The sequence below is a fragment of the Bifidobacterium saguinibicoloris genome, from assembly GCF_019331725.1.
GTDB lineage: Bacteria > Actinomycetota > Actinomycetes > Actinomycetales > Bifidobacteriaceae > Bifidobacterium > Bifidobacterium saguinibicoloris.
In genome coordinates, this window is record NZ_JAHBBF010000001.1 from 57017 (window position 1) to 112007 (window position 54991).

Consider the following 54991-nt stretch of genomic DNA (forward strand, 5'->3'; position numbering starts at 1 on the left):
TCCTGCCGATGACCATCCACAAGCATAAGGTCAACGGCGTGCTCGTGGCCGAAGGCAAGAACATCCTTCACGAGTACTACGTCTCCATCTCCGTGGACCGCACGTCCCGTGACTACGATGTGCTCGCCACCGCCAACGGCGGTACCGAGGTCGAAGAGATCGCCAAGGAGCATCCCGAATCGGTGAAGCGTCTGCACATCGAGGCCCTCGATGACTTCGATCTCGAGGCGGCGACCAAGATGGCGGAAAGCATCGGGTTTTACCATGCTGACGTCGATCAGGCCGCCCAGATTCTGCTCAAGATGTGGAAGTGCTTCAAGGAGAACGACGCCACGCTCGTCGAGATCAATCCGCTCGCCAAGATCGGCGATCCGGACGACGAATCCTCGAAGAGCCTGTGCGCGCTCGACGCGAAGATCTCCCTCGATGACAACGCCGCGTTCCGCCATGACGGCTGGAAGCGTTTCGCCGATCCACTGGCCAATGACGAATTCGAACGGCGCGCCAAGGACCATGGCCTGCACTACGTCCATCTCAAGGGCCAGGTCGGTGTCATCGGCAACGGTGCCGGCCTCGTCATGAGCTCCCTCGATGCAGTGTCCGGAGCCGGCGAGGAACAGGGCACCGGCGTCAAGCCCGCCAACTTCCTCGACATCGGCGGCGGTGCTTCGGCCGAGGTCATGGCCGCCAGCCTCGAAATCGTGCTGTCCGACCCGCAGGTCGAATCGGTGTTCATCAACGTGTATGGCGGCATCACCTCCTGCGAGCAGGTCGCCAAGGGCATCCTCGAAGCGGTCGAAACGCTGGGCGGCACCAAGCCGATCGTCGTGCGCTTCGACGGCAACGCGGCGGCCGAGGGTCTCGCCATCCTCGCCGAATCGAACACCCCGAACGTCCACGTCGCCGAAACCATGGAAGAGGCGGCGAGCGAAGCAGCACGCATCGCTGCGGACGCCCAGAAGACCAAGGAGACCAACTGATGGTGCTGTTCATCGAAGACGACGCCCCCGTTATCGTACAGGGCATGACCGGCCATCAGGGCATGACCCACACGGCGCGCATGCTCAAAGCCGGCACCAACATCGTCGGCGGCGTCAATGCCCGCAAGGCCGGCCTTGAGGTCACCTTCCCCAAGGCGAGGAACGGCGAGGACACCACGGTCCATGTGTATGGCTCCTGCGCCGAGGCGCGTCAGGCGACCGGTGCGGAAGCGTCCGTCGTGTTCGTCCCGCCGCGGTTCGCCAAGGATGCGGTGGTCGAGGCGATCGAAGCCGGCATCAAGCTCATCGTCGTCATCACCGAAGGCATCCCGGTCGCCGATTCCGCCTACTTCGTGGAACTCGCGCTGCGTCATGGGGTACGCATCGTCGGGCCGAACTGTCCGGGCCTCATGACCCTCGCCTCGTCCGAGAAGACGCACGGTGTCAATCTCGGCATCATCCCCGACGGCATCGTGGGACGTGGCCCGCTCGGTCTCGTCTCCAAGTCGGGCACGCTCACCTACCAGCTGATGGGGGAGCTCTCCGACATCGGTTTCACCGCGTGCCTCGGCGCGGGTGGGGATCCGATCGTCGGCACGACGCTGCTCGAGGCGCTGCAGGCGTTCGAAGAGGATCCGAACACGAAGGCCGTCATGATGATCGGCGAGATTGGCGGCAACGCCGAACAGGACGCCGCCCAGTGGGCCGCCGAACATATGACCAAGCCCGTCGTCGCCTACATCGCCGGTTTCACCGCCCCCGAAGGCAAGCAGATGGGTCATGCCGGCGCCATCGTCTCCGGTGGCAAAGGCACCGCGAAGGACAAGAAGGAAGCCCTCGAAGCCGTCGGCATCCGTGTCGGACGCACTCCCGGTCAGGCGGCCGACATCATGCGTGAGGTGCTCGCAGGTCTCGGCCAGTGAACCCAGTGAACTCAGGACGACTTCTCTCCCTATTCCGCGGCGTCTTGGCGGCATTGGCCGCCATGGCGCTGTACGCGATTTCGCTGGGCTGCTTCATCGCGTTGATGCTTCTCGTGGTCTCCATGGAGGAAGGCGGGGAGAACCTGTCCGCCTCCAGTATGTCGTTGACCGAAGCGGTGGTGCTGCTCAGCCAAGGAGTCGGATTCACCGCAGGGTCGGTGGTAATCGGCGTCATGCCGTTGCTGCTCACCCTGCTGTTGGTGGCTCTGATTGCGCAATGCGCCTCTAAAGCCGGTGTCGGGCTGTTGCCATGGCTGTCCGGTCTGGCGACATGGGTGGCGTGCAACCTGCTGTGGGCGGGGGGCACCACCGTGGAGCTTCATGATCCCCAACCGGCGGTGGCCGCCAAGACCGCGATCATATGGACACTCGGATACCTGTTCGCCGTGATGATGCGCTCACCGTTGCCGAAGCGCGTCATCACGGCGTTGGCTGGCCATATGCCCGCCACGGTGCGTCATACGCTTCGTCTGACGGGCTTCGTCACGGCGGTGCTCGCATCCGCGTTGGTGCTGACCGGCTTCGTGACCTCCGTCGTATGGATCGTGCGCGGATGGCATGGCATGACCACGCTGTTCACGATGACGGGTATGGAGAACGGATCGCGTATCCTCACCTCCATCGCCGCCTGCGTGTGGCTGCCGAACCTCATGGGATGGGCGGTCTCGTGGATTATGGGTGCAGGATTCCACATCGGTGATCTTGGGGTGTTCACGATGTGGGGAGGCCAGTCTGCGGGACTTCCTCCGTTGCCTGTCTTCGGGCTTCTGCCCGATGCCGTGCCGGATGAACGCGTGCGAATCGTATTGCAATGCCTCATCCCCGTGACTGCGGCCGTCGTCGCACTCGTGTTCATGGCGGTGCCAGGGCCCTTGCGCCTTCGTATCGCCAAGCCCGACGATATCGAAGGCACCCGTACGGTCGTACGAATCATGATCTGTCATGCGTGTGCGCTCTGCGCGGCGCTCATCCTGCTCGCCGCCGGATCCTGCGCCTGGTACGCGCTGTCCGACGGCTCGCTGGGGGAGCACCGGCTCAAGGATGTGGGCGTCGACGTCATGGTCTCCACACAGACCACGGGGCGATCGCTCGCCTTCGGATTCGCGGGGGCATGGTTTGTCGCCGCCGTGGTGTTGGCAGCCGTCTACGGGATACACTGGATTGTCGGACGGCAGCGTCTAAGCCGCGACGCATCATCGGTCAGCACCGGCGTCGCCGGTGGCACTGCGGCCGACGACGGGCCTTCGGACCGCCCGCGCCGCCCCCGAACCATCCGGTCCGACACTGATTTGTCCAAGTCCGAACAACCAGCACAGGAGGAAATCGATGACAGCAACGAATCGTCCGATTAACAGGGCGTTGGTCTCCGTCTTCCACAAGGAAGGCATCGAAGTGCTCGCACAGGCGTTCGTCAAGGCCGGCACCGAGGTCGTGTCCACCGGCTCGACGGCGAAGCGTCTGGCGGAGCTCGGCGTCCCCGTCATCGAGGTGAGCGAGGTCACCGGTTTCCCGGAATGCCTTGACGGCCGTGTCAAGACGCTCGACCCGCACATCCACGCCGGCATCCTCGCCGACATGACCAACCCCGACCATGCCGCCCAGCTCGAGAAGTTCGGCATCAAGCCGTTCGATTTGGTCGTCGTCAACCTCTACCCGTTCGCCGACACCGTGCGTTCCGGCGCCGACGAGGCCGCGACGATCGAGAAGATTGACATCGGCGGCCCGTCCATGGTCCGTGGTGCCGCGAAGAACAGCGCCACCGTCGCCATCGTCACCGATCCGGCCGATTACGCGCTGGTCGCGGAACGCGTCGAGAACGGCGAGGGCTTCACCCTCGAGGAGCGCCGTTGGCTCGCCGGCAAGGCGTTCGCCCACACCGCCGCCTACGACGCGACGATCAACGAGTGGACCTCCAAGCATTGGCCGAAGCCGGCCACCATCGCCGAAACCGAGCATGACGACGAGGATCATCCGGTCAACGACGCGAAGTTCCCGGCCGCGTTCACCCGCACCTGGGACCGTGCGCACACGCTGCGCTACGGCGAGAACTCCCACCAGCAGGCCGCTCTGTACCTCGACCCGCTCGACCAGACCGGCTTCGCCCACGCCGAACAGCTCGGCGGCAAGCCGATGAGCTACAACAACTACGTCGATGCGGACGCCGCATGGCGTGCCGTGTGGGACATGGCCCCCGCCATCGCCGTGGCCGTCGTCAAGCACAACAACCCCTGCGGTCTCGCCATCGGCGCGACCGCGGCCGAGGCCCATAAGAAGGCCCATGCCTGCGATCCGGTGAGCGCGTACGGCGGCGTCATCGCCTGCAACAGCACGGTCACCTTGGAGATGGCGGAAAGCGTGCGTCCGATCTTCACCGAGGTCATCGTCGCCCCGGCCTATGAGCCCGAAGCGCTCGAACTGCTCAAGACCAAGAAGAAGAACCTGCGCATCCTCAAGGTCGCCGAACCGCCGAAGGGCCACACGCAGTTCCGTCAGATCGACGGAGGCCTGCTCGTGCAGGACATGGACCTCATCAACGCCGTCGGCGACGATCCGGACTCCTGGAAGCTCGTCTCCGGCGAACCGGCCGATGCCGAAACGCTGAAGGACCTCGTGTTCGCATGGCGTGCCATCCGCTGCGTCAAGTCCAACGCCATCCTGCTCGCGCACGATCAGGCGACCGTCGGCATCGGCATGGGCCAGGTCAACCGTGTGGACTCCTGCCATCTCGCCGTCGAACGCGCCAACACGCTGGCGGACGGCGCGGACCGCGCCACAGGCTCCGTCGCCGCGTCCGACGCGTTCTTCCCGTTCGCCGACGGCGCCGAGACGCTGATGAACGCCGGCGTCAAGGCCATCGTGCAGCCCGGCGGCTCCATCCGCGACGAGGAGGTCATCGAAGCGGCCAAGAAGGCCGGCGTGACGATGTACCTGACCGGCACCCGCCACTTCTTCCACTGATCGTCCGAAGGCTCCCGCAGCAGTCATGAAGAATCATCCCTATGTCTCCGAGGACCATGAAGGCAAGCCGTGGTTCGAATGGTGCGTCGCCCTCGCGGTGGTCGTGTCGGGCGTGCTTGCCGTCCTCGGATACACGAAGGCCGCCACGGTGTTGATCTCCGTGACGGCCATCATCACCGGGCTGCTTCGGCTTGTCCTGCGCGAACGCAGCCCGTGGAAGGTGCGCTCAGTGGCGTTCGACTCCTTCATCGGCATCAGCCTTGGGATCGGACTCCTCGCCACCTACTTCAGCGTCTACCTGATCGTCTGAACCGTCCTGCGGTTCCGCGTCAGAGGCGGACTCGGACGCAACGGCCGTCGGCTCCCCAGCGGGGTCGGCGGCCTCATCGTATTCATGCAGCGTCTTCGGGTCATCACCCTTGGTCTTCGGAGCGGCGATTATCTGCTGCAGCACCATGGCCAGCGAGACGAGCCCGGCGGCCAGCACCGGGCAGATCCAGAACACCCACAGCTGGGACACCGGTTCGGTGTCGAGACCCTGGGCGTACACGGCGACGGCGATGCCGGTCGCGCGCGCGGGGTTGAGCGCGGCGCCGGTCACCGGGAACGTGATGGCCGCGCCAGCCGCGTACGCGATGCCGGTGACGGCGGCGTAGCGCTTCGTGCCGTAGGAGGCCATGGCGGCGCCGACGATGACCAGGGAGGCGACGACCTCGACGACGATGGCCTGGTTGATGGAGAACGACAGGCCATACTGACTGAGCGTGGAGTAGGCGATGGAACCCTTGTCGAAGCCGTTCACCGTGGCGACCAGCCACTGCGAGAGCGTCACGTTCTCCGAAGTGGGCAGCAGGAACCGGACGAGCAGGCCGGCGAGCGTGGCGCCGACCACCTGGGCGACGATGTAGAGAACGCCGTCCACGAGCTTCGTACGGCCCACGATCATCGCGGCGACGGTGACGGCCGGGTTGAACTGTCCTCCGGAGACCTTGCCGAGGGCGTAGGTCACGGCGGCGTAGACGAGACCGGTCGCCAGAACCGCATACGCCAGATTCAGCGTGTAGATGACGTTGCCGAACGAGGCGACGGTGTAGACGGCGAAGCAAATGAGGAAGGCGCCGACCAGTTCGGCGCCCACGCGAAGGGGCCACGGCTGCTGCTGCGCCGTGGCGGTGTCCTGAGATGTCATGTCAATCCTTCTGATCATGCGGATGATCCCCGGCGGGCCGCAACCCGCCGGACGACTGCCAGTCTAGCAGTCGGACCACCGGGTAAGGTATCATGAAAAGGTTGGAAATACCCTAGGCCACGTTGGGAGAACGATGCCAAACGCATATTCCCGCGCCAGAAAGGCGCAAGACACCGCTCAGGAAGGCATTCGCCTGCAGAAGCTGCTCGCCCAGGCTGGATTCGGGTCCCGCCGCAAATGCGAGCTCATGATCACCGAAGGACGCGTCGAAGTCGACGGTGCGCTCGTCACCGAACTCGGCACCCGCGTCGATCCCAAGCACCACGAAATCCGTGTGGACGGTTCGCGCGTGCGCATCAACGACAATCACATCACCCTTGCGCTCAACAAGCCCAAGAAGGTCCTGTCCGCCATGGAGGACCCGAAGGGCCGCTACACCCTGCGCGACATCGTGGGGGACAAGTACGAGCGCATCTTCCACATGGGCCGTCTCGACTACGATTCGGAGGGCCTCATCCTCATGACGAACGATGGCGAGCTCAGCCAGCACGTCATGCACCCCAAGTACGAGGTGGAGAAGACCTACATCGCCACGTTGGAAGGCCGCATCTCCGGCACGGTGTGCCGTCGTCTGGTCACCACCGGCGTGCAGCTCGACGACGGTTGGATCAAGCTCGACCGCTGCGCCATCATCGACGCGAACCATGACACCACCATCGTCAAGGTCGTGCTCCACTCCGGCAAGAACCGCATCGTACGCCGTATCTTCGGCGCCATCGGCTTCCCCGTCAAGCGTCTTGTCCGCACCCAGATCGGTCCAATCAAGCTCGGCGACCTGAAGTCCGGCTCCTACCGCGTGCTCAGCCAGACCGAGGTGCGTTCCCTGTCCAAGGAGGTCGGCCTGTGATTCGTGTCGCCATCGACGGGCCCGCCGGCGTCGGCAAATCCTCGACGTCGAAGGCGCTGGCCAAATTCTACGGTTTCGCCTATCTGGACACGGGCGCCATGTACCGGGCCTGCACGTGGTGGTGCCTGCATCAGGGCATCGACCTCGACGTGGATCAGGTCGATGAGCGTCTCGTCACGGAGACCGTGGGCGAGTTCTTCACCGGTGACCATTTCGATATCGGCGTCGACCCGGACAATCCGTTCGTGACCGCGGACGGCGAGGACATCTCCCAGGAGATTCGCTCCTCCGAGGTCTCGTCGCACGTGTCGAAGGTCTCGAACGTCATCCCCGTACGCAACGTGCTCATCGCAGCGCAGCGCGCCTACATCGCGCGGGAGGAGTCGGCCGACTCCTTCTCCGGTGGGCTCGGCGTCGTCGCGGAGGGCCGTGACATCACCACCGTCGTCGCCCCCGACGCGGAAGTGCGCGTCCTGCTCACCGCACGTGAGGAGGTGCGTCAGGCGAGGCGTACCGGACAGGCCGTATCCGGCGTGGGCGCGGAGGACGTCGCCGCACGCGACCGTCAGGACTCCAAGGTCACGAACTTCACCACCGCGGCGGACGGCGTGACCACCGTCGACAACTCCGACATGGATTTCGCGCAGACGCTCGACGTGCTGGTCGGTCTGGTCGACGACGCCATCGAGGAACAGGAGTACGAGCGGTACGCCGCCAACCTCGAAGGATACGAACTGGCCGAGGGCGACGAGGCGCTGATCGAGGACCGTGGAGGAGACCTGTCCCGCTCCGGTCCCGCGGCGCGTCCGGTCGGCGTGCTCGCCATCGTGGGCCGTCCGAACGTGGGCAAGTCGTCGCTCGTCAACCGCATCCTCGGCAAGCGCGTCGCCGTCGTCGAGGACACGCCGGGCGTCACGCGCGACCGCGTCAGCTACGACGCGGAATGGGCCGGCACCGACTTCAAGCTCGTCGACACGGGCGGCTGGGAGGTCGACGTCGAGGGCATCGACTCCGCCATCGCGTCGCAGGCCGAAGTCGCCGTGAACCTCGCCGACGCGGTCGTGCTCGTCGTCGACGGACAGGTGGGTCTGACGGATACGGACGAGCGCATCGTCAGGATGCTGCGCGCCTCCGGCAAACCGGTCACCCTCGCCGTCAACAAGATCGACGACCGCGAAAGCGAATACCTCGCGGCCGAATTCTGGAAGCTCGGACTCGGCGAGCCGTACGCCATCTCCGCCATGCACGGCAGGGGAGTGGGCGACCTGCTCGACCAGGCGATCGACTCGCTGCGGAAGGCGGAGAAGACCTCCGGATTCCTCACGCCTTCCGGCCTGCGCCGTGTGGCGCTCGTGGGCCGTCCGAACGTGGGCAAGTCGTCCCTGCTCAACCAGCTGGCGCGCGAGCAGCGCGCCGTCGTCAACGATCTGGCCGGCACCACGCGCGACCCCGTCGACGAGGTCATCGACATCGACGGCGAGGATTGGCTGTTCATCGACACGGCCGGCATCAAGCGCCGCCAGCACAAGCTGCAGGGCGCGGAATACTATTCGTCGCTGCGCACGCAGGCGGCCATCGAACGTTCCGAGCTCGCGCTCGTCCTGTTCGACGCGTCCGTGCCGATCTCCGATCAGGACCTCAAGGTCATGAGCTCCGCCGTGGACGCGGGCCGCGCCATCGTGCTCGTGTTCAACAAGTGGGATGCGATGGACGAGTTCGACAAGCAGCGTCTCGAACGCCTGTGGGTCACCGAGTTAGATCGTGTCACCTGGGCTCAGCGCGTCAACCTGTCCGCCAAGACGGGCTGGCACACCAACCGTCTGGCCAAAGCCATGCGCGAGGCGCTGGAATCCTGGGACAAGCGCATTCCGACCGGCAAGCTCAACGCGTTCCTGGGACAACTGCAGTCCGCCCACCCGCATCCGTTGCGAGGCGGCAAGCAGCCGCGCATCCTGTTCGCCACGCAGGCGTCGACGCGTCCGCCGAGGTTCGTGATCTTCGCGACCGGCTTCCTCGAGCACGGCTACCGCCGCTACATCGAACGTTCGCTGCGTGAGGAGTTCGGCTTCGAGGGGTCGCCGATTCAGATTTCGGTGAACATCCGCGAGAAGAAGAAACGCAAGTAGCGTCGTCGTCGGGCGTTTCGCATCGACGCCGTCGCCGACGCGATGTGGGCGGTACCGTTGACGACGGTACCGCCCACATCGTCTGTATGCCCGTCTCGTACACGGAAAGGCCGTGCCGTACGTTCCTGCATTGGCGGAGAGAGGATGGACGATGCCGATGGATGACTTCCTACACGTCGGTGACGTCGTCGACAGTCGTGTGCGTCCGCTGGTGCTCATCGATTTCGACGGGGTGATCAACCAGTTTCCGGACGAGAAGGTACGTCGCCGTCGGAATTCGACGGATTGGATGCGGCCGGAAGACCCGCGTATCGCCTTGTACTCGCCGGAAAGCTGGTTCACGCCGGACCGCAAGGAGACCGTATTCATACGATTCCAGGGACGCTTTCGCATCCTGTGGTCGAGCGAGCTGGTGGATCGGCTCAGGACGTTGGACGCCGACATCCTGTGGCTGAGCACGTGGCAGCCGTACACGGACCTGCTGAACCTGCATCTCGGCGTCGACTGGGAGACGATTCGTTGGTACGATCCGGTCACCGGGGAGGGGCGGCGTACGGGCAAGCGGCGGGCGGTGCTGAACCATCTGCGGTATGGTCGTCCGATCGTGTGGATCGACGACGAGGAGACCACGTATGATGCAGGACTCGCCATCGCCGGCAACGATCCGCAGGCGCCCGTGCTCGCGGTGGGGCCCGAATCACATGTCGGCATCAGCCGCGCCCAGATGGACCGGATCGAACGGTTCATCGCCGCACCTCCCGAAGAGCCGGTTCTGCGATTCGACGTATGCGTGAACGACCACGAGGAGCACTGGGGATTCTGATGGGCTCCCGATCGACTGGGGTTGCGACGACTGGGCTGGTCGTGCAGGATGTACGGACGCACGCACCATGTCGAACATGCTGTATACCCATCATGAGGGTCTGCGCAGCCTGCTTCAGGCATGTCTCACAGTAGAGGTCTGAACCCTGCACGTGCCCGGTGTCACTGCGAGATTCGCTGCGCTTCCATGCTGATGAGCCTGTCGACTACGGCTATGTCGCGCGTGATTTATGCTTAGGCTGGAGATGTACAGAGAGAGGGCAAGTGAGGGATGAAACCGATTCGGACTGTGGATGATGTTGCTACCTGGCGCGATGCGGCAATGGGCCGGAACGATTCTGACCGAATCGATGTCAAGGAAGAGAATGGCCCGAAGCAGCCTTATTTCGGTTTCTGGAATGGTGAGGACTGGGCATCCAATTTCCATCCGGCACCGTTCATCGTCGATTGGAAGGATGACGATGGGTTAGTGAAGAAGCTGCGATTCGAGTGCAGTGAACAATGGTTCATGTTCCGCAAGGCATGGCGTTTTCACGACCATTACGCCACGGGCCTGGTGCTTCAGTCTGGACTGAAACCGCACCAATACAAGGTAATCGGCCGTAGCGTACGGAACTTCGATGAGACCGTCTGGAACAAGGAATCACGCGGTTACATGTTCGAGGCCTTGGTGTTCAAGTTCTCGCAGAACCCCGATCTTGCGAACCAGCTGTTGGAGACCGGGAACCGAGTGCTTGTCGAGTGCTCACCATTCGACACCATATGGGGTATCGGTCTCGGCAAGCAGACGAAAGACGGTCAGACCGACGACAGGTAGAAAGACTCCGACAACTGGCGTGGAAAGAACCAGCTTGGTTTCCTGCTTATGGATGTGCGCGAAATGTTGCGGACCAACTTCACCACACCATTCGAGTTCAGATACGGACCTTTCATCGACCTGATTCCGCAATTGGACAGGCCAGCGAGCGAACTGTACAAGTGGGTATACCCCTCATCCCATGAGGAAGGTGTGACCTCCATGGGTTGGTGCGCCTACGGTCCCGCGGGCGACCAGTGGTGGGATTGCATCTATGCCGACCCAGCATGGGCGGACTATGATCAGGTGCTGGAGGAGTCCGGCATTGACCCGTGGAAGACGTTGCTATCGGGTGACTACTCCAAACTCAACGCCGAACAGGTACAGGCGCTGATGACATGGTTGACACAACGCGAGCGGTTTGGCGAAGGTACGGTGTGCGAATCGTTGGATAAAGGCTGGCTCCTCGAGCTGTTGAAACGTCTTCGTGACATCGGCCGGAAAGTGGGTGGAATCCAGAAGAGTCACGAATCATCTGGACCATACGTATGACACAGCGCGGCGTCTACCGTCACAACATACGACGTATGACGCCGTTCTTCACGGCATCCTTGAAATGGCCGATATAGGCGCCGCGCAGCACGTACGCCTCATCGTCGGAACCATCATCGTATCGTTCGAGTTCTTCCTGCATGACGGTGCCGATTACTTCGGCGAATTCGGTGAACGTCATGGCTTGATCGAGGTCGACGCCGATTGTGGCATATCCACGGACTAAATCCGGATCGACTCCCGCGTCGAACAGTTTGCTGGCGACACTCATCAAGACGCTCCTTACAGGTTGAACAGGGTCGTGGCCGGCGGAATACCGCATAGTCATTCCCAATCCTGGTCGGTGAATGGGGCATCGCATAGTACGATCAACGTTCCGGTATGTCGGATGTCGAGAACGAGAATGGTTCCGCTCTCTTGGGGAAAGGACTGGAACAGGGAACTGCTTGCTGGCTGTGCCTTGGTCTAGTCCGTCAGGGGAATTCCGCCGTTGACCACGCACCACAGGCCATAACCCATGATCGTTTCAGCGAGCATCTCCATACGTGCCCGGAGCATTTCGCCTGATGGGGTTGCACGGAATCCGGCGTCCATCCTGTCACGAACCATGACCATGTCATAGCGATGAATCAGAACGTGCGTGAGGTTCCATAAGGCTCCCGGGGTGTCGAAGATCCCGTCCACATCGTCGGTGCCGATGATCAGCACGCTTCTGTCCCCGGTCGGATGAATCGGGGTCTGACGTGTGATGATGGGCTCGGCGCCGAAGTCAAACAGGAGGGAGACCCGACGCCGGACGGCATCGTCCAACGCATCGGCGAGTAGGGACAATCCATCACGCTCATCCGAATCGAACGCTTCGCCGATTCGCGGCCGAACCAGTGACAGCGCCGCTGCCGGATCGGCGATCATACCTGTCTCTTCGCATGAGATCCACGGTGGTCCGGACGTCTTGGCGATATCGTGAAGGGTGATCATCGTTCGGTCGATCTGCTTTGCGGTGAACGCGATGACGCGAGCGTCTCCACCGAGGACGCCGGTTCCGTCGCCTTCATCGGTCTGATGTTCGGTCGCAGCGATGCCGGTCGGAATGGCCACCTGCCATCGTGGCCTGTCGGCGTTGCTCATGGTTTCCTCCTATTCCCACGCCTTATACGTTAATCCAGAACCACCGCGGGGAGCCGTGTGGCTGGTGAGGCTATGTGGTGCAATCGTCTACTTCAGATAGTCGTCGCTGTTGAAGTAGCCGGCGATGTCGTTGGTGTCGGCGATGAGCTGCGGCGCGATGGCGAGCGTGTGGTGCGCATCCTCCGTGCCGCAATACACTATGTCATGTTCCAGCAGCCTGTCGTCGAAGAACATGCGCACGCCGTTCAGGAACAGCGGACCGATCGTGCCGACATCATAGCCCGTGCGCTCCTTGACCAGTTCCGGAGCGGCCAGATGAATCTGATGTAATCCCAGTGTGCGACCGAGCTGCCGCCATCTCAGATGTCCCGTGGCGGAAGCGACGACGGCGAACACGCCTTCCTTGGCTTCTACGATATAGGTGGCCGCCGCCTTGGCGATGTCGAACACTTTCGCGCCCGATTCCAAATCGACGATGGCGATCTCATGTTCGATGATCCGGGCTTGATCGGGATGTTCCTCGGCGAATCGTCTGATCTGCTCATAACTGGCCATGACATGTGCCTCCGGTCAATGAGGGCCGCTGGTTTGTTGATGCTTTCCCATTATCCATCGTTTCATGCGCACGTTGTCGTGGCCGAGTCCCAGAACAGAAATGCGTCACCCGTTCTATGGTTGACAGCGCAGGTACGCCGCTCGAGTCGTTTCATGCTTTTCGCCATCTCGTCGGGCGTGATCTGCCAGCCCAATGCGGCCAAGCCGGCGGCGCTCAGGCCGATGCGGTCCGCGTAGCGGGGGATGAGCCCCCGGTCGGCCGCGGTGGCGGTGCTTTCGCCGGCCAACACCATGAGACGGCAGTACATGGCGATGTCCCAGCACAGGTACGAGTATTGGGGCATGCTCCACGCCCACGCCTGCGGGCTCTTCCACAGTTGCCGCCACAGGGCGAGCTCGCGTTTGCGGAACGAGCGCATCGCCTTCTCGTCCGGACCGTCCGGCCCGTTGACGCGGTAACGCTCCAACGGGAACGCGGGCGGCTGGCCGTCGTATCCGCCGTTCGGCAGCGACGCCAAGGTGAAGCCCGCGCGCTCCGACATTCTCGAATGCGGGTCCTTCGCCGGGCCCGAGCGAAGCCTCGCGCCTCCGCTGACCATGGTCTCACCTCGCTTTGCCTGGGGCCTTTCGCCCGGCTCACGTAATGACGGCCCCTTCGGGGATGGGAGGGGCCGCCTCGGGACGGCGTTCCCGCATGGCGGGCGGCCCGGAAGAAGGCGGCTAATTGCTGAACAACCGGATCTCGGGATATACGCCATGGATCGAACGGCCGTCAAGCACCGGGGTTTTCTGTTCGAGGAACTCCCGGAAATCAGTAGATCCGGAGAACAGCACGGGATATGCCCCGTCCTCCAGGACGGTCGGGTCCACTATCGACCATGGAGGCAGATACTGGATGAACAACTTGCGTCCCCGGTACTCGAAGAACTCGTCGCCATACCGTTCCAGGACATCCTCCATGAACTCGTCCCATGAGAGCGGGGTCCGGAAGTAGGAGATCTCGTCTACCGTGTGCGATGGCTCCATAATGCCCTGACCCTTTCCACCATGCGTTTCTCCTGCGGAGTGAGGTTCATGCGAGGTTCGTTCTTCGGATTGTACTCGTTATGGAAATACCCGTCATACACATGCACCATCTGTCCGCCATGGAAATGGTCGAGGCTGATCTGCTTCAATCGTTTGCCCCCGTCATCGAAGTAGGTGATGTTCTTGAGCTTGCCCGTATCGCTGACCGCAACGTAGACGCGGCCTCTGGTGCGGGTCTCCATCGGCGCGCGGTTCCTGCCCACCACGTCCGTCACGAACTTGATGTTGCCTGACTTGAGAACGGTTTTGAACTCCGTCCCGTATTCATGCCCGTTGTTGCTCACGCCGCTGGAGGCGCCGCGACCGCCCATATCGTCACCTCTTGTAGGTTCTCACTGGCTGCTGGCCCCGGGCGCGCCCCATGAAGCTCTGGATATCGCGTTCGTTGCGGCGTTGGGCGCGCTTGTACGCGGCCGAGGTGATCTCGCGGGTCGTGGCCTCGCTATGGTAGGTGATCTGATTACTGCCGGCGAGGTCCACGCCGTGGCAGATCGCATAGTCGAGGGCTTCGCCCAATGCGCCGGCCTGATCGTTCTGGATTGCGAGGATCTGGAGCTGATTGTCCTCGTTGGTCCACTAGAGCTGTTTACTGACGCGTGTAGCGCACTGGACGGTAAACCACACGCCTTCCTTCGGAGTGATCGGCTGCTCGTAGCCGCTCTTCTTCGCGCCTTCGGCCACGACCTCGGCGCGCGCCTTGCCGGTGAACACGTTGTACTTGTCATCCATGAACCCGAGCTTGTCCGCCGGGCTCAACGTGGCGATCGTGCTGGTGTCGTGCGCCTTGCCCACCACCGCGAGGCTCACGGACGTGGGCAGCGTCACCTGATTGGTCTGCAAAACCATATGTTTCCTTAACTCTAGGGTTGATGCTTACTTGCCGCCGAACAGCTGCTTGAGCAGTCCGACGTTCGGATTCGCCGCAGCGTCCGGCGTGCCCGCCGGATCCGCGACCTTCGCCGCTGACGGTTTGGTCTGCGCGGCCATGCAGGTCTTGATGGCCTGGGCGTGCGCGTTGATCTCCTCGACGGTCTCGCCGCGCAGCAGATCGACCGACACGCCGGTCTTCTTCGCGGCTTCGTCGCGCCATGTGAGTTGCTGCTGGGCGGTCTTCAGGTCGTTGAGTTCCTTCTCAGCACGGGCGGCACGGGCCTCCAGCTTCTGAGTCTCCGACAGCTGTGATTCCTTCAGCGCGGCCAGCTCGTCCGCGGCGCTTTTGTTCGCCTCGGCTTTGCCCCGCCATGCCTTCGCCCGTTCGAGCTCCGCCTCGTAGCGCGTCTTCCAATCGATGTCTTCCGGCGGTGAACCCGACTGCTCGTCTTCGGTGTTCGGGGCGTTGTTGTCTTCGGCCATGCGGCCTCCTTCCGCCCGAATCCGGGCATAAGAAAAGCCATCACGGGAAACCGTGATGGCTAAATACAATTCTGTTTAGTGGAAAGCGACCACTCCACGAGAAATCTTTGTTTCATATTTTTGCGTCAGGAAACCATCGCTATAACGAACAAGGTAATCCAACGTACTAGGACTCGGATCTAATTCGTAGATGTAACGAGATACCTGATAAAGAAGCCGGCGACGTCTCCAGTCATAAAAACGATTGCACAAGTCTTCCAGCGCATATAGGGGATGCCGCAAACGGTGAGATGCCTTTATCGGATCAACCCCAACAAAGGGAGGCAATTCAAGCTGCAAGCAAGAAGTCCCGGCGCGGAAAAACCGTCTCCATCTCCTGACTGCATGGGGGAATCTGAATCGCATCCAGCATCTGCGAAGAGGCTTCGCACCAATACGCAGACCAGTTGGGTACACTACCTTATGGTCGTCATCTAGCGACGCAGCCATTGCCTGCACAATACACATGGAACCATGCGTTGATTCCATAATTCTATTGACGCGTTGAATCCATTTATTCAGCCTCTCCGTTGGAGAGACAAGCAAGCCAAGGAAGAAGCAGCCAAGCGCAATGGACAATTCATGCAAGAAGTCGTTTTCACTATTATTGCTAGCTGCACCAATAGCTATAAGCGCAACAGACAACACGGCCATCAACCACGACCATGAAATACCTCGAATACAGCGACGATAGAGATCAGTATCCAAGCCAAGCCTGTCACCAAGATCCCTAATTAAATCGCCTGTATATTCAGAAGAATGGTTCGCAACGTTCCCTGATGAAACTGAGTTGAGGCTATTCCCCTCTGCGCCTTGCGAAGAATCGGAGTGAATCTCATCCATAGAGCCCATGATAGGCGAATGAGGGCCACGAGAACCTATTCCACGTCTACGCTAGCCCGCATATCGCGATAGCACATGTTGTCAAAGCTGGCGGGCATGAGCGGCGAGCTGTAGAGGCGTTCAACCTTGCCGGTCTTCTTGTTCACGTACCAGTCGCAGTCGTCGAGCATCGCGAAGTCGGGATCCGCGGGCACGTGATAGTACTCGGCATCCTCCCGGCCTTTCGCTGCGGTGGGGGTGCCGCCGTTGGCCTGTTCGACAATCTGCCTCGCTTGATGATAGCTGGTGACTTTATCGGCCATGTGCTTGTCCTCATTGACTCGGTGGCGTGGATTCGGCCCAATTGTCGTACTCGCTGGAGTGTTGCCGCCATACGGTGTCATCGCGGTGGGTTCGCTGGAGTTTCCACTCATTCCAGCTTCGCACGGTGTCGGGATCAGCTACCCAAGGTTTCGCATAGGCGGGCACGTCCTTGAAGCTCGGCTGACCACCCTCCAGCAGCGAGTCGGTGGGCTGCATGTCGTCCACGCGCAGGAACCTGAGTTCGCCATCCTTGATGGCGTCGGGATAGTAGTCGGGGATCTTGCCGTTGGAGTATCCGTACTGCTGGCGGTCGCCGGACTGTAGTCGTACATCCTTAGGGATTTCCAGCCGCTGGGCGTCTCGATGATCTCGGCGTTCCAGATGTGGGCGCCACCGTTCTTCCACGGGCATGCGACGAAGAAGCGTGTGCCGGGCAGGTCCTTCGAGAAGTTCGGTTTGCGCCCGTTGTCGAGTTTCTTCTTCACCTACATGTCCCATAGCGGATTCACCTCGTCGTGGATGATCTTCTTAAGGGACGCACACGGCTTCATGGTCTTCAGCACACGTATCATCTCGCCGGCCTCGCCGCATCGTTTCAGACTAGTCTATGAAACCATGAACACCAAGATACTGGCACTCATACTCGGCGCGACGTCGCTGGTCCTCGGCGTCGCGGGACATGCAATCCCCGCAGGCGTGTTCGGCCTCGCCGGAGTCATATTCGCCCTACCGGGAGGAAACCACAATGACGATTGAATACCTCGGCGTCAAGCAGGTCGCCGAACGCCTCGGCATCACGCAAGGCGCGCTCCTCAGCCTCAAGCTGCCCGAACCCGACGTGAGAATCGGCAAAACCCGCGGCTGGTCAACCGACACCATCGACCGATGGAACACCGCCCGCCCCGGGCGAGGCGTCGGCGGCGGGCGCCCCCGCAAACACAAAGCCGAAGACTAGACCAAGACGGCGCTCGCCGACATGTCCCATGCCGACGGGCGCCGTCTTGTGTGTGGGGCTTCGGGGCGGATTCGAACCCCCGACCGATGAATGCTCTTGCCGCTGAACTACTGAGGCCGTGGCGGGAGGACATGATATGCATCCAGCATGTACTTGGCTGCGCCCGATCGGCGACCCTCCCATAAAGTCGGTGGATACGAGGAAACCCGGAACCTGTTTGGTTTTCCGGGTTTCTCACAATACTGCTTATAGCATTAAGCCACGATGCGGCGTCAGCCTGCTGCCGCTTGGGTTTTGGTTTTCAGGCGGCTTGTATGCTGATCCGGCCGCCGAGTGCGTGGATGACCTTGAGGATGGTCTGGAAGCTGGGGTTGCCGTCCTTGCTCAGGCTTTTGTAGAGGCTTTCGCGGCCGACGCCTGCTTCTTTGGCGATCTGCCCCATGCCGCGGGCTTTGGCGACGTCGCCGATGGCGGCCTGCATGAGCGCGGGGTCGCCTGTTTCGGCTGCGGCGTCGAGGTAGTCGATGATATCCTGTTCTGTCTTGAGGTATTCGCTGGCGTCCCATGTTTTGACGTTTACCATTTGTGTTCCTCCTTGAGTTGGCTGAGCAGGTCGTGGGCGTGGTTGATGTCGGCTTGTTGCCCTCGTTTGGTGCCGCCTGCGAGCAGCAGCATGAGGATGTCGCCTTTCTGGACGAAGTAGACGCGGTATCCGGGTCCGAAGTGGAATCGGAGTTCCGCGACGCTTTTGCCGACGGAGTTGATGTCGCCGACTGGTTTGCCGGCGAGGTCGCATTGTCGGATGCGGGAGATGATTCGGGCTCGGTCCTTGCTGTTCTTCAGCTGGTCGAGCCATTCGTCGAATTCTTCCGTGGTGTCTATCCTCATAGCAATACTGTATCCCATAAAATACAATATGTAAACTCTGGGATACAACGTGCGTTGCCTCCGTCACTTCGCGCATGCTGAACTCCCAGTATCCAGGCGCGCGGGCACGTGCACGCCCTTGCTGATGTAGGTGCGGTTGCCGAGCACGGTGCTCACGTCGGATTCTCCCGTGAAGCCGAGGAACAGGGGGCGTCCGTTGTTGTCGGTCGCCTGGCGCAGGATGCTGCGGCCCTGCGGGCTCAAGGCCCAGCCGTCGACGGTGCCGTTTGTGGGGGCGGGGATGCCCGACGTGGCGGTCTTCGACTCCACGTATGCGCTGATGGCCTTCGCATGCGCCTGCATCGCTTCGAGGCTTGTGTTTTGTCAAGTTGTGGTAGGCCGTTTCGGCGTTTCTTTTGGCCCACTTTCTATTGAACAGACACAGAGGCTGTCGCCGACGATGAGGTTGGCGGGCAGTCCGGTCTCCTCGGCGACCTGTGAACGCCATTCGTTGGTCTGTTTCTCGGCCTTCAGCGCGTCGAGTTCCTTCTGGAGCTTCGCGGTCCTGGCTTCGGCCCTCTGTGTTTCGGACATCTGGCTTTCCTTGAGCTGTTGCAGTTCGTCGGCGGCGGCCTTGTTGTCCTTGGCGCGTTTCTCCCACTCGCGCGAGTGGGATACGGCCTCGCGGTACTTCGCCTCCCAATCCGTGGGACTCGGTTCGCCGTGCGGCTCGCCCGCGTCCTGCGGCTGGATGGTGGTGTCGGCTTCCTCGGCCATGAGATTCCTCCTATGGATGTTGATGTGGGGCCCGTTCCGGGCATAAAAAAACCACCCGTGCGGGTGGCTATGAACAAAAATGGTTATGGCTAGTAGATGTCGTCGGGGTCCAATTCATACGAGGGTGGTTGAACCGTTTTCCCGGAGATCAATGCGTTTATCGCTTTTTGGCGGAAATCGGGGTCTTCTTCACAACCTGCGTAGATTTTGATCGTGAGCCCGTATGGGTTGCAGGGGTACCACTCTCCGAATCGCTCCATATAGAGTTCCGACAGCTTGTCGTTGCCGCATGTTTCGAGATATGCCCTATCGTATTCAGGATTTGCCATTGGGTGCCTCCTCGATCATGCGATTGAAGATATCAGATGATTCTGGGAAGTATCTCCGCAGCAGTTCCCATGCCTTCGGGTTGGTAATCTGGGTCTCGAGCATCTCGGCGAATGCTTCTCTGGCTTGCAGGACTCCTTTGGGGGCTTGGGCGAAATACTTGCCGGGGTGACCGGCCTGCCCATAGCGTTCATAGTAGGTGTCGGAGAGAGCCGTATTGACTGATTGGAGTGAGGCGATCATCATGTCGTGGAGGTTGAGGCTGTCGTCGCCTCCGATGTCCCAGAATTCCTTGGCGATGGATTCCATCGCTTTCGGGAAGCGTTCCGGATAGCTGTCGGCCTCGACTGTCTCCACTCTACGATAGAAGAGTGAGGTGCCTTCGTCGGCAAGCGTCTTAGGGAAGATACCGCCTCCGTATGTCACGGAATAGCCAGACGACCCGTCGCCGAGGAGATCGTCGAGCATGTGCGCGCTTTCATGGATGAACACCCCATATGGTCCGTGCCCTCTGGAGGATTCGCCGACCGAATCGACATCGATGAAGATGCCCCCCTTGGCTTTGTTGTAATGTGCGCGTCCGCCTTTCTTCAGTATCGAGCTTTTAATTACGTATCGGTCCGAATACTGGGCCCATAGTTTCACGGTCGCCTGATATGCGGAGTTCTTCAGGATACTGTCCAAGGTCTTTGCCGCATCATCGCCGAGCGTCTCCTTCGCCCCGCCATCCTTGATTAGGAAATCGGGGGCTTTGAGGATCAGGTCGGTGTATTCGTCGGGGTGGAGGTGTCGCATGAGGTAGGTGATGGAGTTGACGTTGTTGGGGTCCTCGGGCCCGTACCATGATTTCTTGTGCTTCGGCTCCAAGTATGGTTTGACTTTGAGCAGCCCGGCCTTGAGCTCGTCGGGGACGGTGCCGTCCTCGAGCATGCGGCGCGCCTCCATGTACCGTTTCTCGAACCGGGAGTCGTCGTATCCCTGCACCTTGGGGTTGTTCTTGTCCCAGCTGGGGATGGTTTCGCAGTCGCAGTCGGGGTGGTATTTGCGCATGGCGCCGGCGGCTTCGGCGCTCGTGTAGACGAAGCCGCGGCCGGCGAGCATCGCGCAGAACGCGCATGTCTTCGCGCCCTGCGGCACGCGCGCGTACCGGGGTTTTCTCGGGTCTCTTTCCGTGGCCTTCTCGATGGCGCCGCGGCCGCCGGCCTTGACCCATTTGTCCATGTTCGCGAGCAGGCCTCTGAGCATGGCGTCCGGGTCGGCGGGCGTGCCGTCCTCGCCGTCCCACAAATGGCCGGCGAGGCGGCGTATGGTCTCCTGGATGGCCTTGTCGTCGGGCTCGTAGGTGGTGTCGATGTCCGTCTGGTCCTTGAACCATTTGGCGCGCATTTGTTCGTACCATTCGCCGGCGGCCACGCTGCCCATGTTGCCGTATTTGGCGGCGATGGCGGGCACGAGGTCCAGGAGCGCGTCGCGTTGTTCGCCGGCGGTGTCGAACATGTTGTACACCGTCGTGAACGTCCGGCGCAGCTCACGCCGCGCCTGCGCCACCGCCGACTGCTGCGCCTTGGCCAGCCGTTCCACGTCCGCTCGCTGCGGTGTCCGGCTGCTGTTGTCCGCCATCGTCGCCTCCCGTCACCGCCCGGTTCGCGGGCTGCTGTTTCGCGTCCATGTTGACGAGCCTGTCGAGCACGGCGGCCGCGTTCTGTTTGTTCTTGTCCGACATGAGGCGGGTGATGTCCGTGTCCGTGTAGCCGAGCTGTTCGAGGATGACGCGGCTGTTCGCGAGCCATGGGATGGCCTGCACCTGCTTCAATACGGCGTCGGCCATCGCGGCCTGCGAGGGGCGCTCCGGGTTGCGCCAGTTGACCTTCAGGTTGCGCAATGCCTCGTCGCCGGGGTCGGCGCCGTTGAGGACGGCCATGTCGCGCGCGGCCTTGCGCAGTTGGCCGCCGAACGCGTCGCACGTGTTCCTCGCCTCGATGACCAGCTCCGTCTCCGAGGCGGCTATCGCGTCCGCGCTGGAGGGTCCGGAGTCGGTCATGACGCCCAATTGGGCCATGGGCACGCCGGTCGCGCCGCTGAACCTGCCGGCCAGGGCGCGCAGCATGTCGGAGTGGGGTTGCATGGTCATCTGCGAGAACTGGCCGACTGTGGGCAGTTGGCCGTTCTCGTCACGGCTGATGGTGAGCATCTTCGACAGCGACGCCTGCCAGCCGGTCAGGGTTTTGCCGTCCACTCCGGTGGGAGGGTCGGCGCCGAGCAGATAGCGTTGCGGGCTCGAATAGAACTCCGCGCTGACCTCCATGCGCAGCATGGTGCGCACGGCCGTGTCCGTCAGGCTCATGACCTCCCGGTTGATGCGGGAGCGTCCGAACGGCCGGTGCAGGTCCTGATGGTAGGGCAGCACGTACACGGGCACATGGTCCATGTGCGTCTCCTGCGGCTCGTCGGCCACGTATCGGCCGTCGGGGAGCCGGTGGACGCTGACCGTGAAGCCGGGCTCATAGAGCATGAGCTCGGAGGGGACGATGGCGTTCATGCCGGCGAACGATTCGCGGTCGATGTCGATGATGGTCATCGTGGCCGTCAACCCGTGGCGCGCCCAGCTCCACAGACCGGTCGCGTACAGTGCGGAATGGAACGACACCGCGACCGGCGAGTCCACGCCGTCCTGTGGCGTCGAGGAGCGGACCGAAAGGAACGAGCACGAGTGGGTCAAGCCTGAGCGCACCGCCTGCGGCAGCATGCCGGCGAAGTCGTTCGCCCGCAGGATTGAATCCAACCCGAGCGGGTCGACGTCGTCGCCGGTGGTGACGAAACCGTCGAAGCGGACGCGGTTGGCGAGCACGTCCACGGCCTTGGCGGGCCATCCGACGACCTCGGCGAGTTTCGCGCTTTCCATGCTGTCGGGTACGGCGATGCCGAGGTTCTTGACACGGTTGCGCCCGTCGTAGTAGGTCGAGCGCAGCTGGTTGCGGTCGACCTTCCGCGACCATTGGAGGACCATGGACGCCCAATCATCCCGGAACTCCGGCGGAAGGCCGTCCACGCCGGCCATCGCCTGCCACAGCTGGGGGACTGGTTCGCTCATAGTGCCACCGCCTTCGGTCTGCGTCCGGGATGTCGTTTGCTGGTGTATGCGCCGTGCAGGGCGAGCGTGGCGGCCTGCAGGGGGCTGATGTCGATGTCCGCGCCCTTCTTGTTCCATGCCATCGCGCCGTTGGGGCCCAGGGGGCGGAGGGTCGCGTTCAGGGCGGCCGTGTTCAGTTGGGGCTGCCGGTCGGCGGACAGGTGCTGGAGGGTGCCGGCGTGGATCATGTCGAGCGTCCTTCCGGTGGCGGCGCCGAGGTCGCGCGTCTGCGTGACCGTGACGCGGACATGCCGTTTCTCGAGGTCGGGGACGAGGCTCATGGCCGGCGACTGCGCGTCCACCACGACCGCGCAGGTCTTCGGCCAGCGTCCGGCGAGCCAGTCGACGGCCCATGCGACGCCCTCGCGGCGCGCGTCCCGGTATTCCTGCAGGTTCACGAACGCGGTATCGTCCCCGTGCCTGACGGCGGCGGCGACGGCCAGCGCCGACCTGTCCGGGGGCATGTCCAGCCCGTAGGCGACGCGCCCCTCCAAATCGGGGACGTCGACGGCGCCGGCCGCCCACTGCTTCGGGTCGATGGCGCTCAGGGTGGTGTCCTCGTCCCAGATGCCCAACGCCTCGCGGCGGAAGTTGTCCACGCCGCCCAACGATTGGCGCATGCGCTGGATGGCCTTCGCGCTGGTGCGCTTCGGATACGAGGGGTTCGCCTTCGCCCACTGGGCGTGGTCGTCGGGGTCGGCGTCGCGGTCGGCGCTGAACTCGACGTACAGCATGCCGTCGGTCTTGGCGAGCCCGTCGGCGCGCTTCTGGGCGAATTGTTCGGACGGGTCGCCCGGCTGCGGGGGAGTGCCCATCATCACGAGCAGCGGGTTCGGCGACACGTTCATGGCGGGCACCATGTCGTTCAACGCCTTCACCGTCAGGATCTGCGCCTCGTCGAAGATTTCCATGTCGACCGCGTCGAAGCCGCGGCCGAAGCCCTGCTCGCGCGCGCCGAACATGATACGCGAACCGTTGCGGAACGCGATCTCCTGCTGGCCGTTCGCACGGCGGACATGGTCCACGTACCGGGCCATCATTTTGTCGCGGGCGAAACCGCACATCGTCTGGAACGTCTCGCACGCAGGTGAACCGCACCTACGTCGCCGACCGGCTGCTCGACAAGCTCGCCGAATCCGAGAAGAAGGGCACCCCGAAGCAGCTGAGCCGTGAATGCGCCAAGGCCGGCATCCGCTTGCCCGTCGCGACCATCCGCACATGGATCCACCAGAAACGCCTCACGCCCGACCAACACGGCCATGTCACGCTCAGCGGCATCGTGCCGTTGCTGCGTCGAAGAGCCGGCTGAAACGACGAGACGGCCCCGTTCTCCACGATGGGAGAGCGGGGCCGTGGCGTTTTTCGCGTGTCGGTCAGTCGCCGACCTCGGCGCTGATCTTGCCGGCGATGTACCGGTATTCCTGCGTGAGGCCGCCGAAGCCCCATGAGTCGGGTCGTACGTCCTGCACCACGACGTAGCTGGCCTCGGACACTTCGCCGAGGATGGCCTTCATGCCGTCGAACGTGCACTGGACGAACAGGGCCTTGTCGTTCTTCGTGTTGGTGTCCTCGGTGATCTTGATCTCCACGTAGAACGTGGCCTCATGCCATTGTTCGGCGGACTCGCCGCCGACGAACCAGTGGGCGGGGTTTGCGAAGTCCACGTCCACGGACACCACGTCGCGCTGCTTGCCGAGCGTGTCTACAGCCAGATCGGTGAGCAGCTGCGCGACCCGTGCGGCCGTCTGCGATGATTCGTCGCCCGCGATGCGGGCCCTGATGTACGGCATGACCGTCTCCTTCGGTAGGGGATATCATTCCCTGCGGATTATACGGAGCAGGTCGCGACGGTACCCCTCGACAAAAACCGCGTGAAGAAACCGTGAGGTAAGGTATGCGTCGGATAAATGCAAGACGCGAAGCCCTTGAGCGACACGCCGGCAATATGAGGCGTGTCATGGGGGCATCGTGTCTGGTCGTGTCTGAAAATCGTGTCTGAGGCGGATAAAAAGAGGGAAGAAGAGAGAAACGAAAAAGCCCGGAATCGTTGAGATTCCGGGCTTTCTGGTCGGACCAGCGGGATTTGAACCCGCGACCCCTTGACCCCCAGTCAAGTGCGCTACCAAACTGCGCTATGGTCCGATGATCGCTGCGCCCCAACGCGCAACAATGGAATAATCTACCAGATGTATCGGGAAACGCAAATCGGCGTGTTTCGCATCTTGCCCATGCTCCGGATAGTGTGTCACATGCTTCTGCGCAGGTCGTCGTCCATCGGGTTTTCGTCTGCCGCCAACCGCGACATCGGCGGCAGACATGGAGCGGCATCCCTGCGTACCGGCATCGTCAAAGAACGACGGAGACCAGCAGGCACACCAACGTAATCGCCGGGAGCAGGAACTGTTTGATCGCGGCGCCGCGTTTGTCCGGACTTCCGGTGAGCAGCACCAAAGCGGCAAGCGCCATGGATGCCGTTCCCGCGGCCATCAGCGTCGCGCCGACTGCATGTTGTCCGGTGAGGACGAGCGCCGCGCCGCCCAATGCCATGAGCCCGAGGAACAGGTTGTAGAAGCCTTGGTTGTAGGCCATCTCCTTTGTGGCTTGGGCTTCCTGGGGCGATCGGATGGAGAAGGTCTTCATCGTCTTCGGGTCGGTCCAGCGGAACGATTCCAGAATGAATATCAGGACATGAAGCAATCCCGCCAGAATCGCGAACACACATGATGCCGTAAGCATTCGTATCTTCCCTTCGATGCGCGGATGGACACTGTACGGTTGAGAGACTACCACCGGTGTCGGTTCCGGCGTCCATGCCGGTCTTCCGCGGATTGGGGAGTCCGCGTCTTAAATGGCTGCATCAGTCGGCGAGACGTACGAGTTCGCTGGCTACCATGCAGAGGGTGTCGTCGGTCAGGATGCCGTCGACGGACCGCCGGTCGAACAGTTCATCCACCCATGCCCGATAGGCGGCATATCCTTCCTCGTCCGGCAGCGGACTGTGCGAGTGCGAGTCCATGTACGCACGCCATGTGTCACGTGTGTAGCGGATGGGATTAAGGAACGAGCGCACCGTGGGTTGGCGGAAGAATGCCGCTTTCGTGTCTTCGAAATGACGGATGCTTCCCGTGATGACGTCACCATGGCCGTCGCGTCGGTCGGCCCGCATCGCCGAGTCGAAGGAGGTGACGTTGTACAGCGAGACCAGCAGGTATCGTCCGTCGCGTGCGATGCGACGACATTCGGCGGCGAAGGTTTCGGGATCGAACCAGTGAAGCGCTTGCGCGACAACGACCACGTCCACGCTTCCGTCCAGCAGACCGGTGACGTCCGCCGTGCCGGCGACGACCGTCACGTCGGCGAGGCCGCGTGTGCGGGAGGTCAGTTCATGCCGCATGTCGGCATCCGGTTCGACGGCGTATACGGGCACGCCGAGTCCGGCCAGTGCGATGGTGAGTTTGCCCGTGCCGGCACCGATGTCCGCGATGGAGGGGACGTCGGCCTCCGGTTCGATCGTATGGCGGATCAGTTCCCCGACGTATCGGATTGCTTCGGCGGGATACCCCGGCCTGCCTTCCGCGTATGCCTGCGCCTTTCCTTGGAATCTCGTATGCCCCATGGCCCCCAGCATAGGCATCCCGGCTGTCGTTCCCGCAATGAAACAGTCGAGAGATGCCAAAACTGGAGCAACAATGCTCGACATGTTGTCGATTTGATTCAACGATACAGAATGAACACCATGTTGAGCATCGCTGGCGTACGGCTTCGCGGAGGCGCCAAGCGTTCGAGACATCGGAATCGGCGTTCTTCGTGAGGACACATCGGCGGCCGGTGAACATCGATGCCTGAACGAGTCGTGTGGAGTCAGTGGGCAGCATCGACGGGCCATTCACCAACTTTTCACCCTGCATGTACCTCGGTTGCGGGGTGTCCGTGGAATATCCGTTAGACTTGGCACCAGTCCGCAACGCAGGAACGCCGCCGCAACGGCCCGTCCCGAATGTAAGGAGCAGTATGTCCGACGTGTTCGACCAGTCCGCCGCGAAGATGCGAGACCATGGCATGAGCGAGGTGGCCATCAGCCAGTTCAGGCGTCTGTATGACGTGTGGCGCAACGAGGAGGCCTCCAGCTGGATCCGCGAATCCGATGTGGAGCCGCTTACCGGAGTCCCGAGCTTCCATGACGTCTACAAGACCATCGACCACGACAAGGCCGTGAACGCGTTCGCCAAGACCGCGTTCCTCAAGCTTAACGGCGGTCTCGGCACGTCCATGGGCCTCGACTGCGCAAAGTCGCTGCTCCCGGTGCGACGTCACAAGGCGAAGCAGATGCGCTTCATCGATATCATTCTCGGCCAGGTCATCACCGCGCGCACACGGCTCGGCGTGGACCTGCCGCTGACATTGATGAACTCCTTCCGCACCTCGAAGGACACCATGAAGGTGCTCGCCCACAACCGGAAGTTCCATCAGGAGACCATTCCCACCGAGATCATCCAACACGTGGAGCCGAAGATCGACCTCGCCACGGGAGCGCCGGTCTCCTTCCCGGAGAACCCCGATCTGGAATGGTGCCCGCCCGGACACGGCGACCTGTTCTCCACCATCTGGGAATCCGGTCTGCTGGACAAGCTAGAGGAGAACGGTTTCGAATACCTGTTCATCTCCAACTCGGACAACCTCGGCGCGCGCCCCTCGCGCACGCTGGCGCAGCATTTCGAGAACACAGGCGCCCCGTTCATGGTGGAGGTCGCCACGCGTACGTACGCCGACCGCAAAGGCGGCCACATCGTGCGCGACGCGAAGAGCGGCCGTCTCATCCTGCGTGAGATGAGCCAGGTGCATCCCGACGACAAGGCCGATGCCCAGAACATCGACAAGCACCCGTATTTCAACACGAACTCCATCTGGGTGCGAGTCGACGCGTTGAAGGCGAAGCTCGCCGAGTATGACGGCGTGCTTCCGTTGCCTGTAATCCGCAACCACAAGACCGTGGACCCCACCGATCCGAAGTCCACGCCGGTGCTGCAGCTGGAGACCGCGATGGGCGCTGCAATCGCCCTGTTCGAAGGGGCCATCTGCGTGCAGGTGGACCGCATGCGGTTCCTGCCGGTCAAGACCACCGACGATTTGTTCATCATGCGGTCAGATCGCTTCCATCTGACGGACACCTATGAGATGGAGGACGGCAACTACATCTTCCCGAACGTGAACCTTGACCCCAGGTACTACAAGAACATCCACGACTTCGACGAACGCTTCCCCTACAGCGTCCCCTCGCTCGCGGCCGCCAATTCCGTGACCATCAACGGCGACTGGACATTCGGACGCGACGTCGTCATGTTCTCCGACGCGAAGCTCGAGGACGAGGGCGAACCGCGATATGTGCCGAACGGGGAATATGTGGGACCACAGGGCGTCGAACCCGATAATTGGATCTGACACGCCACTCGGACGTTCATTTTTCGCAAAATGACGCCCGTTGCGGAAAAAACACCGTAATATAGATGGAGGCATGCGCTTCAGGGCGCACGTGTAACACACCTTAACGATACGTGAGGACTAATGGCAGAAGGTAGCACCGGAAGGCGGCGGTTTTCGGACAAGTGGGGCAAGCATGAGCTCGATGTGCTGGCCGTGCTGTCATCCGCGTTCCCGCAGTGGCTCACCTCCCGTCAGATCGCACAACGGGTGAAGGCATACGCCGACTCCTACGGGGAATTGGCCGATCAGGCCGCCAAGGCCGCGTTCGCCAAGCAGTTCCAACGCGACCGCGCCAAGCTGGCCGCGATGGGTATCGCCATCGAATCGCGCCAACCCGAATACTCGTCCAAGTCCGAGGGACAGGACTTCGCCTCCTACCGTCTGCAGCTCGGCGACGAACCTCGCGTGCGTCTGCGTTTCGAGCCGGAGGACATGTCCGTCCTGGCCGCCGCGAACTATCTCGCCCGTTCCATGTCCATGTCGAGCGAACGTGAACAGAACGACGCGAACAGTCACGCCTCGCGTACGGCGCCCCGCGTACCCCAGACGCCCATCCCGGGCTTGGGGTTGGATTCCATCGCCCCCGGTCTGGGAACACAGACCATTCCGGACGCCTTGGTGAAGGTCATCGATTCCCGCCGGTTCGCCGCCACCATCGACGTGGATGGCGAACACATCAATGTGGCCTACACGGATTCCGATGATTTGGCCATGTACGTGCTGGAACATCCTGGTGCCTCCATCGTCAGTCCGCAGGAAGCCGCCGATGCGTTCCACCGGCGTCTTGTCGCCGCGGAGAACATCGCCTTGGCCGATAAGACGACCATCGAACAGGCGTCGGCGTTGACGGCCGGGCAGACGGTCGGGGACGCTCCCGACCCGGATGAGACCGAATCAGGTAAGCAGCACGGCAAGAAGTCGTCGTTCCAGACCGGCAGCGAAGTGGACCGTCGCCTGCGCCTCATGCTCTTCCTGTCCGCCCACCTCGGCGAGGAGTTCTCCCTCGAGGAGCTCGCCGTGCGCTTCATCGGCAAGACCCGCACCCCCGAGGAGCTGAAGAAGGCGGTGAACGTGATCCACAAGGACATCAACACGCTCACCACCGTGTCCGACGACGGCGAGATGGCGGGAAGCCAGTTCTTCGACATCGACTGGTCCCTGCTCGACGCCGAGGGCATCGTCTCGGCCACCAATTCGCTCGGACTGGAACGCCTCGCCGGCATTTCGCCCCAGTATCTGAGCATGCTCACCGCGTCGGTGAGCTATCTGGCCCATTCGCCGCTGCTGCCCGACGCCCAGCGGGAGCGTGCGGAAAACCTGTACCATCGTCTGCACCAGCACGTCAAGCCGGGCCAGACCCCATGGCTGAGCCTCACCGGGTACGAGCTCGAACCGCATAACTTCGGCATCGTCAAAAGGGCCATCACGTCCAACTCCCTGCTTGACATGACCTATACGGACGGTGCCGGCAACAACCGTCGTCGTCTCGTCGCCCCTGTGAAGATTTACGTGGACGAAGGCGTGTACTACGTGGCCGTCTGGACCGACGTGGCGGCGGCCGCGCCCGAGGACAAGCAGGACGTCGTCCTGAAGAACCCGGCCATTAACAAAGCCAACGGCAAACCGCGTACCTGGCAGGTGCTTCGTATCGCGCGCATCGAACAGGCGAAGCTCGTCGAACCCACCACCAGCCTCGACATCCCGGACATGCCGCTGAGCGAACTGCGCAAATGGAGCTTCGACAACGGCACCGCCGCGATGTTCATCACCGACGCCAAGGGCACCTCCTTCGTTGAGAACCTGCCCGGCGCCAGCGTGGAACCTTGCGGTCAGGGGGAGAAGATCAATCTCATCGTCTCCTCCGACTCCTGGTTCGTTGCCTTCTGCATCGCTCATGCGCGGCACATCAAGGCCGTGGCACCGGAGACGCTACGCACCATGATCGTCGCGCGCGCGCAACGCGAGCTCAGCGTCGTGGGACGGAACGAGGACTGACCCGCGGTCGTCCGGCGCTACGGACGAGCCGACGGGATGCAATGGGAAAGGGGAGAGAACCTCATGCCTTGGTGGATCTGGCTATTGTTGACCCTGTTCATGATCGCCATGATTGTTCTCGGACTGGTCTATGCGTTCAGGCGTGCCGTCGCCGCGCTGCATACGGTGTCGGAGACGGGGAGCGCCATCGGCGAACGGTTCGCGGCCATGTCTGACATCGACGAAACGGAGGATGAGGCCGAAGCTCCCATCTTCACGCTGCCGCTGCGTGAAGCCGCGGCGCGATACGAACGTGCGCACACCGCCGTCATCGAACGCCGACAGGCCAAACGCGAGCGGCATGTGCGCGCATGGAAGCGTTGGAGGAACGCGTTATAACAGGCATGACACGTCGACACGACACCACGAACCAACAGACCACATCACCCGCGGCACGCTACGCGGCGTTCAGACAACGACAACGACAGGACGCCGGCGCGGCGGCACGGTTCGCGCGCACGCTGCCCTTCGACCTGGACGAATTCCAGATCAAGGCCAACAGGGCCCTCGAGGACGGCAAGAACGTGCTCGTCGCCGCCCCGACCGGCGCCGGCAAGACCGTCGTGGCCGATTTCGCCGTCTATCTGGCGCAGGAACGCAACGTCAAGGCGTTCTACACCACCCCCATCAAAGCGCTCAGCAATCAGAAATACCATGATCTGGTCGACCTGTACGGTCCCGACAAGGTAGGCCTGCTCACCGGCGACACCTCCATCAACTCGGAGGCAGACATCGTCGTGATGACCACCGAGGTGCTGCGCAACATGCTCTACGAGCGTTCCACCACGCTCGACGCGCTGCACTACGTGATTCTCGACGAGGTCCACTACCTCGCGGACCGGTTCCGCGGCCCCGTATGGGAGGAGGTGATCATCCACCTGCCGAGGCGTGTGCACATCGTGGCCCTGTCCGCCACCGTATCCAACGTGGAGGATTTCAGCCAGTGGATCTCCTCCGTACGCGGGGAGACCGAGCTCGTCGTGTCCGAACGGCGTCCGGTCCCGCTGGAACAGCACGTCATCGTCCAGAAGGACGAACGCACCGAACCCGAAATCATCGACCTGTACAGACGTGACGGCGACGGCGCCCAGACCACCAAACTCAACCCCCAGCTCGCCGACCGTCTGGATCAGTTCGACCGTCTCGCCGCACGGCGTCGGGGCGCGGACAAGCCACACGGCGGCGGACGCGGCCGTGAACGTGGGGGCAAGGGACGCGCCGCACGGAACGACCAGAACCGGAAGCCGGAACGGTACACGCCGCGTCGCTGGGCCGTCGTGGACGAACTCAACTACCTCGACATGCTTCCCGGCATCTACTTCATCTTCTCGCGCAACGGCTGCGACCAGGCAGTCGAGCAATGCATCAACGCAGGCCTCGAACTCACCACCGAACAGGAGGTGAAGCGCATCCGGCACATCGTCGACGAGATGGTCGAAGGACAGATGTCCTCCGAGGACCTCAAGGCGCTGGGATTCGCCCGGTTCCGCTTCGCGCTCGAGGAAGGGTTCGCCTCGCATCACGCCGGCATGATCGCCTTGTTCCGCCAAATCGTCGAACGGTTGTTCGAAGAGGGGCTCGTGAAGATGGTGTTCGCCACCGAGACCCTCGCACTCGGCATCAACATGCCGGCCCGATGCGTGGTGGTCGAAAAGCTGGAGAAATACGATGGCACCGGTCATGTGGCGTTGACGCCGGGGGAGTTCACCCAGCTGACCGGACGTGCGGGCCGCCGCGGCATCGACACCATAGGACACGCCATCGTGGTGGACCACCATGGGTTCGTGCCCGCCACCGCCGCGGCGTTGTCCAGCAAACGCGTCTATCCGCTGCACTCCAGCTTCAGGGCCACGTTCAACATGGCGGTGAACCTGCTCAACGCCAGCGACTACGAGACGTCACGCGTCACGCTCGACCATTCCTTCGCGCAATGGGAGGCCAACGCCTCCGCATGGCAGTTGGAATCCCGCATGGATACCCTGCGTCAGGCCATCGAAGGATATGAGAAGGCGTTCGCCTGCGATCATGGCGACTTCCGCGATTTCATGAGCCTGCGCATGCGTCTGAGTGATCTGGAGAAGACCGAACGCAACCGGCTCAAGCATACGGTCTTCCGTTCCGACCAGGAACGATCCGACGCGTTCCGCGACCTCGATCGGCGCATCGGCGAACTCCGCGCCAAGGACCGCGAGCATCCCTGCCGCGAATGCCCCGACCTGCAGCAGCATCTCAAATGGGGGCATCGGTGGGTTCGCGAAATGCGTGAACTGGGACGCGTGCAGGACCGATACGACTCCCGCACCGGATCCGTGGCCCGCCAGTTCGACCGCATCTGCGACGTGCTGGACACTCTCGGATACCTGGAACGTTCGGGAGAGAAGGACTACACGCTCACCGCGCACGGCCAGCTGCTACGACGACTCTATAGCGAACAGGACGTCGTCCTCGCGCAGGCGATTCTCACCGGCGCGCTGGACCTGCTGCCCCCGGCAGGTCTGGCCGCGGTGCTGTCCGGACTGGTCTACGAGGCGCGGCGCGGCGGCGGGGGAGAACCACGCTACTATCCCGGCACCGTCCATGGCCCCATCGCCGTGGCAGCCGGCGAGCTCAAGGCGATCAGGGCGCAGGTCAACGCACTGTGCGAAGACCATGGGCTTGATTCCCTACCCGACGTGGACTTCGGCATCCTCGACATCATGTACGAGTGGGCCGACGGCGACGATTTGGCAAGCGTACTGCATGGCACCGAGCTGACCGGCGGCGACTTCGTGCGCAACGCCAAGCGGCTCGCGGACATGCTGCAGCAGATCTCCGTGGCGGGGGAGTATCTCGGAAAGAACGGCGAATCGCTCGCCCGTCGGGCCAAACAAGCCGTCGAGATGGTCAACCGAGGCGTCGTTGCATACTCGGGTGTCGACTGACACACCATAGACGTATGTCAAGGACGTCGACGGCGGCACTTCGGACGCGGTGACGGGAATACGCCGCACGTCCGCGCTGTTTCGTAATGTTGAGTGGTCTTACAAGGAGGAACACGAATCATGGCAGAACGCAGTCTTCGAGGCATGAGCATCGGTGCGAAGTCGCTGGAATCCGATTCGAACGTCGACTTCGCCGCACGCGAGGAAGTCGCCTATGTCTGCCCGAACGGCCATCGCACCATCCTGCCGTTCGCGGAAGGTGCCGAGATCCCGGACGAGTGGGAGTGCCGTTGCGGTTCCACCGCCCATCGCGAAGGCGAGGACGCCTCGGCGAACGAAATCGCCAAGCCGACCCGCACCCACTGGGACATGCTGCTGGAACGCCGCAGCGAAGAAGAGCTCAAGGAGCTGCTCGACAAGCGTCTCAAGATGCATCGCGAAGGCTGGATTCCGGACTACGAATGACGGTCCGACGTGCCGTCCCTTCGGAAACATCCGATGGACGTACGGGTGAACGACACCTGAACTACATGCCCGGTCACTGCAACCGGGCATAATGTTTTCCGCAAACACAACGTAGCCCACAAACGACGGTCGCCGAACCGTCGCGAACAACAAGGGGAGAGCGAAACACATGGCCGAACATCCCAAGAAGGTGGTCCTGCTCGATCTGGACGGCACCCTCACCGATTCCGCACCCGGCATCATCCTCAGCGTGACGGAGACGTTCAAACACCTGGGCATGCCCGTGCCCGACGACGAGGAGCTCCACCGGTTCGTCGGCCCCGCCATCATCACCTCGCTCAAGCGCAACCACGTTCCCGCCGACCGCCTCGACGAGGCCGTCGACATCTACCGCGACTACTACGCCAACCGGAACGTGTTCGACGATCCGAACCATCCCGGCGAGAAAGTCGCCGGACGCTACGTCAACAGCGTGTTCGCCGGCATCGCCGAACAACTCGACGGGCTGCGCGCCGACGGATACTATCTGGCCGTGGCCACCTGCAAGCCCGAATACCAGGCCAAGCCGATCTGCAAACGGTTCGGCGTCACACCCATGGTGTCCGGCATCTACGGCGCGAGCAAGGATAATTCCCGTCTCGACAAGGACCAGGTGATTCGATACTGCTTCGAGCACATCGGCTTCGACGCCACGGCCGGAGACAAGGCGCTCATGGTCGGTGACCGTTGGACGGACGCCGACGGCGCGAAGGCCTGTGGACTCGATTGCCTCGGATGCGGCTGGGGCTACGCCGAACCCGGCGAACTCGAAGAGCACGGATGCTACCGCATCATCGAGCAGGTGTCCGAGCTCCGTGACGCGGTGAACGAGTACTTCCAGCGCTGACCGCGTCGACGGACAGCGGGTTGCGTCCATATGTTTAGTATGGACGCAACTTTCTCCGCGTTTGACCGATAAGGTACGTTATGTCAGATTAGTGGGAGTCGCTCAGCATCCTCCTTGCCTGCCGCGCCTCTCGATGCATACGCCATACATAATGCGCTATGCATACTCCCCATGCACGATGTACGTAACGCATCATTCCGCATTGCCGCGCGCAGCGCGCAACTCCTCGCTCTTCCACGCGCGGAACGCCTGCCAGTATAGACACAGCCATTGCAGGACGAGCATGACAAGCAGGAAGACGGCCGACGGCCATCCGTACCGATCGTAGAAATCGATCATGTCGGACGAGTACGCCCGAGCGTCCGCCCTGAAGGCGGCGACCAGAATATACGGCATCGCGCCAACGACCAACGACGTCACATGCGCGAACACGACAGGCCAGCTCACCCGTCGAACCTCACCGGTGTAGGGTCGGCCCAGCCGTCCACGAACCACGCACAGTCCGACGATGTTCAGCGACAGAACCACCGCGACGCACCACAACGCCGCAGGCATCAAATCGAACATAACGTAATCGTACCTTTCCTTACGAAACCACGCCTTACGAAACCGCGCCTACCGGATCGGCGTCCCCTTCCGGCGCGGACTCCCCAAAAGGGCCGATGCTCAGCCACGCCCTTCGGCCCGTCGCGCCTGCTGCACACGCAGCTTCCTGCGGAGCCGCTCCGCGGTCAGGTCGTCGATGGGCCGACCGGCGGACGCCTGTGCGGGGTGGAGCCTGAGGTCGACATAGTCCTCCCCCTCCAGCGTATCGTGGACCTGATGCCACAACGACCCCACGGAAATGGCGAACACGGCCTTGCCTGTCCGCAGCAGTTCGACCATCTCGTCGCTGGTGACGCATTCGTGGACGTGCTGGCCGTCACACATGATGGTCACATTCTCCAGCCGTCGCGTGGAACGCCGGCTGAGAAAACCGATGGCGGCCGTGACGTTCTGCAGGTTCACGCCGGCGTCCAGCAATCGTTTCGACACGGCCAGGATGAGCACATCCTTGAACGAATACAATCGGCGGGAACCGGAACCATGCGATGGCGTGATCGAAGGCTCGAGAATCTGTTTGCGGGCCCAGTAATCCAACTGACGATAGGTGATGCCGGCCACCTTCGAGGCGACCGTTCCACGATATCCCCTGCTGGTCTCATCCTCGTCGTCGACGGCGAACAACTCCCCCTGTACCGCGGATTCCGAGGTGTTCGGCTGGTCATCCGCCCACAGCGACAGATTCGGACGCATGCGTCCGTCATCAACGCCTACCATCATCCCCTCCTGTCCGCCTCTGTCCGTCATCCGCCGCATCCACCATGGCCTTGGACGCGCATACCGGCATGGATATGCGCAGGCCCGCGTACGGATTCGGGACCAAGCTTTGACGCCTCGTCATGTCCATACGCGGGCCTTCCTCCATCGGTCCCGTCGATTCAGGCAATCACGGCCGACTTGGTGAAGAACACGAGTCGGAATTTGCCGATCATGATCTCATCACCGTTCTTCAACGTTGCCTGGTCCACACGCTGACGGTTCACGTAGGTGCCGTTGAGCGACCCTGCGTCGACGACGGTGAACACTCCCCCGTTCCTGCGGAAGACGGCGTGGGAGCGGGATACGGTGGAGTCATCGAGCAGGATGTCGGCGCGCGGGTCTCGTCCCACGGTCACCTCGTCCTCGTCGAGCAGATACCGGGAGCCGCTCACAGCCCCTCTGGTGGAGATGAGCAAAGCCGTGCCTTCCGAAAGGCGCGCGATGGTGTCGAGGTCCTCCGTGGTCAGCGGACGGTCTCCGGTGGCGGTTACGGGAATGGTGATGGCGGGTAGGCCGATGATGGTCGTTTCGCCCGCGCTTGGAATCGGTTCAGTCATAACTCCTCATTCTACCGTCTATTCGACGGTCTTCGCGTATTGGTATGTGGTCGAGCCTCGTACGGCTTTGATGACGACGTCGTCGGACTGGGTGACGGTCACGCGTGAGCCATACATGACCTTCAGCCTGGAGCCGATGCCGCCTGCGATGTTCACCGCGTTCTGCAGGTCGTCGGGCTTGCCGATGGCGCGCACGACGTATGGGGTGTCGAGCGTGACGCCGTCGCACACCAGAGCGCCGTCCTGCTCGACGATGGACGTGGAGGTGACGACACGCACGTTGCCGATGGAGATCACTTCGGCGCCGGCGTTGCGCAGCTCCTCGATGAGGGTGAACAGGGTGGCCGCATCGATGTCCTGCTTGCTGCCTTTGGTGATGGTGATGACCACGCCCTGTCCTTGGGCCGGCAGACGTCCGGAGATGATGCCGCTGGTCTGCTCGTTCTGCTTGGCGATCTTCTCCGCTTGTTCGCGCTTGTCCGCTGCCGCTTTGAGGCTGGTCAGCTGGCTGGACAGCTCGTTCTTGCGCTGTTCGAGGTTCTGTGCCTGTGTGCTGGTCTCGTTGATGAGGCGGACGAGTTCGTCCTCGCTCATCGTCTCGTAGGTCGACTGCGTGTTGTTGATCTGCGTCATGTAGCCGAAGCCAAGCAGCGCACACATGGCCGCGACGAGGACGGAGGACATCAGCCGCGCGCGTAGACCGTTGCCGTTGAGATCCCGCTTGCCTTCCCTGCGTTTGGACACCTTGGGAAACGACCCCGTCTCCATGCGGTCGTTGCGTTCGTCCGTTTCGGCGCGTTCCCTCATGCGCTGGACGGTGTTGCCGCCCGTCGCCTGGTCATGCCTGCCGTGCTGCCTTCGTTCCATGGGTCAGCCTCGGAAGATGAATCGGCGGATGGCCGACACGTTCGAGAAGATGCGGATGCCGAGCACGACGATGACCGCGGTCTGCAGCTGGGACCCCACGCCGAGCTGGTTGCCGAGCAGGACGAGCAACGTGGCGGTGACCACGTTGGCGAAGAAGGAGATGATGAAGACGCGATCCGAGAACCGCCGCTCGAAATAGGCACGCGCCGCGCCGAGCAATGCGTCGAGCGCCGCCACCACCATGATCGGCAGATACGGCTGCACCCAGATGGGGATATCAGGTTGGACGAATATGCCGACCACCACACCGATGATCAGACCCAGCACTGCCGCCATCTATTCCGCCTTCCTCGCATAGTTGAGATCGCCGATCACGGCCGCCTCCAGTGTAAGCTCCTTCGATTGTCTGACCTGTAATGTGATGCCCGCGTCTTTGTAGGCATCGTAAAGACTGCCGAGCCGTCGTTCCCCGACGGACGCCGCAAGTCTCGCCCTGTTGCCGATCGCTTCGATTCTGTAGGGGCTTTCCGTTGCATCCAGACCGATGAGGATGGTACCTCCCGCGGTGCGGATCGAGGTCTGTACGCCGAGACGATGTCCGTTCACCGCTATGGCTTCGGCCCCGGCCTGCCACAGCAGGGAGACGAGCTGCTGAAGGTCGAGGTCGGTGACGACGCGCATGTGGTCTCCGGCGGTCTCGCGCGGTAGGGAGCCGGTGGATCCATCATTGGCGGCGGCCAGAGGATTGGCGACGGTGAGGACGATCCCCTCCCCTTTCACCGCGACCTGGCCGCTGGCCATTTCGTCGTTGAGCACGGTCTCGCTTGATTCGGTGACGTCGAGACGTTTCGATTGGCGTTCGATGCTTCCGCGCAGCTTGCTCACCTGATCGGTGAGCGTGGATACATTGGCCTGCGATGTCTCGAGTTCCGAAGCTAGGCTCTCACGGACCTGACGTCTCGGATCGGTATGCAGCTGCTGGACGAACAGACAGCCGAGGAAGCCGACGCCTATGCACACGACGAAGCAGATGATGCGGGTCAGCCATCTGGACAACGAGGACTGCCGATGCGTGCCGAGGTTCGCATCAAGATATATGGGGTCCATCGGACGGTTCGTCAGATCGTCGATGAGCCGAAGCGAATCATCCTGCCTGATGCGGGTGCGACGCTCACGCTCGCTCGTCATGGAGGAGGAATCCGGACTCCCGGCGTGTTGGGACAACAGCCCGCGGTATGACCGGGAGAACGCGGCCCTGCGCCGGTGGGAGGCGGTCCCGCCGACGTTTGACGGATATGACGCCGGCGACGGCTCGAATGGACTCATCGCCGGTCCTTGATGGGATGGAACTCCTGCCGCAGCACGGTGATGCCCTGGCGGAAGTAGATGTATCCCGCAAGCCAATACATGGCCACGCCCCATATGCTGGCCGCGACGGCGGCGAGATGCAGCAAGTGGAACAGTGAGCCGTCCCCCAGATCGGCGACGGTCAGTCCCACGATGGCCATCAGCAGCAGGGCTGTACCCGTTTTGCCGATGAAATGCACCGGCAGCGGCCCGTAACCGTATTGCGCCAGCCATAGCACCTGCACGGCCATTACGAGGTCACGCAGCCCGACCACGATCAGCATCCACCAGGGGATGATGCCGGCGACGCCGAGAGCGAGAATCGAGCAGAAGATGAGCAGCCGATCGGCCAGAGGGTCGAGGATCTGGCCGATCTTGCTGACCTGGTTGAGTTTTCTGGCGAGGATGCCGTCCACTCCGTCCGATGCGGAGGAGATGGCGAGCACGATGAGCGCGGGGACCATCCGGTGCTGCGCCATCAGCCATGCGATGAACGGTATGGAGATGATGCGCAGCAGACTGATGAGGTTGGGGACCGTCAGATAGATGTCCCTCGCCTCCGGACTGTACTTGGAGTTGCTATCGTGTGCGGTGGTCATGCTTCGGTTCAGTCTACATGCGGGAGGCCTGCAGCGCGGTGACGATGATGCCGCGCGCTCCCACCTCGTACAGTTTGTCCATGATCTGGTTGACCTGGGCCTTCGGCACCATGACGCGCACCGCGTTCCACTGCTTGTCATGCAGCGGCGAGATGGTGGGGCTTTCGAATCCGGGCGCCGCATCGACGGCGGCGGCCACCTTGGAGACAGGGATGTCATAGTCCATGAGCACATAGCGCTGCGCGGTGAGCACACCCTCGAGACGTCGGCTCAGCACGGTGAGCCGTTCGTCCTTCGGATCGAGCCTCGGGGAACGGATCAGGCACGCCTCGGAATGCATGATCGGATCGGCGAAGATGCGCAGGCCCGCATTGCGCAGCGTGGTGCCGGTGGACACCACGTCGGCGATGAGGTCGGCCACGCCGAGCTGCACCGAGGATTCGACCGCACCGTCCAGGTGGATGGTTTCGGCGTTGATGCCGTGGTCGGTCAGATAGTCGTGGACCAGCTTGTCGAACGAAGTGGCGACGCGCTTGCCGTCGATGTCCTCCAACTTGCTGAAGGAGGATTCGTTCGGCGCGGCGAAGCGGAATGTCGAGGCTCCGAAGCCGAGCGGCATATGCTCGAGGGCCTCGGTGCCGGAGTTCTTCAGCAGATCCTCGCCGGTGATGCCGCAGTCGATGGTGCCGCGTCCGACGTATACGGCGATGTCCAGCGGGCGCAGGTAGAACAGCTCGATGCCGTTGTCGGGGTCCTCCACGACAAGCTGGCGCGAGTTGGTGCGCAGACGGTACCCGGCCTCGGACAGCATGTTCCAAGCGGGCTCTGACAGCATGCCCTTGTTGGGCACGGCGATTCTCAGCATGGTTTTCCCCTTAGTTGTTTGCGAAGATCCGCATAATGATGGGTGGTGCGATGCGTGGACGCATGCCCGTGCATCGCACCACCCATCCCCTCACAGGTGCTTGTAGACGTCCTCGAGCGTGAGACCGTGCTTGATCATCATGACCTGCACGTGGTAGAGCAGCTGGCTCATCTCCTCGGCGGTGCGGTCCGCGCCCTCGTATTCGGCGGCGATCCATGTCTCGGAAGCCTCCTCGACGATCTTCTTGCCGATGAAGTGGGTGCCCTTGTCGAGCTCCTCGACGGTCAGGGATCCTTCCGGACGGGACTTGGCCTTCTCGCTCAGTTCGGCGAACAGCGATTCAAACGTCTTCATGATTCTGCGGGTGATGCTTTCTTTGGTTCGATGATGGTTGTCTGCCGTGGCGACGGGTCAGTCGCGGTATGCCGCGGCGGCCTTCTCACGGATGGAATCGATGGCGGCCGCACGGTCGTCCGCACCGTACACGGCGGAGCCGGCCACGAGCACGTCGGCTCCGGCCTCGGCCACGATGTGCGCGGTCTTCGGGCTCACGCCGCCGTCCACCTGAATCTTGGTGTCGAGGCCGCGGCGGGTGATCTCGTCACGCAGACGGCGGACCTTGGACATCTGGTTGTCGAGGAACTTCTGGCCGCCGAAGCCGGGCTCCACGGTCATGATGAGGATCATGTCGAACTCGTCGAGGATGTCGAAAATCGGCTCGACCGGTTCGGCGGGGCGCACAGCGAAGCAGGCCTTGCAGCCCATGTCGCGCAGCTGGCGGGCGAGACGGACCGGCGCGTGGGTGGCGCCCACGTGGAAGGACACGGAGGAGGCGCCGAGACGGGCGTACTCCGGGGCCCAACGGTCCGGGTCCTCGATCATGAGGTGCACATCGACCGGCAGGTCGGTGACTTCGCAGATGCGCTTGACGATGGGCTCGCCGAGCGTCAGGTTCGGCACGAAGTGGTGATCCATCACGTCGACGTGGACGAGGTCGGCGTTGGCGATGGCCTTGAGGTCGCGTTCGAGGTTGCAGAAGTCGGCGGACAGGATGCTGGGGGCGATTTCAATCTTCTTCATGGTTTCCTACCTTAATGGTGAATTGGGACTATGGGGAGGTCCGGGCGTCGCGGCGATGCGCCGTTCAGCCGTTGTTCCTCCGACGTTCCTCTTCGAGATGCTGACGTTCAAGTTCGTCGGCAGTGACGGCGGAGAGCCGTTCGGCCAGGGACGCCGTATCCTGCCCGACGCGGTGGAGCGTCACGAACAGGATGCAACCGCCGATGAACACGAGGATGGCGGTCCACACGTTGGTGCGGACGCCCAGAATCACGCTGGAGTAGTTGATGCGGACGTTCTCGATCCAGCTGCGGCCCAGCCCGTACCACATCATGTACATGGCGAACTGCTGGCCGGCCTTGAGGCGGTCGGCGAGCTTGTGTCCGGCCCACACGATGAGCGCGGCGCCGATGAGGTTCCAGATCATCTCGTACAGGAACGTGGGGTGGAACAGCGTGCCGGTGGGGCATGCGGCACCTTGATAGCAGACCTCGGTACTGCCGATGGCATCCGAGGATCCGTTGAGCTTAAGCCCCCACGGAAGGGTGGTGGGCCAGCCGTACAACTCCTGGTTGAACCAGTTGCCGAGTCGTCCGATGGCCTGCGCTACGAGCAGACCCGGCGCCAGGCAGTCGGCGAGCAGCGCGAACGGATAACGGCGGTGGCGGCACCAGAGGAACGCGGCCAGCGCTCCCACGCCGATGCCGCCGAAGATAGCCATGCCGCCCTCCCAGACCTTGACGATGTCGGCGGGGTCGCCGTTCGGAGGGAAGTACATGTCCGGCGTGGTGAGCACGTGGTACAGTCGCGCGCCGACCAGTCCGCACGGCACGGCGACGAGCGTGGTGTCGAGCACCTGGTCGAAGGTCCCTCCCACGCGCCTCCATCTGCGGGTGAGGATCCAGACGGCGAAGCAGACGCCGATGAGGATGCAGACCGCGTACATGCGGATGGTGACGGGGCCGATCTGGAACTTGGAGAACGATGGTGAGGGGATGTATGCGAGATTCATGTCTTCATCCTATGCGGAAGGCCGTCCCGGCCGTCTCTTCTGGACACGGCCGGGATGATGGCGCCGTCAGGCGCGGGCTCCGTGGATGCCCGCGGCGAGCTCCTCGCTCTTGGCGGCGAGCAGCTTCAGGCCTTCGGCCTTGTCGCGTGCGGTCCGGTTGTCATCGGCAAGCAGCGTGTGGACGAGCGCGGAGCCGACGATCACACCGTCCGCGTAGGAGCCGACCTTCGCGCCCTGCTCCGCGGTGGACACGCCGATGCCGACGCACACGTTCCTGGCGCCGGCCCTGCGGGTGCGCTCGACGAGCACCTCCGGGGAGGCGTCGAGGCTCGCGCGTTCGCCGGTGACGCCCATGCGGGCGGCCGCGTACACGAAGCCGCGGGCGTTCCTCGCGACGGTCGCGAGACGCTCGTCTGCCGAATCCGGGGAGACCAGGAAGATGCGGTCGAGTCCGTGGCGGTCGGAGGCCTCGATCCACTCCCCCGCCTCGTCCGGGATGAGGTCCGGGGTGATGAGGCCCGCACCGCCGGCGTTCTCGAAGTCGGTGGCGAAACGCTCGACGCCGTAATGGTAGATGAGGTTCCAGTAGCTCATGACCAGCGGCACGCCGCCGGCGTTGGCTACGGTCTCGACGGCCTCGAAGACGCGCCTGATGGTCTCGCCGTTGTTGAGGGCGATGGAGGACGCCGCCTGGATGACAGGGCCGTCCATCACCGGATCGGAGTACGGCAGACCGATTTCGACGGCGTCGACGCCGTGCTCGACCATCGTTCTGAACGCGTCGAGCGAGGTGTCCGGATCAGGGAAGCCGTAGGGCAGGTATCCGATGAAGGCGGGCTTGTTCTCGGCCTTGAACTTGTCGAACATGGCCTCGGTGCGGCTGGGCTTGTGGCTGATGCCAAGCGGCTGTCCGGACGGCGTGGTCGGTGTGGTTTCGGTGTTCGTCATGATATTCGTTTCTCCTCTTCCCTCTCAGGCGACGGTGTTGCCGTGGGCGCCGGTGACTTCGAGCGCCTTGGCCTGATCGTCGGTCAGGTATCCGAACCACTTGCCGGCGGTGGCCATGTCCTTGTCGCCTCGACCGGAGATGTTGACGATCATCACGGCCTTGTCGTAGCCCTTGGCCTTGAGATCCGCGGCGGCCTTGTACGCACCGGCGACCGCGTGCGAGCTCTCGATGGCGGGGATGATGCCCTCGGTCTGGCTCAGGTCGCGGAAGGCGTTCATGGCCTCCTCGTCGGTGGCCCACGAATAGTTGACGCGGCCGATGTCCTTGAGCCACGCGTGTTCGGGGCCGACGGACGCGTAGTCGAGGCCGGCGGAGATCGAGTAGGTGTCGAGCGTCTGGCCCTCATCGGTCTCCAGCAGGTAGCTCTTGGCGCCTTGGAACATGCCGAGCTGGCCGGTGCCGGGGGCGAAGCGGACGGCGTGGTGCCCGGTCTCCGGCCCCTTGCCGCCGGCCTCGTAGCCGTACAGGTTCACGCGTTCGTCGTCGAGGAACGCGTTCATCACGCCGATGGCGTTGGAACCGCCGCCCACGCAGGCGCAGATCGCGTCCGGATGGTCGATGCCATACCAGTCCTTGAGCTGCTGCTTGGCCTCCTCGCCGATGATCTTCTGGAAGTCACGCACCATCTCCGGGAACGGATGCGGGCCCGCGACGGTGCCGAGCAGATAGTGGGTGTCCTTGACGTTGGTGACCCAGTCGCGCAGCGCCTCGTTGATGGCGTCCTTGAGGATGCGGTCGCCCAGCGTGACCTCGACGACCTCGGCGCCGAGCATGCGCATGCGGGCCACGTTGAGGGCCTGGCGGCGGGCGTCGATCTGACCCATGTAGATGCGGCACTTCAGGCCCAGCATCGCGCACACGGTGGCGGTGGCGACGCCGTGCTGGCCGGCGCCGGTCTCGGCGATCACGCGGGTCTTGCCCATACGCTTGACGAGCAGGGCCTGGCCGAGCGCGTTGTTGATCTTGTGGGCGCCGGTGTGGTTGAGGTCCTCGCGCTTGAGGAAGATCCTCGCATCGAGACCGGTCTTCTCGAAGACCAGTTTGGAGAAGCGCGGCGCTTCGGTCAGCGGGCTCGGGCGGCCCACGTAGCGCTGCTGCAGCGTCATGAACTCCTTGTGGAACTCGGGGTCGGCCTTGGCCTCGTCGTAGACGCGTTCGAGCTCGTCAAGCGCGGTGATCAGCGCCTCGGGCACGTAGCGTCCGCCGAACTGCCCCCAGTACGGTCCGTGGTGTTCGCTCAACGGGGTGGTTTCGGATGCTTTCACTCTTGCTCCTGCCTTCACTAGTCGTTCCACTGCAAGTTCATGGTCGTCGGCGGTGGCGACGCCCTCGCCGACCAGCACGGCGTCCGCGCCGGCACGTCCGTAGTCCTCGACCTCGACCGCGCCGAAGACGCCGGATTCCGCCACCTTGACGACGTCGTCCGGCAGGTTCGCCGCGAGCTCGTCGTACTTGTTGACGTCCACCTTCAGGTTCTTCAGGTTGCGGGCGTTGATGCCGATGACCTTCGCGCCGACGGCGATCGCACGCTCGATCTCCTCACGCGTATGAGTCTCGACGAGCACCGTCATCCTCAGCTCATGCGCGAGGTCGAGCAGGTGCTTCAGCTTCGCGTCGTCCAGCGCGGCGACGATGAGCAGCACCAGGTCGGCGCCGTGGGCGCGCGCCTCGAAGATCTGGTAGTCGGTGACGATGAAGTCCTTGCGCAGCACCGGGATGTGCACGGCGGCGCGGACCTTGTCGAGGTCGTCGAGGGATCCGAGGAACCGACGGCCTTCGGTGAGCACGGAAATCGCACTCGCACCGCCCTTCTCGTATTCGCGGGCCAGCGCGGCCGGATCCGGGATGTCGCTCAGATGGCCTTTGGACGGGGAGGCGCGCTTGATCTCGGCGATCACGGGGATGCCGTCGGCGCGCTTGAGCCATCGGACCGCGTCGATCGGGGCCGGTGCCGCCAGCGCGGCCTTCCTGATCTCCTCCAACGACGTGACCTGCTCGCGGGCCTGCTGTTCCTCCAGTGCGCCCGCCACCAATTCGTCCAGTACCGACATGGTCCTCCCCTTGGTTCTTGAAGTCTGACCATGCGCCACCATAGGCCACGTCCGCGCGGAACCGTCCGCGTCGTCCCACGTTCCGGGCACATGTCACGCCATTCCCACATGCGCCACGCCGCACGCCGATGACGTCCCGCGCACATCCGGGATCCCGTGTCGTCGGCCATGCGACGTCCGCGCTCATTCGCCGCGCAGCGCCTCCGTGGGCGTGAGCCGTGCGGCGCGTGAGGCCGGGTGGATGCCGGCGAGGACGCCGACGAGCACGGCCGCGCACCAGGCCAGCGGCAGCGACTCCCAATCCAGCGCGAACGGCTGACGGGCCCACATGGCGACGCCCGCGGCCGCCCCGGCCCCGATCATGACGCCGGCGAATCCTCCGAATGCGGAGAGCATGGCCGCCTCGGTGACGAACTGCATGCGGATGGCTCCGGGCGTGGCGCCGAGCGCGCGCCGCAGGCCTATTTCTCCGCGACGTTCCATCACGGTGACGATCATCATGTTGGCGATGCTCATGCCTCCCACGGCCAATGCGATCACGCCAATCATGAGCCCCAGCATGGTCAGCGAGTCGTCGGTGGTATTGCGCGCCTCGGACAGGTCGGCGGATGCGTTGACCGACACTCCCGATCCGGTGAGGTTCGCCGCATGGGCGAGCAGACGCCGCAGCGATTCCGCGTCGCCGGGCTTCGTGCGCACGTAGATGGCGCTGATCCGTCCGATGCTCGCCGCCTGGTCGGGATAATGCGTCTTCGCATACCTCAAGCCGATGATCGCGGACGAGTCGAAGCCCTGCGCCTTCGGTAACGGATCGAGGATGCCGATGACGCCGTACCATGCGTCGTCGATGAGGATGCGATCGCCGACGCCGATCACGCCGAGCCGATAGGCGGCCTCGGATCCGAGGACCGTGACAGGAAGGCCCTCGTTGGCCGCGTCGATGCCATGCCCCTGAGCGAAGGAGGCTCCGACGGCGGCGAGCGCGCCCGGTCTCATGACCGACAGCGCCAATGCGTTGCCGTTGGCGCCGGGCACGAACTCGTTCTTGAAGATCTTCACGTGCTCCGGTGCGGTGCCGAAGACGCCGACCCGTTCGACCTGTGGTTGCCGTGCGAGGGTCTTCGGTGCGTATTCCGGCAGCGGTATCGGCTGTCGGGAGGCGTCCTGGCCGGGAGCGACCACCTGGAGGTTGGCGCCGAGCGTGTCGAGTCGTGTGAGCAGTGCCGCCTGGTTCGATGCCGCGATGCCCGATAGCGCCACATACGCGGCGACGCCGAGCGCGATGCCCAGCGCCGCGAGCACCGTACGTGATCTGCGGCCGGTGGCTCCGACCCACGCTGTGTGCAGGAGGTCGGCGATGCGTGTGCCCATCGACCTGCGGGCGCTCGTTCCGGCCTTGGCTCCGTGCCGCGTCTCGACGCGGGATCCGTCCGGGTTCATTGTGTTGCCTTTGCTCATGGCCGTTCCCTCCCTTCGGCCGGTTCCATCGTGTCCATGGCCGCCGTCAGTTCCGTCACGACGCCGTCCTGGATGTGCAGTCGCCGCGGGAACCTTGCCGCGATGGCCGGGTCGTGCGTGACGATCACGAGGCTTGCGCCGTCGTCCGCCGCATCGAGCAGCAGGTCGATGATTGCGTGGCCGGTTGCGGTGTCGAGCGCGCCGGTCGGCTCATCGGCGAAGATGATGTCCGGATTCTTGGCGAGTGCCCGGGCGATGGCCACGCGCTGTTGTTCGCCTCCGGAGAGCTGCGTCGGCCTGTGGTGCAGCCGTTCCTCGAGTCCTACGCGTTCCAGCGCCTCTGTGGCGAGGTTGTTGCGGGAATGCCGGGGCGTCGCCGTGTATTGGAGTCCCGTCATCACGTTCTCCAATGCGGATACGGTTGCGATGAGATGGAACTGTTGGAAGACGAAGCCGATGCGTGCGGCCCGCAGCATGCTGCGTCGGCGTTCGCCCATCGCGCCCACGTCTTCGCCGTCGTAGCGCAGTGCGCCGGTGGAGGGCATGTCGAGTGTGCCGAGCAGGGAGAGGAGCGTCGATTTGCCGGAACCGGATGGGCCGACGATTGCGATGCGTTCGCCGCGGTCGATGGTGAGTGAGGTCTCGTGCAGGATCTCCAACGGACCGCCGTCGCGTCCCGGGTAGCTTTTCGTCGCGTGGTCCAATGCCAGGAGGGGTGTCCGTGCCGGTTGCGTCGCCGGTTCCGGCATGGTGGGGTCCGTCTGTTCCGTGTCCGTCATGACACCACCACCTTGTCGCCTTCCTTGAGTCCGTCGGCTTTCGTCAATTGCACTTGGGCGTTCGCGACGAGTCCGATTTCGACGGGGATGCGTTTGAGTTGGTCGCCGCGGACCACTTCGACCGCATAGGTGTTGCCGGCGGAGGCGATGATCGCGGTCACCGGCACGATGAGCGATTCGGCGGCGGCGGTTTCGTCCGTGTTGTTCGGGATGACGAGTTGTATGGAGGTGGCGCCGAAGCTCGCCACCTGCGTTTGGTCGGGGAAATCGACGCGTGCCGAGGGCGAGGTGACCTGTCCGTCCTTGCCGGTGGACTGTCCTCCTTGGTCGACGGCGGCGAGCGTGGTGTCGATGGTCGTGTTGTTCGGCATGATGACCTGCACCTTGTCGCCGGCTTTGAACGTGGCCGCTTGCGTGGCGGTCAGCGTGGCCTCGACGTGCAGGGCGGTGCCGGTGTAGCTGCCGGGACTGACGTCCCTCTCTCCCAGTTTGGCGGTGACGGTTTTGATGCGGATCGGTGCTGTGGGGACGAGTGCCACCGCGCCGGGATCGAATGCGCCGGTGATCTGGTCGCCCTTCAATCCCAGCGACTTGGCCTGCCATTGGCGTACGGCCTCGCGGGTACGCCAGTCGAAATGGTTGTCGGGTGCGGCGTGGAAGTATCCGAGCTCCTGGAGGTTCTCCTCCAGTTGGGTCACGTCCGGTCCGTCGGGCACGTCCGTCTGCAAGGTGCGCCAGAACGGCCGTGCACCGTGGAAGAGCAGCACGGGCATGCCATCCATCTCGTACACCTGCTGGCCCGTGTTGATTTCCGTTCCGGGCGTGGGCAGTTGGGTGATGACGCCGGTGGCGGGTTGGAAGTCGGAGGCGTCGTCGTATTGGAGTGCGCCGCCGAGCCTTGTCTCGGCGTTGAGCACGCCTTTGACGACCGGTTGGGTGCGCAGTGTGGTGACGTCCACCTGTTTCGTCGACGCCGATTGTCCAGTCGCGGCCTCGTCGCCGATGAGCGTCCATGGTTTTGCGATCATGCATGCGGCCGCCGATGCGGTGATGACGGCGATTGCGACGATCGTCGTGATGATCCTGCGGGCCGTGTCGCCCGATCGCGTCTGTCTGCGTGCCATGTCGCTTCCTCCTTCGTCCGATTCATCCGCCCGGGTCGTGATCCGTGCGGCAGGTCGTCTAGTTGACGCCGTATGCCTCGTCCATCACCTTCGTGTAGTCGTAGCCGTATTCCTCCGGCGTTCCTTCGAATCCGAAGGTGACGGGCAGGTCGCCGGTCGGACATTCCTTGAGGAGGCGGCGGAAGTCCGCTTCGCTGACCGTCGCGGGGATGATGATCGTCGTGGGCTCGTCGCCGAGCGGATCGGCCACCCAGTCGAATCCTTTGGCGCGCGCGTCCTTCGCGTATCGCAGCGCGGCCTGCTTGTCCTCTTCGGAGAAGACGTCGCCCGGGTCGGTGGTTTGCGCGGGCTGCGCGAAGGACGGGTTGGCGGTTTCGCAGTCCGCCCAGGCCTGTCGTTTCGACTCGTAGGGCGAGCCGGTGAGCGCGGTGGAGTCCTTGAACATGACCCAGACCTTGCCGTAGTCGATCGACGTATACATGATGTTCGCATACATCTTTTGGGTGTCGTCGTCGGCGGTGACGGTCATGCCCGAATCGTCGGCGGCGATCGGCTGGCCGGTCTTGTCGATCATGCGCACTTCGACCGCGTTCCTGATGGCGGATGTGTCGTTCGGTTTGACTCCGGGTGCGATGGTCGTCTGCGCTTCGATGCCTTTGGACGTCAGGCATGCGGCGAACTTGCGCGCCGTCTCGTCGACGCGCGCCATCGAGGCGCCGCCGGCCGTGCTCCCGTCCGCCGCCTGCTCCGCGCCGTTCCGGGTGAACGGTGCGGAGCAGGCGGCGAGCGCCATGATGCACAGGGCGGATGCGACGGAGGCCAGGGTTCGGCGTCCGTTGCCGAATCGGGATGTGGTGGTCATGATCGGCTCCTTGTCGATTGCCGGGTTTCGTATGTTTCCATCCAACCGTGCGGCCCGTCACGTGTCGGTGGGATTCCGCATTACCTTCGTCTTACCTGGTCATCGGACCGTCGACTGCTGGACCGCGTTGATGTCGTATGGGTAGTCGCCGATCCAGCTGAAGATGACGGGAACGTCGTCGGTGGGGCATTCCTCGAAGAAGCGGCGCACGTCGGATTCCGGCACGGTGTTGGGGATGACGATGTGCAGGGGTTCGTCGCCGACGGGGTCGGCGACCCAGTCAAAGCCTTTGTCGCGGGCGTCTCGCGCGAATTCCAGCACGGCGGCCTTGTCCTCGGCGCTCGCGTCGACGTCGTCGGCCGTGTATGTCGTCACGCCTTGCGAGAAGGACGAATACCGGGCTTCGCATGCCGCATAGTCGGCTTGTTTGGAGGCGTATGGTGAACCGGCCAACTGTCCGGAGTTCTGCGCGATGATGTACGGGAAATCATCCCCGGTGACGGTGTTCGAATTGACGCCGGACGACGTGATGTTCGGATACAGGTTCGGGTCTCCGGTCCAATCCCGGTTGGTCACGCCGTCATCCCCGGCGGTGACCTTCGGCTGCACCGGGTTGCCGGCCGCATCGATCTCCAGCAGGGCCACCTGGTTGTTGCGCTCCCCTGTGATGCGTGCGTCGAAGCCTTTGGCGACGAGGCATGCGGTGAACTGTTTGGTGAGTGTGGACGCGGGGTATGTCTCCCTGGTCTCGTCCGCACCCGCCTGCATGGCGCCATCCGACGTGGAACCGGCCGACGATCGGGCATCATGCGTGAACGGCGCCGAACAGCCGCCCGGCAGTCCCGGCACCATCAGGCATGCGGCCACGCCCGCAATCATACGATTCGCTTCCATCACAAGCTCCCTCCCGTACGTGCTCGCCGTCGGTCACGGACGGCGGGAACATCCTGAATCCATGACATCTCCGGGACGGTGGCGTGACGGTGGCGGAATCCGTTACCTTCGCATTACCGGACCGGTCGGAGGATAGGCAGGTATCATCGGAACGGGGAGAGGACACGGGAAAGAGGCATGACATGCGCATCCTGATCGTCGAGGACGACCGTGAGCTGGCCGCCGCATTGGACGACGCCCTCAGGTACGAGGGGTATACGACCGACGTGGCCTCGACCGGCGTCGAGGCGCTCCAGGCGCTCGCCGACACGGACGTCGACATCGTCCTGCTCGACCGCGACCTGCCGGTCCTCTCCGGCGACGCGGTCATGGCCACGATCGCCGCGAACAGGATCCCCGTCGCCGTCATCATGCTCACCGCGGCCGCCGAGGTGAGCGACCGGGTCAGCGGACTCGACCTCGGCGCCGACGACTACCTGACCAAACCGTTCGCCTACCCTGAGCTGCTCGCCCGCATTCGCGCCCTGCAGCGCCGCGCCGGCAAGGGCGCCGCCACCCAGGCGGTACTGACGCGCGGCGACCTCACCCTCGACTCGACGCGCCGGCTCGTATTCCGCGACCACGGGCGCACGCTCGTCAAACTCACCCCCAAGGAGTACGGCGTGCTGCTGGAGCTCATGCGCGCCGACGGCGGCTACGTCGGCGTCGACGAACTCTACCGGAGCATGTGGGACGGCGACGGCCTGGGCGACCCCTCCGACGCGATCAAGACCACCATGTACTCGCTGCGGCGCAAACTCGGCGGGCGCGACCTGATCATCTCCACCCGAGGGGAAGGATACCGACTCGCATGACCGACGGGAACGACACGGACGACGTCACGGCACGCGTGGCGGACCGTCCCCCACGCCGCGCGTGGCGGCGCGTCATCGCATGGTTCGCACGGACGTCCGACAAAATCCGTCCCAGAACGTTCCGCGCGAAGCTCACGCTCGCCATCAGCCTCGTGTTCCTCATCGCGCTCGGCTCCGCCACCCTCGTGCAGACGCTCGTCGTCAACGGCATGTTCTCCTACGCGATGACCATCACCTACGAGAACGGACAGGATGGGAAGGAGCCGGACGTGAACGGACCGTCATCATCCGACGGCGACTACATGTCCTCACAGGGATGGAGCGTGGACCCCGATCCCGGAACCTGGCTCGAAGCACATGCGGGCGCGAACACGCCGGATCTTCTCGGCAGCATGAGCGGCGGCAACGGCAGGCATGAGGGAAGCGGCAGCGTCAGCGGCCGGACCGACGGGAAATCCTACCGCGTCGACTGGGGCGGCGACGGATCGTTCACCATCACCACGCCATACGGCATCTCCGTATGGAACCAGGACACCGTCGCCAACGGGCTGCGCATCAGCGCCGCCATCATCTTCGTGTTCTTCGGAGCGACCAGCATCCTCGTCATCTGGACCGTCACCTCGCGCATGTCCAAACGCCTGCAATCCATCAGCGACCAGACCGCCGCGCTCGACCCGTCCGACCTCGGCACGCGCATCGACGTGACGGGAGGCCGGACGGTGAAACGCCGCCGCTGGTGGAACAGACGGCGGAAGCCGTCGAAACGGGACAGGCGCGACGACGAAGTCACCAGACTCGGCGACTCCATCAACGGCATGCTCGACCGCATCCAAGCCGCCTCCGAGGCGGAACGACGGTTCGTGTCCAACGCGTCGCACGAACTGCGCACGCCCATCGCCGCCGTCGAGACGAACCTCGACGCGCCGCTCGCACAGGGACGCTTCCCCGCGGACGTGGAGCCGTCCGTACGCCGGGCCCTCGCCGCCAACCGGCGCGGCGCCGAACTGGTCGGCGCGCTCCTGACCCTCTCACGCATCCAAAGCGGCGCCTACGGCAAGCTCGGCGACGGTGCGGGAGACGCGGCGAATCGCACCGGCATGGGGTCGACGGATCTCGCCGCCTGCGTGAGGGACGCACTGGCGGACGTCGATGGGGAAACCGACGCACGGAACATCGTGGTCGCGTTCGACGTGGACGACGCCGTCACGGCGAATGACGACGCAACCGTCGGGCCGGTACCGGAAGCCACCGGCCTTCCCCCGGTCGTCGTCAAAGCGAATCCGGCGCTGCTGCGGCTTGCCGTCGGCAACCTCATCCGCAACGCCGTCGTGCACAACACGGCTGACGGAGGATCGATCACGGTGACGATCGCACGGGACGACGACTCCCCCATGCACGGGGACGATCGCATACGCCTGACGGTCGGAAACACCACCGACGAACAGCTGCCCGACGACCTGGACGAACTCGTCCAGCCGTTCCACCGTGGCGTGAACTCCCGCATCAGCACCGTCTCCGGAGTGGGGTTGGGGCTTTCCATCGCCGATGCGGCCTGCGACGCGATGGGCGCGCACCTGCGTCTGTCGTCCCGTACGTCAGAAGGATGCCGGACTGTCTTCACAGCCACGGTGGATGGATTATCCGCGCTATCAGGGGTACATTCCACCGGTCTCCGACATCCAACCACGGTATGAGGGGTACCAGCGTATCGACGATCACGGGTATCGACGCCTCTGAATACCGAGATAACGCCGTTCTCATCTCCGCTTTTCCGGACCGGGCACCCCTCATAGACGAGTTGGAAGTCCGCAGGGGACGAAAAGCACCCCTGATAAGGACGATGCCATGACGGAACGGGCTGTCCGCCATGGCATCATGCGATTCGGAATCCTTGGCTCAGGCGAGCGAGGCGCCCAGTTCCCTGATGCGGTCGAGATGGCGGGCGGCGGCCTCGCGCTTGGCCGGGTCGTCATCGCCCATGGACAAGCCGTCGACGTAGACGAGCTCAACGTCCTCCACGCCGCAGTACTTCATGAACGTCTGCCGGCGGATCTGGTTGTCGAGCGCCTCACCGATGCCATCGGACTCATACCAGGCCTCGGTGCCGCCGGTCAGCAAGATCACGCGCACCGTCTTGCCGGCGAGCGCGCCGGGCGTGCCATCGGCGTGGTAGGCGAAGCCGCGGCAGATGACGCGGTCGAACAGGCCCTTGACCATGGCGGGCATCGTGTACCAGTAGACGGGGAACGTGAGGACGATGACGTCGGCGGCGGCGAGCCGGTCCTGGATGGAGGCGACGTCCTTCGGCAGCGGTCCGAGTCCCAAGTAGTGGGCGCGGTCGGCGGATGTATAGACGGGATCGAAGCCGGCCTCGTACAGGTCGAGGACGTCGGCTGCGCCTCCTTGTTCGCGGAATCCGCCGGCGAACGCCTTGCCGACGGCGTTGGTGAGGCTGTCGTGTTCGGGGTTGGAGGTGATGACCAGTGCTGTGCGTGCATTGTCTGTGCTCATGTCTCCCATTGTCGCGCCGTGCCGGACGGAATGCACGCATCCGTGGATTCGATTCCTGATACTGAACTCGAACCCGTTTCATTGACCATCCATGTTCATGGTTGATGGATTATGTCTGGATCGCCTCCCTGCGTCCGATTATTTCCTTCGTTCCTGCCGGTGCTCGCGATGAGCATCCCCGCGATTTTCACATCGGTGAATCTTAGCGAGCAGTCGTCAGGTCTGGACGTTCCCAATAAATCAATGCTGCCGAACCAGATGAGTTCATCGTCGAATACGGCGAACTCGTTGCAAGCTTCCATGGCTTGCACCGTGCACCCCAATGCGCGAAGCCTATCCATGTTGTGCGCCGTCCGTGTGCGTGACGCTTCTGTCGCGTTGGGTGAGACACGTACGTTGACGGCGATCGTCACTCCCCTGCCGGCTGTTTCGAGAATCACGTCGCTCAATTGATCGATGGCATGACGTGTAAGGTATCCGGCGCATATGATTATCCGCCGTCGGCATCGCATGATGTCGTTACGGAACACTGTATGGAATTCATCCGCATTGATTAGAGGAATGGGCTCATCTTCTTCACGGTGTTCAATCGGTGCAACATCTTCGGCGACAGCGCTTTCGCGTGCCAGCAGGACTTTCATCTTGGCCTGTCGTATCGGATCGGCGTTGCCGACCGGCATCATCGGCGTGTAACCCTGCGCCGCGTATGTCTTCAGGCGTTTGCGGTACATGCTGGAGGCCATGGGAATGGTGACGTCGATGTAATCGTAGACACGCACCTCCCGTTTCCCGTCGTTGTCTCGGTGCAATCGTCCGAGGTACTGGATAACCGCCGTTTCGACGGATACCGGCGCTGCGAGCATGAGCGTATCGAGCCGTTTGCAGTCGAATCCTTCGCCGATGTAGCTTCCTATCGCCACGATGGCGAGGCGTTCCTCCACGGGAATATGCTTGAGTTGTTCGAGTTTACTGAATCGGGTCTTCTTCGCTTCGGCACCGTAGAGGAGAATCACGTGGTCGCAACCCCGTTCCCGGAGGGCATTGGCGAGTGTTTTCGCGTGTTCGATGCGTTTGGTGAGTAACAGCGGAGTTCCATTCCCGTTGATGACCGTCATGGTGTCATCGACAATCATGTCGTTGCGGCTCTTGTCTTCACACGCGGCTTGAAGATAATCGTGATAGGTGTATGGCTCGATGAGGTCAAGGTTGACTGAGGTGAATCGCGGTATGTATCGTCTGGAGAATCGCTGCGTCTCCATGTGTTCGTTGACGTCGACGGTGTCGCGGACTGGGCCGCATCGCATGGTGACGATGGGAT

Annotated in this window: 64 protein-coding genes, 1 tRNA gene and 2 pseudogenes (2 of these 67 cut by a window edge); 22 read left to right on the forward strand and 45 right to left on the reverse strand. The window is 63.1% G+C overall.

Features of this window, described 5'->3' with window-relative positions; all coding sequences use genetic code 11:
- The 5 genes from sucC to KIH78_RS00315 all read left to right on the forward strand — a co-directional run.
- Nucleotides 1–980, forward strand: partial view of an ADP-forming succinate--CoA ligase subunit beta gene (gene sucC, locus KIH78_RS00295; protein WP_214313156.1) — the 3' portion only. 223 nt of this gene lie to the left of the window's left edge; 980 of the gene's 1203 nt are visible here — the last part of the coding sequence; its start codon lies beyond the left edge, outside the window; it ends in the stop codon at nucleotides 978–980.
- Nucleotides 980–1903 carry a succinate--CoA ligase subunit alpha gene (gene sucD, locus KIH78_RS00300; protein ID WP_214313158.1) on the forward strand — a complete coding sequence of 308 codons (924 nt, stop codon included), beginning with the start codon at nucleotides 980–982 and terminating at the stop codon, nucleotides 1901–1903. The genes sucC and sucD overlap by 1 nt, the downstream gene beginning before the upstream one ends.
- A gap of 62 nt (nucleotides 1904–1965) precedes the next feature.
- Entirely contained in the window at nucleotides 1966–3315 is a 1350-nt protein-coding gene (locus KIH78_RS00305) for a cell division protein PerM (RefSeq protein ID WP_219130762.1), read from the forward strand.
- On the forward strand, nucleotides 3290–4921 hold the full coding sequence (gene purH / locus KIH78_RS00310) for a bifunctional phosphoribosylaminoimidazolecarboxamide formyltransferase/IMP cyclohydrolase (protein WP_219130763.1): 1632 nt from the start codon (nucleotides 3290–3292) through the stop codon (nucleotides 4919–4921). Before KIH78_RS00305 ends, purH begins: the two co-directional genes overlap by 26 nt.
- Before the next feature lie 25 nt (nucleotides 4922–4946).
- A complete protein-coding gene (locus KIH78_RS00315) occupies nucleotides 4947–5231 on the forward strand; it encodes a DUF3017 domain-containing protein (protein ID WP_214313163.1) in 285 nt (94 codons plus the stop codon).
- Here the strand turns inward: KIH78_RS00315 and KIH78_RS00320 are convergent.
- Complete coding sequence (locus KIH78_RS00320; protein ID WP_219130764.1) at nucleotides 5148–6110, reverse strand: MIP/aquaporin family protein; 963 nt, start codon at nucleotides 6108–6110, stop codon at nucleotides 5148–5150. The genes KIH78_RS00315 and KIH78_RS00320 overlap by 84 nt on opposite strands.
- A gap of 133 nt (nucleotides 6111–6243) precedes the next feature.
- Here KIH78_RS00320 and KIH78_RS00325 point away from each other — a divergent pair, with 133 nt between their 5' ends.
- The 5 genes from KIH78_RS00325 (at nucleotide 6244) to KIH78_RS00345 (ending at nucleotide 11313) form a co-directional block, all read left to right on the forward strand.
- Complete coding sequence (locus tag KIH78_RS00325) at nucleotides 6244–7017, forward strand: pseudouridine synthase (RefSeq protein ID WP_219130765.1); 774 nt, start codon at nucleotides 6244–6246, stop codon at nucleotides 7015–7017.
- Entirely contained in the window at nucleotides 7014–9143 is a 2130-nt protein-coding gene (gene der, locus KIH78_RS00330) for a bifunctional cytidylate kinase/GTPase Der (protein WP_219130766.1), read from the forward strand. The genes KIH78_RS00325 and der overlap by 4 nt, the downstream gene beginning before the upstream one ends.
- 157 nt (nucleotides 9144–9300) lie before the next feature.
- On the forward strand, nucleotides 9301–9966 hold the full coding sequence (locus KIH78_RS00335) for a hypothetical protein (protein ID WP_219130767.1): 666 nt from the start codon (nucleotides 9301–9303) through the stop codon (nucleotides 9964–9966).
- Nucleotides 9967–10254: 288 nt separating this feature from the next.
- Complete coding sequence (locus KIH78_RS00340) at nucleotides 10255–10782, forward strand: NADAR family protein (protein ID WP_219130768.1); 528 nt, start codon at nucleotides 10255–10257, stop codon at nucleotides 10780–10782.
- Nucleotides 10783–10845: 63 nt separating this feature from the next.
- Complete coding sequence (locus KIH78_RS00345; protein ID WP_219130769.1) at nucleotides 10846–11313, forward strand: DUF6508 domain-containing protein; 468 nt, start codon at nucleotides 10846–10848, stop codon at nucleotides 11311–11313.
- Between the two features lie 19 nt (nucleotides 11314–11332).
- On the opposite strand, the gene KIH78_RS00350 is transcribed toward KIH78_RS00345, so the two are convergent.
- The 12 genes from KIH78_RS00350 to KIH78_RS00405 all read right to left on the reverse strand — a co-directional run bounded on the left by KIH78_RS00350 (nucleotide 11333) and on the right by KIH78_RS00405 (nucleotide 17118).
- Complete coding sequence (locus tag KIH78_RS00350; protein WP_219130770.1) at nucleotides 11333–11584, reverse strand: hypothetical protein; 252 nt, start codon at nucleotides 11582–11584, stop codon at nucleotides 11333–11335.
- Between the two features lie 194 nt (nucleotides 11585–11778).
- Complete coding sequence (locus KIH78_RS00355) at nucleotides 11779–12441, reverse strand: hypothetical protein (protein ID WP_219130771.1); 663 nt, start codon at nucleotides 12439–12441, stop codon at nucleotides 11779–11781.
- Between the two features lie 87 nt (nucleotides 12442–12528).
- Nucleotides 12529–12996, reverse strand: a complete 468-nt coding sequence (locus tag KIH78_RS00360; RefSeq protein WP_214313176.1) for an aminoacyl-tRNA deacylase — start codon at nucleotides 12994–12996, stop codon at nucleotides 12529–12531.
- 62 nt (nucleotides 12997–13058) lie between these two features.
- Entirely contained in the window at nucleotides 13059–13538 is a 480-nt protein-coding gene (locus KIH78_RS00365; RefSeq protein ID WP_219130772.1) for a hypothetical protein, read from the reverse strand.
- A gap of 178 nt (nucleotides 13539–13716) precedes the next feature.
- Nucleotides 13717–14022, reverse strand: coding sequence for a hypothetical protein (locus KIH78_RS00370; protein WP_219130773.1), 306 nt, complete (start codon nucleotides 14020–14022; stop codon nucleotides 13717–13719).
- Complete coding sequence (locus tag KIH78_RS00375) at nucleotides 14001–14393, reverse strand: hypothetical protein (protein WP_219130774.1); 393 nt, start codon at nucleotides 14391–14393, stop codon at nucleotides 14001–14003. The genes KIH78_RS00370 and KIH78_RS00375 overlap by 22 nt, the downstream gene beginning before the upstream one ends.
- A gap of 4 nt (nucleotides 14394–14397) precedes the next feature.
- Nucleotides 14398–14598 carry a hypothetical protein gene (locus tag KIH78_RS00380; RefSeq protein WP_219130775.1) on the reverse strand — a complete coding sequence of 67 codons (201 nt, stop codon included), beginning with the start codon at nucleotides 14596–14598 and terminating at the stop codon, nucleotides 14398–14400.
- A gap of 60 nt (nucleotides 14599–14658) precedes the next feature.
- Nucleotides 14659–14928, reverse strand: coding sequence for a hypothetical protein (locus tag KIH78_RS00385; RefSeq protein WP_219130776.1), 270 nt, complete (start codon nucleotides 14926–14928; stop codon nucleotides 14659–14661).
- A gap of 27 nt (nucleotides 14929–14955) precedes the next feature.
- The gene (locus KIH78_RS00390) at nucleotides 14956–15435 is read right to left on the reverse strand and encodes a hypothetical protein (RefSeq protein ID WP_219130777.1); all 480 of its coding nucleotides are present in this window, start codon (nucleotides 15433–15435) and stop codon (nucleotides 14956–14958) included.
- 75 nt (nucleotides 15436–15510) lie between these two features.
- Nucleotides 15511–16317 (reverse strand): hypothetical protein, encoded by an 807-nt coding sequence (locus tag KIH78_RS00395; protein ID WP_219130778.1) that lies wholly within the window; start codon nucleotides 16315–16317, stop codon nucleotides 15511–15513.
- A gap of 35 nt (nucleotides 16318–16352) precedes the next feature.
- Nucleotides 16353–16619, reverse strand: coding sequence for a hypothetical protein (locus KIH78_RS00400; RefSeq protein ID WP_219130779.1), 267 nt, complete (start codon nucleotides 16617–16619; stop codon nucleotides 16353–16355).
- A 10-nt stretch (nucleotides 16620–16629) separates the two neighbouring features.
- A complete protein-coding gene (locus tag KIH78_RS00405; protein WP_219130780.1) occupies nucleotides 16630–17118 on the reverse strand; it encodes a hypothetical protein in 489 nt (162 codons plus the stop codon).
- A gap of 51 nt (nucleotides 17119–17169) precedes the next feature.
- Between KIH78_RS00405 and KIH78_RS00410 the strand changes: the two genes are divergently transcribed.
- Together KIH78_RS00410 and KIH78_RS00415 are read left to right on the forward strand one after the other, a co-directional pair.
- Entirely contained in the window at nucleotides 17170–17376 is a 207-nt protein-coding gene (locus KIH78_RS00410; RefSeq protein ID WP_219130781.1) for a hypothetical protein, read from the forward strand.
- A complete protein-coding gene (locus KIH78_RS00415) occupies nucleotides 17366–17575 on the forward strand; it encodes a hypothetical protein (protein ID WP_219130782.1) in 210 nt (69 codons plus the stop codon). Before KIH78_RS00410 ends, KIH78_RS00415 begins: the two co-directional genes overlap by 11 nt.
- A 301-nt stretch (nucleotides 17576–17876) precedes the next feature.
- Here KIH78_RS00415 and KIH78_RS00420 read toward each other — a convergent pair whose 3' ends face one another.
- The 8 genes from KIH78_RS00420 to KIH78_RS00455 all read right to left on the reverse strand — a co-directional run bounded on the left by KIH78_RS00420 (nucleotide 17877) and on the right by KIH78_RS00455 (nucleotide 23740).
- Nucleotides 17877–18158, reverse strand: coding sequence for an addiction module antidote protein (locus tag KIH78_RS00420; protein ID WP_219130783.1), 282 nt, complete (start codon nucleotides 18156–18158; stop codon nucleotides 17877–17879).
- On the reverse strand, nucleotides 18152–18463 hold the full coding sequence (locus KIH78_RS00425) for a type II toxin-antitoxin system RelE/ParE family toxin (RefSeq protein WP_219130784.1): 312 nt from the start codon (nucleotides 18461–18463) through the stop codon (nucleotides 18152–18154). Before KIH78_RS00425 ends, KIH78_RS00420 begins: the two co-directional genes overlap by 7 nt.
- A gap of 63 nt (nucleotides 18464–18526) precedes the next feature.
- Nucleotides 18527–18805, reverse strand: coding sequence for a hypothetical protein (locus KIH78_RS00430; RefSeq protein ID WP_219130785.1), 279 nt, complete (start codon nucleotides 18803–18805; stop codon nucleotides 18527–18529).
- A gap of 21 nt (nucleotides 18806–18826) precedes the next feature.
- Nucleotides 18827–19219 (reverse strand): DUF4355 domain-containing protein, encoded by a 393-nt coding sequence (locus KIH78_RS00435; protein WP_236034304.1) that lies wholly within the window; start codon nucleotides 19217–19219, stop codon nucleotides 18827–18829.
- 89 nt (nucleotides 19220–19308) lie between these two features.
- Entirely contained in the window at nucleotides 19309–19548 is a 240-nt protein-coding gene (locus KIH78_RS00440) for a hypothetical protein (RefSeq protein ID WP_219130786.1), read from the reverse strand.
- The gene (locus KIH78_RS00445; protein WP_219130787.1) at nucleotides 19535–21166 is read right to left on the reverse strand and encodes a VG15 protein; all 1632 of its coding nucleotides are present in this window, start codon (nucleotides 21164–21166) and stop codon (nucleotides 19535–19537) included. Before KIH78_RS00445 ends, KIH78_RS00440 begins: the two co-directional genes overlap by 14 nt.
- A complete protein-coding gene (locus tag KIH78_RS00450; RefSeq protein WP_219130788.1) occupies nucleotides 21075–22637 on the reverse strand; it encodes a phage portal protein in 1563 nt (520 codons plus the stop codon). Before KIH78_RS00450 ends, KIH78_RS00445 begins: the two co-directional genes overlap by 92 nt.
- Nucleotides 22634–23740, reverse strand: coding sequence for a terminase (locus KIH78_RS00455; protein ID WP_236034305.1), 1107 nt, complete (start codon nucleotides 23738–23740; stop codon nucleotides 22634–22636). The genes KIH78_RS00450 and KIH78_RS00455 overlap by 4 nt, the downstream gene beginning before the upstream one ends.
- 23 nt (nucleotides 23741–23763) lie before the next feature.
- Between KIH78_RS00455 and KIH78_RS00460 the strand changes: the two genes are divergently transcribed.
- Complete coding sequence (locus KIH78_RS00460) at nucleotides 23764–23985, forward strand: hypothetical protein (RefSeq protein WP_219130789.1); 222 nt, start codon at nucleotides 23764–23766, stop codon at nucleotides 23983–23985.
- A gap of 64 nt (nucleotides 23986–24049) precedes the next feature.
- Here the strand turns inward: KIH78_RS00460 and KIH78_RS00465 are convergent, their stop codons facing one another.
- From KIH78_RS00465 to KIH78_RS00480, 4 genes are all read right to left on the reverse strand, one after another.
- Nucleotides 24050–24466: a tautomerase family protein gene (locus tag KIH78_RS00465; protein WP_219130790.1), complete on the reverse strand. Its 417-nt coding sequence runs from the start codon at nucleotides 24464–24466 to the stop codon at nucleotides 24050–24052.
- Between the two features lie 275 nt (nucleotides 24467–24741).
- Nucleotides 24742–24818: transfer RNA gene (locus KIH78_RS00470), tRNA-Pro, on the reverse strand.
- A gap of 204 nt (nucleotides 24819–25022) precedes the next feature.
- Entirely contained in the window at nucleotides 25023–25412 is a 390-nt protein-coding gene (locus KIH78_RS00475) for a DUF1304 domain-containing protein (RefSeq protein ID WP_219130791.1), read from the reverse strand.
- A gap of 121 nt (nucleotides 25413–25533) precedes the next feature.
- Nucleotides 25534–26310 (reverse strand): class I SAM-dependent methyltransferase, encoded by a 777-nt coding sequence (locus KIH78_RS00480; RefSeq protein WP_219130792.1) that lies wholly within the window; start codon nucleotides 26308–26310, stop codon nucleotides 25534–25536.
- Between the two features lie 377 nt (nucleotides 26311–26687).
- Here KIH78_RS00480 and KIH78_RS00485 point away from each other — a divergent pair, with 377 nt between their 5' ends.
- The 7 genes and pseudogenes from KIH78_RS00485 (at nucleotide 26688) to KIH78_RS00510 (ending at nucleotide 34463) form a co-directional block, all read left to right on the forward strand.
- Entirely contained in the window at nucleotides 26688–28115 is a 1428-nt protein-coding gene (locus tag KIH78_RS00485) for a UTP--glucose-1-phosphate uridylyltransferase (protein WP_219130793.1), read from the forward strand.
- Nucleotides 28116–28238: 123 nt separating this feature from the next.
- Nucleotides 28239–28977 (forward strand): annotated as a pseudogene (locus KIH78_RS10825) (helix-turn-helix transcriptional regulator); the annotation flags it as partial.
- Nucleotides 28978–29042: 65 nt separating this feature from the next.
- Nucleotides 29043–30152 (forward strand): annotated as a pseudogene (locus KIH78_RS10830) (helix-turn-helix transcriptional regulator); the annotation flags it as partial.
- 63 nt (nucleotides 30153–30215) lie between these two features.
- Complete coding sequence (locus KIH78_RS00495; RefSeq protein WP_214313227.1) at nucleotides 30216–30530, forward strand: hypothetical protein; 315 nt, start codon at nucleotides 30216–30218, stop codon at nucleotides 30528–30530.
- Nucleotides 30531–30535: 5 nt separating this feature from the next.
- Nucleotides 30536–33112, forward strand: coding sequence for a DEAD/DEAH box helicase (locus tag KIH78_RS00500; RefSeq protein ID WP_219130795.1), 2577 nt, complete (start codon nucleotides 30536–30538; stop codon nucleotides 33110–33112).
- A 120-nt stretch (nucleotides 33113–33232) separates the two neighbouring features.
- Nucleotides 33233–33577, forward strand: a complete 345-nt coding sequence (locus KIH78_RS00505; RefSeq protein WP_214313231.1) for an RNA polymerase-binding protein RbpA — start codon at nucleotides 33233–33235, stop codon at nucleotides 33575–33577.
- Nucleotides 33578–33746: 169 nt separating this feature from the next.
- Entirely contained in the window at nucleotides 33747–34463 is a 717-nt protein-coding gene (locus KIH78_RS00510; RefSeq protein WP_214313238.1) for an HAD hydrolase-like protein, read from the forward strand.
- 192 nt (nucleotides 34464–34655) lie between these two features.
- Here KIH78_RS00510 and KIH78_RS00515 read toward each other — a convergent pair whose 3' ends face one another.
- The 18 genes from KIH78_RS00515 to KIH78_RS00600 form a co-directional block, all read right to left on the reverse strand.
- Complete coding sequence (locus KIH78_RS00515; RefSeq protein WP_214313239.1) at nucleotides 34656–35030, reverse strand: hypothetical protein; 375 nt, start codon at nucleotides 35028–35030, stop codon at nucleotides 34656–34658.
- Nucleotides 35031–35129: 99 nt separating this feature from the next.
- A complete protein-coding gene (locus tag KIH78_RS00520; RefSeq protein WP_219130987.1) occupies nucleotides 35130–35759 on the reverse strand; it encodes a MerR family transcriptional regulator in 630 nt (209 codons plus the stop codon).
- A gap of 185 nt (nucleotides 35760–35944) precedes the next feature.
- Nucleotides 35945–36382 (reverse strand): FHA domain-containing protein, encoded by a 438-nt coding sequence (locus KIH78_RS00525; protein ID WP_214313243.1) that lies wholly within the window; start codon nucleotides 36380–36382, stop codon nucleotides 35945–35947.
- An 18-nt stretch (nucleotides 36383–36400) separates the two neighbouring features.
- Entirely contained in the window at nucleotides 36401–37249 is an 849-nt protein-coding gene (locus KIH78_RS00530; RefSeq protein WP_214313245.1) for a DUF881 domain-containing protein, read from the reverse strand.
- Nucleotides 37250–37252: 3 nt separating this feature from the next.
- A complete protein-coding gene (locus KIH78_RS00535; protein WP_214313247.1) occupies nucleotides 37253–37585 on the reverse strand; it encodes a small basic family protein in 333 nt (110 codons plus the stop codon).
- Entirely contained in the window at nucleotides 37586–38437 is an 852-nt protein-coding gene (locus tag KIH78_RS00540; RefSeq protein ID WP_420830087.1) for a DUF881 domain-containing protein, read from the reverse strand.
- A 134-nt stretch (nucleotides 38438–38571) separates the two neighbouring features.
- Nucleotides 38572–39195, reverse strand: a complete 624-nt coding sequence (locus KIH78_RS00545) for a CDP-alcohol phosphatidyltransferase family protein (protein ID WP_214313251.1) — start codon at nucleotides 39193–39195, stop codon at nucleotides 38572–38574.
- Between the two features lie 13 nt (nucleotides 39196–39208).
- Entirely contained in the window at nucleotides 39209–40060 is an 852-nt protein-coding gene (gene hisG / locus KIH78_RS00550; protein WP_214313253.1) for an ATP phosphoribosyltransferase, read from the reverse strand.
- A gap of 90 nt (nucleotides 40061–40150) precedes the next feature.
- Nucleotides 40151–40414: a phosphoribosyl-ATP diphosphatase gene (locus KIH78_RS00555; RefSeq protein ID WP_214313255.1), complete on the reverse strand. Its 264-nt coding sequence runs from the start codon at nucleotides 40412–40414 to the stop codon at nucleotides 40151–40153.
- A 57-nt stretch (nucleotides 40415–40471) separates the two neighbouring features.
- Nucleotides 40472–41140 carry a ribulose-phosphate 3-epimerase gene (gene rpe / locus KIH78_RS00560; protein WP_219130797.1) on the reverse strand — a complete coding sequence of 223 codons (669 nt, stop codon included), beginning with the start codon at nucleotides 41138–41140 and terminating at the stop codon, nucleotides 40472–40474.
- 64 nt (nucleotides 41141–41204) lie between these two features.
- Nucleotides 41205–42131, reverse strand: a complete 927-nt coding sequence (gene lgt, locus KIH78_RS00565; RefSeq protein ID WP_219130798.1) for a prolipoprotein diacylglyceryl transferase — start codon at nucleotides 42129–42131, stop codon at nucleotides 41205–41207.
- 66 nt (nucleotides 42132–42197) lie between these two features.
- Nucleotides 42198–43079, reverse strand: a complete 882-nt coding sequence (gene trpA, locus KIH78_RS00570; RefSeq protein WP_219130799.1) for a tryptophan synthase subunit alpha — start codon at nucleotides 43077–43079, stop codon at nucleotides 42198–42200.
- A 24-nt stretch (nucleotides 43080–43103) separates the two neighbouring features.
- Nucleotides 43104–45191, reverse strand: a complete 2088-nt coding sequence (locus KIH78_RS00575) for a bifunctional indole-3-glycerol phosphate synthase/tryptophan synthase subunit beta (RefSeq protein ID WP_219130800.1) — start codon at nucleotides 45189–45191, stop codon at nucleotides 43104–43106.
- 183 nt (nucleotides 45192–45374) lie between these two features.
- The gene (locus KIH78_RS00580; RefSeq protein WP_219130801.1) at nucleotides 45375–46649 is read right to left on the reverse strand and encodes an ABC transporter permease; all 1275 of its coding nucleotides are present in this window, start codon (nucleotides 46647–46649) and stop codon (nucleotides 45375–45377) included.
- Nucleotides 46646–47428, reverse strand: coding sequence for an ABC transporter ATP-binding protein (locus KIH78_RS00585; RefSeq protein WP_236034307.1), 783 nt, complete (start codon nucleotides 47426–47428; stop codon nucleotides 46646–46648). The genes KIH78_RS00580 and KIH78_RS00585 overlap by 4 nt, the downstream gene beginning before the upstream one ends.
- Nucleotides 47425–48552, reverse strand: coding sequence for a peptidoglycan-binding protein (locus tag KIH78_RS00590; protein ID WP_219130802.1), 1128 nt, complete (start codon nucleotides 48550–48552; stop codon nucleotides 47425–47427). The genes KIH78_RS00585 and KIH78_RS00590 overlap by 4 nt, the downstream gene beginning before the upstream one ends.
- Nucleotides 48553–48610: 58 nt before the next feature.
- Nucleotides 48611–49414: a hypothetical protein gene (locus KIH78_RS00595; protein WP_219130803.1), complete on the reverse strand. Its 804-nt coding sequence runs from the start codon at nucleotides 49412–49414 to the stop codon at nucleotides 48611–48613.
- Nucleotides 49415–49513: 99 nt separating this feature from the next.
- Nucleotides 49514–50308 carry a hypothetical protein gene (locus tag KIH78_RS00600; protein ID WP_219130804.1) on the reverse strand — a complete coding sequence of 265 codons (795 nt, stop codon included), beginning with the start codon at nucleotides 50306–50308 and terminating at the stop codon, nucleotides 49514–49516.
- Between the two features lie 182 nt (nucleotides 50309–50490).
- On the opposite strand from KIH78_RS00600, the gene KIH78_RS00605 reads away from it, so the two are divergent.
- Complete coding sequence (locus tag KIH78_RS00605; protein ID WP_219130805.1) at nucleotides 50491–51162, forward strand: response regulator transcription factor; 672 nt, start codon at nucleotides 50491–50493, stop codon at nucleotides 51160–51162.
- Entirely contained in the window at nucleotides 51159–52856 is a 1698-nt protein-coding gene (locus tag KIH78_RS00610) for a sensor histidine kinase (RefSeq protein ID WP_236034308.1), read from the forward strand. Before KIH78_RS00605 ends, KIH78_RS00610 begins: the two co-directional genes overlap by 4 nt.
- Before the next feature lie 202 nt (nucleotides 52857–53058).
- On the opposite strand, the gene KIH78_RS00615 is transcribed toward KIH78_RS00610, so the two are convergent.
- Nucleotides 53059–53673: an NAD(P)H-dependent oxidoreductase gene (locus tag KIH78_RS00615; protein ID WP_219130806.1), complete on the reverse strand. Its 615-nt coding sequence runs from the start codon at nucleotides 53671–53673 to the stop codon at nucleotides 53059–53061.
- A 95-nt stretch (nucleotides 53674–53768) separates the two neighbouring features.
- On the reverse strand, nucleotides 53769–54991 hold the 3' portion of the coding sequence (locus tag KIH78_RS00620; RefSeq protein ID WP_338024087.1) for a DEAD/DEAH box helicase family protein. The gene runs 292 nt beyond the window's last position; the window shows 1223 of its 1515 coding nt (coding positions 293–1515); the start codon falls outside the window, past its right edge — the gene reads right to left on this strand; the stop codon is at nucleotides 53769–53771.

Coding starts and splice junctions, on each gene's coding strand:
- sucD (WP_214313158.1), top strand. CDS start 980: ATGGTGCTGTTCATCGAAGACGACGCCCCCGTTATCGTACAGGGCATG.
- KIH78_RS00305 (WP_219130762.1), top strand. CDS start 1,966: ATGGCGCTGTACGCGATTTCGCTGGGCTGCTTCATCGCGTTGATGCTT.
- purH (WP_219130763.1), top strand. CDS start 3,290: ATGACAGCAACGAATCGTCCGATTAACAGGGCGTTGGTCTCCGTCTTC.
- KIH78_RS00315 (WP_214313163.1), top strand. CDS start 4,947: ATGAAGAATCATCCCTATGTCTCCGAGGACCATGAAGGCAAGCCGTGG.
- KIH78_RS00320 (WP_219130764.1), bottom strand. CDS start 6,110: ATGACATCTCAGGACACCGCCACGGCGCAGCAGCAGCCGTGGCCCCTT.
- KIH78_RS00325 (WP_219130765.1), top strand. CDS start 6,244: ATGCCAAACGCATATTCCCGCGCCAGAAAGGCGCAAGACACCGCTCAG.
- KIH78_RS00335 (WP_219130767.1), top strand. CDS start 9,301: ATGGATGACTTCCTACACGTCGGTGACGTCGTCGACAGTCGTGTGCGT.
- KIH78_RS00345 (WP_219130769.1), top strand. CDS start 10,846: ATGTTGCGGACCAACTTCACCACACCATTCGAGTTCAGATACGGACCT.
- KIH78_RS00350 (WP_219130770.1), bottom strand. CDS start 11,584: ATGAGTGTCGCCAGCAAACTGTTCGACGCGGGAGTCGATCCGGATTTA.
- KIH78_RS00355 (WP_219130771.1), bottom strand. CDS start 12,441: ATGAGCAACGCCGACAGGCCACGATGGCAGGTGGCCATTCCGACCGGC.
- KIH78_RS00360 (WP_214313176.1), bottom strand. CDS start 12,996: ATGGCCAGTTATGAGCAGATCAGACGATTCGCCGAGGAACATCCCGAT.
- KIH78_RS00365 (WP_219130772.1), bottom strand. CDS start 13,538: ATGTCGGAGCGCGCGGGCTTCACCTTGGCGTCGCTGCCGAACGGCGGA.
- KIH78_RS00370 (WP_219130773.1), bottom strand. CDS start 14,022: ATGGAGCCATCGCACACGGTAGACGAGATCTCCTACTTCCGGACCCCG.
- KIH78_RS00375 (WP_219130774.1), bottom strand. CDS start 14,393: ATGGGCGGTCGCGGCGCCTCCAGCGGCGTGAGCAACAACGGGCATGAA.
- KIH78_RS00385 (WP_219130776.1), bottom strand. CDS start 14,928: ATGGTTTTGCAGACCAATCAGGTGACGCTGCCCACGTCCGTGAGCCTC.
- KIH78_RS00390 (WP_219130777.1), bottom strand. CDS start 15,435: ATGGCCGAAGACAACAACGCCCCGAACACCGAAGACGAGCAGTCGGGT.
- KIH78_RS00395 (WP_219130778.1), bottom strand. CDS start 16,317: ATGGATGAGATTCACTCCGATTCTTCGCAAGGCGCAGAGGGGAATAGC.
- KIH78_RS00400 (WP_219130779.1), bottom strand. CDS start 16,619: ATGGCCGATAAAGTCACCAGCTATCATCAAGCGAGGCAGATTGTCGAA.
- KIH78_RS00405 (WP_219130780.1), bottom strand. CDS start 17,118: ATGGGACATGTAGGTGAAGAAGAAACTCGACAACGGGCGCAAACCGAA.
- KIH78_RS00410 (WP_219130781.1), top strand. CDS start 17,170: ATGGTCTTCAGCACACGTATCATCTCGCCGGCCTCGCCGCATCGTTTC.
- KIH78_RS00415 (WP_219130782.1), top strand. CDS start 17,366: ATGACGATTGAATACCTCGGCGTCAAGCAGGTCGCCGAACGCCTCGGC.
- KIH78_RS00420 (WP_219130783.1), bottom strand. CDS start 18,158: ATGGTAAACGTCAAAACATGGGACGCCAGCGAATACCTCAAGACAGAA.
- KIH78_RS00425 (WP_219130784.1), bottom strand. CDS start 18,463: ATGAGGATAGACACCACGGAAGAATTCGACGAATGGCTCGACCAGCTG.
- KIH78_RS00430 (WP_219130785.1), bottom strand. CDS start 18,805: ATGCAGGCGCATGCGAAGGCCATCAGCGCATACGTGGAGTCGAAGACC.
- KIH78_RS00435 (WP_236034304.1), bottom strand. CDS start 19,219: ATGGCCGAGGAAGCCGACACCACCATCCAGCCGCAGGACGCGGGCGAG.
- KIH78_RS00440 (WP_219130786.1), bottom strand. CDS start 19,548: ATGGCAAATCCTGAATACGATAGGGCATATCTCGAAACATGCGGCAAC.
- KIH78_RS00445 (WP_219130787.1), bottom strand. CDS start 21,166: ATGGCGGACAACAGCAGCCGGACACCGCAGCGAGCGGACGTGGAACGG.
- KIH78_RS00450 (WP_219130788.1), bottom strand. CDS start 22,637: ATGAGCGAACCAGTCCCCCAGCTGTGGCAGGCGATGGCCGGCGTGGAC.
- KIH78_RS00455 (WP_236034305.1), bottom strand. CDS start 23,740: ATGTGCGGTTTCGCCCGCGACAAAATGATGGCCCGGTACGTGGACCAT.
- KIH78_RS00465 (WP_219130790.1), bottom strand. CDS start 24,466: ATGCCGTACATCAGGGCCCGCATCGCGGGCGACGAATCATCGCAGACG.
- KIH78_RS00475 (WP_219130791.1), bottom strand. CDS start 25,412: ATGCTTACGGCATCATGTGTGTTCGCGATTCTGGCGGGATTGCTTCAT.
- KIH78_RS00480 (WP_219130792.1), bottom strand. CDS start 26,310: ATGCCTATGCTGGGGGCCATGGGGCATACGAGATTCCAAGGAAAGGCG.
- KIH78_RS00485 (WP_219130793.1), top strand. CDS start 26,688: ATGTCCGACGTGTTCGACCAGTCCGCCGCGAAGATGCGAGACCATGGC.
- KIH78_RS00495 (WP_214313227.1), top strand. CDS start 30,216: ATGCCTTGGTGGATCTGGCTATTGTTGACCCTGTTCATGATCGCCATG.
- KIH78_RS00500 (WP_219130795.1), top strand. CDS start 30,536: ATGACACGTCGACACGACACCACGAACCAACAGACCACATCACCCGCG.
- KIH78_RS00505 (WP_214313231.1), top strand. CDS start 33,233: ATGGCAGAACGCAGTCTTCGAGGCATGAGCATCGGTGCGAAGTCGCTG.
- KIH78_RS00510 (WP_214313238.1), top strand. CDS start 33,747: ATGGCCGAACATCCCAAGAAGGTGGTCCTGCTCGATCTGGACGGCACC.
- KIH78_RS00515 (WP_214313239.1), bottom strand. CDS start 35,030: ATGTTCGATTTGATGCCTGCGGCGTTGTGGTGCGTCGCGGTGGTTCTG.
- KIH78_RS00520 (WP_219130987.1), bottom strand. CDS start 35,759: ATGCGTCCGAATCTGTCGCTGTGGGCGGATGACCAGCCGAACACCTCG.
- KIH78_RS00525 (WP_214313243.1), bottom strand. CDS start 36,382: ATGACTGAACCGATTCCAAGCGCGGGCGAAACGACCATCATCGGCCTA.
- KIH78_RS00530 (WP_214313245.1), bottom strand. CDS start 37,249: ATGGAACGAAGGCAGCACGGCAGGCATGACCAGGCGACGGGCGGCAAC.
- KIH78_RS00535 (WP_214313247.1), bottom strand. CDS start 37,585: ATGGCGGCAGTGCTGGGTCTGATCATCGGTGTGGTGGTCGGCATATTC.
- KIH78_RS00540 (WP_420830087.1), bottom strand. CDS start 38,437: ATGACGAGCGAGCGTGAGCGTCGCACCCGCATCAGGCAGGATGATTCG.
- KIH78_RS00545 (WP_214313251.1), bottom strand. CDS start 39,195: ATGACCACCGCACACGATAGCAACTCCAAGTACAGTCCGGAGGCGAGG.
- hisG (WP_214313253.1), bottom strand. CDS start 40,060: ATGCTGAGAATCGCCGTGCCCAACAAGGGCATGCTGTCAGAGCCCGCT.
- KIH78_RS00555 (WP_214313255.1), bottom strand. CDS start 40,414: ATGAAGACGTTTGAATCGCTGTTCGCCGAACTGAGCGAGAAGGCCAAG.
- rpe (WP_219130797.1), bottom strand. CDS start 41,140: ATGAAGAAGATTGAAATCGCCCCCAGCATCCTGTCCGCCGACTTCTGC.
- lgt (WP_219130798.1), bottom strand. CDS start 42,131: ATGAATCTCGCATACATCCCCTCACCATCGTTCTCCAAGTTCCAGATC.
- trpA (WP_219130799.1), bottom strand. CDS start 43,079: ATGACGAACACCGAAACCACACCGACCACGCCGTCCGGACAGCCGCTT.
- KIH78_RS00575 (WP_219130800.1), bottom strand. CDS start 45,191: ATGTCGGTACTGGACGAATTGGTGGCGGGCGCACTGGAGGAACAGCAG.
- KIH78_RS00580 (WP_219130801.1), bottom strand. CDS start 46,649: ATGAGCAAAGGCAACACAATGAACCCGGACGGATCCCGCGTCGAGACG.
- KIH78_RS00585 (WP_236034307.1), bottom strand. CDS start 47,428: ATGACGGACACGGAACAGACGGACCCCACCATGCCGGAACCGGCGACG.
- KIH78_RS00590 (WP_219130802.1), bottom strand. CDS start 48,552: ATGGCACGCAGACAGACGCGATCGGGCGACACGGCCCGCAGGATCATC.
- KIH78_RS00595 (WP_219130803.1), bottom strand. CDS start 49,414: ATGACCACCACATCCCGATTCGGCAACGGACGCCGAACCCTGGCCTCC.
- KIH78_RS00600 (WP_219130804.1), bottom strand. CDS start 50,308: ATGGAAGCGAATCGTATGATTGCGGGCGTGGCCGCATGCCTGATGGTG.
- KIH78_RS00605 (WP_219130805.1), top strand. CDS start 50,491: ATGCGCATCCTGATCGTCGAGGACGACCGTGAGCTGGCCGCCGCATTG.
- KIH78_RS00610 (WP_236034308.1), top strand. CDS start 51,159: ATGACCGACGGGAACGACACGGACGACGTCACGGCACGCGTGGCGGAC.
- KIH78_RS00615 (WP_219130806.1), bottom strand. CDS start 53,673: ATGAGCACAGACAATGCACGCACAGCACTGGTCATCACCTCCAACCCC.